At 68.1% G+C, this 54,247-nt stretch carries 58 protein-coding genes, 3 tRNA genes and 1 riboswitch (1 of these 62 running past the window's edge); of the genes, 26 read left to right on the plus strand and 35 right to left on the minus strand.

Annotated elements, in window-relative coordinates; translation table 11 throughout:
* Nucleotides 1-121 precede the first annotated feature (121 nt).
* The 3 genes from polA (at nt 122) to FBZ88_RS22325 (ending at nt 3,834) form a co-directional block, all read left to right on the plus strand.
* Nucleotides 122-3,130, plus strand: a complete 3,009-nt coding sequence (gene polA, locus FBZ88_RS22315) for a DNA polymerase I (protein WP_145619322.1) — start codon at nt 122-124, stop codon at nt 3,128-3,130.
* 147 nt (nt 3,131-3,277) lie between these two features.
* A complete protein-coding gene (locus tag FBZ88_RS22320) occupies nt 3,278-3,529 on the plus strand; it encodes a hypothetical protein (RefSeq protein ID WP_145619323.1) in 252 nt (83 codons plus the stop codon).
* Nucleotides 3,529-3,834 carry a type II toxin-antitoxin system RelE/ParE family toxin gene (locus FBZ88_RS22325; protein WP_145619324.1) on the plus strand — a complete coding sequence of 102 codons (306 nt, stop codon included), beginning with the start codon at nt 3,529-3,531 and terminating at the stop codon, nt 3,832-3,834. Before FBZ88_RS22320 ends, FBZ88_RS22325 begins: the two co-directional genes overlap by 1 nt.
* Here the strand turns inward: FBZ88_RS22325 and FBZ88_RS22330 are convergent.
* The 4 genes from FBZ88_RS22330 to thiO form a co-directional block, all read right to left on the minus strand.
* On the minus strand, nt 3,831-4,418 hold the full coding sequence (locus FBZ88_RS22330) for a thiamine phosphate synthase (protein ID WP_145619325.1): 588 nt from the start codon (nt 4,416-4,418) through the stop codon (nt 3,831-3,833). The genes FBZ88_RS22325 and FBZ88_RS22330 overlap by 4 nt on opposite strands.
* Nucleotides 4,419-4,420: 2 nt before the next feature.
* Entirely contained in the window at nt 4,421-5,194 is a 774-nt protein-coding gene (gene thiG / locus FBZ88_RS22335; RefSeq protein WP_145619326.1) for a thiazole synthase, read from the minus strand.
* Nucleotides 5,187-5,390: a sulfur carrier protein ThiS gene (gene thiS / locus FBZ88_RS22340; protein WP_088872211.1), complete on the minus strand. Its 204-nt coding sequence runs from the start codon at nt 5,388-5,390 to the stop codon at nt 5,187-5,189. The genes thiG and thiS overlap by 8 nt, the downstream gene beginning before the upstream one ends.
* Nucleotides 5,387-6,595 (minus strand): glycine oxidase ThiO, encoded by a 1,209-nt coding sequence (gene thiO, locus FBZ88_RS22345; RefSeq protein ID WP_186464557.1) that lies wholly within the window; start codon nt 6,593-6,595, stop codon nt 5,387-5,389. The genes thiS and thiO overlap by 4 nt, the downstream gene beginning before the upstream one ends.
* A riboswitch (TPP riboswitch) is annotated at nt 6,563-6,672 on the minus strand. It overlaps the preceding gene by 33 nt.
* 188 nt (nt 6,673-6,860) lie before the next feature.
* On the opposite strand from thiO, the gene motA reads away from it, so the two are divergent.
* Both motA and FBZ88_RS22355 read left to right on the plus strand, forming a co-directional pair.
* A complete protein-coding gene (motA, locus tag FBZ88_RS22350; protein ID WP_004271405.1) occupies nt 6,861-7,721 on the plus strand; it encodes a flagellar motor stator protein MotA in 861 nt (286 codons plus the stop codon).
* Nucleotides 7,722-8,137: 416 nt separating this feature from the next.
* Nucleotides 8,138-8,740 (plus strand): DJ-1/PfpI family protein, encoded by a 603-nt coding sequence (locus tag FBZ88_RS22355; RefSeq protein ID WP_145619327.1) that lies wholly within the window; start codon nt 8,138-8,140, stop codon nt 8,738-8,740.
* 75 nt (nt 8,741-8,815) lie between these two features.
* Here the strand turns inward: FBZ88_RS22355 and FBZ88_RS22360 are convergent, their stop codons facing one another.
* Both FBZ88_RS22360 and FBZ88_RS22365 read right to left on the minus strand, forming a co-directional pair.
* Nucleotides 8,816-9,883 (minus strand): COX15/CtaA family protein, encoded by a 1,068-nt coding sequence (locus tag FBZ88_RS22360; protein WP_246138808.1) that lies wholly within the window; start codon nt 9,881-9,883, stop codon nt 8,816-8,818.
* Nucleotides 9,884-9,973: 90 nt separating this feature from the next.
* Complete coding sequence (locus FBZ88_RS22365) at nt 9,974-12,079, minus strand: S9 family peptidase (protein WP_145619328.1); 2,106 nt, start codon at nt 12,077-12,079, stop codon at nt 9,974-9,976.
* A 232-nt stretch (nt 12,080-12,311) separates the two neighbouring features.
* Here FBZ88_RS22365 and FBZ88_RS22370 point away from each other — a divergent pair, with 232 nt between their 5' ends.
* Nucleotides 12,312-12,965 carry an HAD family hydrolase gene (locus FBZ88_RS22370; protein ID WP_145619329.1) on the plus strand — a complete coding sequence of 218 codons (654 nt, stop codon included), beginning with the start codon at nt 12,312-12,314 and terminating at the stop codon, nt 12,963-12,965.
* An 86-nt stretch (nt 12,966-13,051) separates the two neighbouring features.
* Here the strand turns inward: FBZ88_RS22370 and FBZ88_RS22375 are convergent, their stop codons facing one another.
* A complete protein-coding gene (locus tag FBZ88_RS22375; RefSeq protein ID WP_145619330.1) occupies nt 13,052-13,339 on the minus strand; it encodes a hypothetical protein in 288 nt (95 codons plus the stop codon).
* Between the two features lie 145 nt (nt 13,340-13,484).
* Complete coding sequence (locus FBZ88_RS22380; RefSeq protein WP_145619331.1) at nt 13,485-14,762, minus strand: PQQ-dependent sugar dehydrogenase; 1,278 nt, start codon at nt 14,760-14,762, stop codon at nt 13,485-13,487.
* A gap of 230 nt (nt 14,763-14,992) precedes the next feature.
* On the opposite strand from FBZ88_RS22380, the gene FBZ88_RS22385 reads away from it, so the two are divergent.
* Entirely contained in the window at nt 14,993-15,415 is a 423-nt protein-coding gene (locus FBZ88_RS22385) for a YccF domain-containing protein (protein WP_145619332.1), read from the plus strand.
* 144 nt (nt 15,416-15,559) lie between these two features.
* Here the strand turns inward: FBZ88_RS22385 and FBZ88_RS22390 are convergent, their stop codons facing one another.
* Nucleotides 15,560-16,660, minus strand: coding sequence for a patatin-like phospholipase family protein (locus FBZ88_RS22390; RefSeq protein WP_145619333.1), 1,101 nt, complete (start codon nt 16,658-16,660; stop codon nt 15,560-15,562).
* A gap of 171 nt (nt 16,661-16,831) precedes the next feature.
* On the opposite strand from FBZ88_RS22390, the gene FBZ88_RS22395 reads away from it, so the two are divergent.
* From FBZ88_RS22395 to FBZ88_RS22405, 3 genes are all read left to right on the plus strand, one after another.
* Nucleotides 16,832-17,092 (plus strand): hypothetical protein, encoded by a 261-nt coding sequence (locus FBZ88_RS22395; protein ID WP_040849837.1) that lies wholly within the window; start codon nt 16,832-16,834, stop codon nt 17,090-17,092.
* A 109-nt stretch (nt 17,093-17,201) separates the two neighbouring features.
* Nucleotides 17,202-17,471, plus strand: a complete 270-nt coding sequence (locus FBZ88_RS22400; RefSeq protein ID WP_145619334.1) for a type II toxin-antitoxin system TacA family antitoxin — start codon at nt 17,202-17,204, stop codon at nt 17,469-17,471.
* Complete coding sequence (locus FBZ88_RS22405; protein ID WP_145619335.1) at nt 17,459-17,965, plus strand: GNAT family N-acetyltransferase; 507 nt, start codon at nt 17,459-17,461, stop codon at nt 17,963-17,965. The genes FBZ88_RS22400 and FBZ88_RS22405 overlap by 13 nt, the downstream gene beginning before the upstream one ends.
* A 12-nt stretch (nt 17,966-17,977) precedes the next feature.
* Here the strand turns inward: FBZ88_RS22405 and FBZ88_RS22410 are convergent.
* Nucleotides 17,978-18,064: transfer RNA gene (locus FBZ88_RS22410), tRNA-Leu, on the minus strand.
* Between the two features lie 105 nt (nt 18,065-18,169).
* Nucleotides 18,170-18,940, minus strand: coding sequence for a competence/damage-inducible protein A (locus FBZ88_RS22415; protein WP_145619336.1), 771 nt, complete (start codon nt 18,938-18,940; stop codon nt 18,170-18,172).
* Nucleotides 18,941-19,186: 246 nt separating this feature from the next.
* Between FBZ88_RS22415 and map the strand changes: the two genes are divergently transcribed.
* Nucleotides 19,187-20,032 (plus strand): type I methionyl aminopeptidase, encoded by an 846-nt coding sequence (gene map, locus FBZ88_RS22420; protein WP_145619337.1) that lies wholly within the window; start codon nt 19,187-19,189, stop codon nt 20,030-20,032.
* A 74-nt stretch (nt 20,033-20,106) separates the two neighbouring features.
* Here the strand turns inward: map and FBZ88_RS22425 are convergent, their stop codons facing one another.
* Complete coding sequence (locus FBZ88_RS22425; RefSeq protein WP_145619338.1) at nt 20,107-20,592, minus strand: hypothetical protein; 486 nt, start codon at nt 20,590-20,592, stop codon at nt 20,107-20,109.
* 283 nt (nt 20,593-20,875) lie between these two features.
* Here FBZ88_RS22425 and radC point away from each other — a divergent pair, with 283 nt between their 5' ends.
* Nucleotides 20,876-21,619, plus strand: coding sequence for a RadC family protein (gene radC, locus FBZ88_RS22430; protein WP_145619339.1), 744 nt, complete (start codon nt 20,876-20,878; stop codon nt 21,617-21,619).
* Nucleotides 21,620-21,679: 60 nt separating this feature from the next.
* Here radC and FBZ88_RS22435 read toward each other — a convergent pair whose 3' ends face one another.
* The gene (locus FBZ88_RS22435) at nt 21,680-23,437 is read right to left on the minus strand and encodes a cytochrome c biogenesis protein DipZ (protein ID WP_145619340.1); all 1,758 of its coding nucleotides are present in this window, start codon (nt 23,435-23,437) and stop codon (nt 21,680-21,682) included.
* Nucleotides 23,438-23,595: 158 nt separating this feature from the next.
* On the opposite strand from FBZ88_RS22435, the gene FBZ88_RS22440 reads away from it, so the two are divergent.
* Entirely contained in the window at nt 23,596-24,120 is a 525-nt protein-coding gene (locus FBZ88_RS22440; RefSeq protein WP_145619341.1) for a MarR family winged helix-turn-helix transcriptional regulator, read from the plus strand.
* A 22-nt stretch (nt 24,121-24,142) separates the two neighbouring features.
* Here the strand turns inward: FBZ88_RS22440 and FBZ88_RS22445 are convergent, their stop codons facing one another.
* Entirely contained in the window at nt 24,143-25,357 is a 1,215-nt protein-coding gene (locus FBZ88_RS22445) for a TCR/Tet family MFS transporter (RefSeq protein WP_145619342.1), read from the minus strand.
* Nucleotides 25,358-25,442: 85 nt separating this feature from the next.
* Here FBZ88_RS22445 and FBZ88_RS22450 point away from each other — a divergent pair, with 85 nt between their 5' ends.
* Complete coding sequence (locus FBZ88_RS22450) at nt 25,443-26,066, plus strand: TetR/AcrR family transcriptional regulator C-terminal domain-containing protein (protein WP_145619343.1); 624 nt, start codon at nt 25,443-25,445, stop codon at nt 26,064-26,066.
* A gap of 39 nt (nt 26,067-26,105) precedes the next feature.
* Here the strand turns inward: FBZ88_RS22450 and purS are convergent, their stop codons facing one another.
* The 3 genes from purS to FBZ88_RS22465 form a co-directional block, all read right to left on the minus strand.
* The gene (gene purS / locus FBZ88_RS22455) at nt 26,106-26,345 is read right to left on the minus strand and encodes a phosphoribosylformylglycinamidine synthase subunit PurS (protein WP_145611018.1); all 240 of its coding nucleotides are present in this window, start codon (nt 26,343-26,345) and stop codon (nt 26,106-26,108) included.
* A gap of 81 nt (nt 26,346-26,426) precedes the next feature.
* Nucleotides 26,427-27,185: a phosphoribosylaminoimidazolesuccinocarboxamide synthase gene (purC, locus tag FBZ88_RS22460; protein WP_145611017.1), complete on the minus strand. Its 759-nt coding sequence runs from the start codon at nt 27,183-27,185 to the stop codon at nt 26,427-26,429.
* 155 nt (nt 27,186-27,340) lie between these two features.
* Nucleotides 27,341-28,126, minus strand: a complete 786-nt coding sequence (locus FBZ88_RS22465) for an NRDE family protein (protein WP_145619344.1) — start codon at nt 28,124-28,126, stop codon at nt 27,341-27,343.
* 156 nt (nt 28,127-28,282) lie between these two features.
* Here FBZ88_RS22465 and FBZ88_RS22470 point away from each other — a divergent pair, with 156 nt between their 5' ends.
* Nucleotides 28,283-28,603 (plus strand): DUF1476 domain-containing protein, encoded by a 321-nt coding sequence (locus FBZ88_RS22470; protein WP_145611015.1) that lies wholly within the window; start codon nt 28,283-28,285, stop codon nt 28,601-28,603.
* 204 nt (nt 28,604-28,807) lie between these two features.
* Here FBZ88_RS22470 and purB read toward each other — a convergent pair whose 3' ends face one another.
* The 8 genes from purB to FBZ88_RS22510 form a co-directional block, all read right to left on the minus strand.
* Entirely contained in the window at nt 28,808-30,103 is a 1,296-nt protein-coding gene (gene purB / locus FBZ88_RS22475; protein ID WP_145619345.1) for an adenylosuccinate lyase, read from the minus strand.
* Nucleotides 30,104-30,227: 124 nt separating this feature from the next.
* Complete coding sequence (locus FBZ88_RS22480) at nt 30,228-30,434, minus strand: DUF6434 domain-containing protein (protein WP_211102770.1); 207 nt, start codon at nt 30,432-30,434, stop codon at nt 30,228-30,230.
* 25 nt (nt 30,435-30,459) lie between these two features.
* Nucleotides 30,460-30,669 carry a hypothetical protein gene (locus FBZ88_RS22485; protein WP_145611011.1) on the minus strand — a complete coding sequence of 70 codons (210 nt, stop codon included), beginning with the start codon at nt 30,667-30,669 and terminating at the stop codon, nt 30,460-30,462.
* Nucleotides 30,670-30,680: 11 nt separating this feature from the next.
* Nucleotides 30,681-31,103: a Fur family transcriptional regulator gene (locus FBZ88_RS22490; RefSeq protein WP_004274465.1), complete on the minus strand. Its 423-nt coding sequence runs from the start codon at nt 31,101-31,103 to the stop codon at nt 30,681-30,683.
* A 179-nt stretch (nt 31,104-31,282) separates the two neighbouring features.
* Nucleotides 31,283-31,636: a helix-turn-helix domain-containing protein gene (locus tag FBZ88_RS22495; RefSeq protein ID WP_004274464.1), complete on the minus strand. Its 354-nt coding sequence runs from the start codon at nt 31,634-31,636 to the stop codon at nt 31,283-31,285.
* Nucleotides 31,633-32,211, minus strand: coding sequence for a Smr/MutS family protein (locus tag FBZ88_RS22500; protein ID WP_145619347.1), 579 nt, complete (start codon nt 32,209-32,211; stop codon nt 31,633-31,635). Before FBZ88_RS22500 ends, FBZ88_RS22495 begins: the two co-directional genes overlap by 4 nt.
* A complete protein-coding gene (mltA, locus tag FBZ88_RS22505) occupies nt 32,208-33,428 on the minus strand; it encodes a murein transglycosylase A (protein ID WP_246138809.1) in 1,221 nt (406 codons plus the stop codon). The genes FBZ88_RS22500 and mltA overlap by 4 nt, the downstream gene beginning before the upstream one ends.
* 123 nt (nt 33,429-33,551) lie before the next feature.
* Nucleotides 33,552-34,283 (minus strand): Tim44/TimA family putative adaptor protein, encoded by a 732-nt coding sequence (locus tag FBZ88_RS22510; RefSeq protein WP_145619349.1) that lies wholly within the window; start codon nt 34,281-34,283, stop codon nt 33,552-33,554.
* Between the two features lie 164 nt (nt 34,284-34,447).
* Here FBZ88_RS22510 and FBZ88_RS22515 point away from each other — a divergent pair, with 164 nt between their 5' ends.
* The gene (locus FBZ88_RS22515; protein ID WP_145619350.1) at nt 34,448-34,930 is read left to right on the plus strand and encodes an FxsA family protein; all 483 of its coding nucleotides are present in this window, start codon (nt 34,448-34,450) and stop codon (nt 34,928-34,930) included.
* Between the two features lie 15 nt (nt 34,931-34,945).
* Here the strand turns inward: FBZ88_RS22515 and mutS are convergent, their stop codons facing one another.
* Both mutS and FBZ88_RS22525 read right to left on the minus strand, forming a co-directional pair.
* Nucleotides 34,946-37,600 (minus strand): DNA mismatch repair protein MutS, encoded by a 2,655-nt coding sequence (gene mutS / locus FBZ88_RS22520; RefSeq protein ID WP_145619388.1) that lies wholly within the window; start codon nt 37,598-37,600, stop codon nt 34,946-34,948.
* A gap of 135 nt (nt 37,601-37,735) precedes the next feature.
* Nucleotides 37,736-38,269, minus strand: coding sequence for a low molecular weight protein-tyrosine-phosphatase (locus FBZ88_RS22525; RefSeq protein WP_145619351.1), 534 nt, complete (start codon nt 38,267-38,269; stop codon nt 37,736-37,738).
* A gap of 188 nt (nt 38,270-38,457) precedes the next feature.
* Between FBZ88_RS22525 and FBZ88_RS22530 the strand changes: the two genes are divergently transcribed.
* The 3 genes from FBZ88_RS22530 (at nt 38,458) to FBZ88_RS22540 (ending at nt 40,984) form a co-directional block, all read left to right on the plus strand.
* The gene (locus FBZ88_RS22530; protein WP_145619352.1) at nt 38,458-39,126 is read left to right on the plus strand and encodes an ABC transporter ATP-binding protein; all 669 of its coding nucleotides are present in this window, start codon (nt 38,458-38,460) and stop codon (nt 39,124-39,126) included.
* Nucleotides 39,123-40,373: an ABC transporter permease gene (locus FBZ88_RS22535; protein ID WP_145619353.1), complete on the plus strand. Its 1,251-nt coding sequence runs from the start codon at nt 39,123-39,125 to the stop codon at nt 40,371-40,373. The genes FBZ88_RS22530 and FBZ88_RS22535 overlap by 4 nt, the downstream gene beginning before the upstream one ends.
* 80 nt (nt 40,374-40,453) lie before the next feature.
* Nucleotides 40,454-40,984: a DUF3299 domain-containing protein gene (locus FBZ88_RS22540; protein WP_145619354.1), complete on the plus strand. Its 531-nt coding sequence runs from the start codon at nt 40,454-40,456 to the stop codon at nt 40,982-40,984.
* On the opposite strand, the gene FBZ88_RS22545 is transcribed toward FBZ88_RS22540, so the two are convergent.
* Entirely contained in the window at nt 40,981-41,379 is a 399-nt protein-coding gene (locus FBZ88_RS22545; RefSeq protein WP_145619355.1) for an MAPEG family protein, read from the minus strand. The genes FBZ88_RS22540 and FBZ88_RS22545 overlap by 4 nt on opposite strands.
* Nucleotides 41,380-41,472: 93 nt before the next feature.
* Complete coding sequence (locus FBZ88_RS22550; protein WP_145611001.1) at nt 41,473-41,892, minus strand: metallopeptidase family protein; 420 nt, start codon at nt 41,890-41,892, stop codon at nt 41,473-41,475.
* Between the two features lie 245 nt (nt 41,893-42,137).
* On the opposite strand from FBZ88_RS22550, the gene FBZ88_RS22555 reads away from it, so the two are divergent.
* Both FBZ88_RS22555 and bla read left to right on the plus strand, forming a co-directional pair.
* A complete protein-coding gene (locus FBZ88_RS22555; RefSeq protein WP_145619356.1) occupies nt 42,138-42,905 on the plus strand; it encodes a tRNA-uridine aminocarboxypropyltransferase in 768 nt (255 codons plus the stop codon).
* A gap of 113 nt (nt 42,906-43,018) precedes the next feature.
* On the plus strand, nt 43,019-43,960 hold the full coding sequence (gene bla, locus FBZ88_RS22560) for a subclass B3 metallo-beta-lactamase (protein WP_145619357.1): 942 nt from the start codon (nt 43,019-43,021) through the stop codon (nt 43,958-43,960).
* 161 nt (nt 43,961-44,121) lie between these two features.
* Here bla and FBZ88_RS22565 read toward each other — a convergent pair whose 3' ends face one another.
* The 5 genes from FBZ88_RS22565 to FBZ88_RS22585 all read right to left on the minus strand — a co-directional run bounded on the left by FBZ88_RS22565 (nt 44,122) and on the right by FBZ88_RS22585 (nt 49,310).
* Nucleotides 44,122-44,493 (minus strand): lipopolysaccharide assembly protein LapA domain-containing protein, encoded by a 372-nt coding sequence (locus tag FBZ88_RS22565; protein ID WP_186464558.1) that lies wholly within the window; start codon nt 44,491-44,493, stop codon nt 44,122-44,124.
* 117 nt (nt 44,494-44,610) lie between these two features.
* On the minus strand, nt 44,611-44,892 hold the full coding sequence (gene ihfB, locus FBZ88_RS22570) for an integration host factor subunit beta (protein WP_040845205.1): 282 nt from the start codon (nt 44,890-44,892) through the stop codon (nt 44,611-44,613).
* 428 nt (nt 44,893-45,320) lie between these two features.
* Nucleotides 45,321-47,045, minus strand: a complete 1,725-nt coding sequence (rpsA, locus tag FBZ88_RS22575; RefSeq protein WP_004272478.1) for a 30S ribosomal protein S1 — start codon at nt 47,043-47,045, stop codon at nt 45,321-45,323.
* Between the two features lie 147 nt (nt 47,046-47,192).
* On the minus strand, nt 47,193-47,867 hold the full coding sequence (gene cmk / locus FBZ88_RS22580) for a (d)CMP kinase (protein WP_145619359.1): 675 nt from the start codon (nt 47,865-47,867) through the stop codon (nt 47,193-47,195).
* A 96-nt stretch (nt 47,868-47,963) separates the two neighbouring features.
* Nucleotides 47,964-49,310 carry a 3-phosphoshikimate 1-carboxyvinyltransferase gene (locus FBZ88_RS22585; RefSeq protein WP_145619360.1) on the minus strand — a complete coding sequence of 449 codons (1,347 nt, stop codon included), beginning with the start codon at nt 49,308-49,310 and terminating at the stop codon, nt 47,964-47,966.
* 276 nt (nt 49,311-49,586) lie between these two features.
* On the opposite strand from FBZ88_RS22585, the gene FBZ88_RS22590 reads away from it, so the two are divergent.
* From FBZ88_RS22590 to FBZ88_RS22605, 4 genes are all read left to right on the plus strand, one after another.
* Nucleotides 49,587-49,991, plus strand: coding sequence for a TIGR02300 family protein (locus FBZ88_RS22590; RefSeq protein ID WP_145610996.1), 405 nt, complete (start codon nt 49,587-49,589; stop codon nt 49,989-49,991).
* A 147-nt stretch (nt 49,992-50,138) separates the two neighbouring features.
* Nucleotides 50,139-50,214, plus strand: a tRNA-Ala gene (locus tag FBZ88_RS22595).
* A gap of 249 nt (nt 50,215-50,463) precedes the next feature.
* Nucleotides 50,464-50,539, plus strand: a tRNA-Ala gene (locus FBZ88_RS22600).
* A 135-nt stretch (nt 50,540-50,674) separates the two neighbouring features.
* Nucleotides 50,675-52,528: a M14 family metallopeptidase gene (locus FBZ88_RS22605; RefSeq protein WP_186464559.1), complete on the plus strand. Its 1,854-nt coding sequence runs from the start codon at nt 50,675-50,677 to the stop codon at nt 52,526-52,528.
* Between the two features lie 64 nt (nt 52,529-52,592).
* On the opposite strand, the gene msrA is transcribed toward FBZ88_RS22605, so the two are convergent.
* Nucleotides 52,593-53,102 (minus strand): peptide-methionine (S)-S-oxide reductase MsrA, encoded by a 510-nt coding sequence (msrA, locus tag FBZ88_RS22610; protein WP_145619361.1) that lies wholly within the window; start codon nt 53,100-53,102, stop codon nt 52,593-52,595.
* 287 nt (nt 53,103-53,389) lie between these two features.
* On the opposite strand from msrA, the gene FBZ88_RS22615 reads away from it, so the two are divergent.
* A protein-coding gene (locus FBZ88_RS22615) for a PIN-like domain-containing protein (RefSeq protein WP_145619362.1) crosses the window boundary here: on the plus strand, nt 53,390-54,247 show its 5' portion. Its footprint extends 567 nt past the window's final position; 858 of the gene's 1,425 nt are visible here — the first part of the coding sequence; the start codon lies at nt 53,390-53,392; its stop codon lies beyond the right edge, outside the window.

Below are 54,247 nucleotides of genomic sequence, written 5' to 3' on the forward strand. Positions count from 1 at the left end.
TGTCGAGGCGGGAGCCGCCGCCCCTCGACAGCCCCGCCCCAAATCGGCCATGGTGCGGTCCCGGGATGCCCGCGTTCACGCGCGCGTCCCACCCCCGCCCGTTATGCTGAAGATGCCCGCCATGGCCGACACCCCCGATGCCGCCGCGACCGACTCCATCCCTGTTCCGCCGGACGCGCCCACGCCCGTGACCGGTGTTCCGGCCGTGCCGGGCGAGGTGAAGGAGACGCTGTACCTGGTGGACGGCTCGGGTTTCATCTTCCGCGCCTATCACGCCCTGCCGCCGCTGAACCGGCCGGATGGCACGCCGGTGAACGCGGTGCTGGGCTTCACCAACATGCTGATGAAGCTGCTGGCCGACGTGAAGGTGCACTCCGTCGCCGTCATCTTCGACAGCAAGCGGGAGAATTTCCGCAACGCCATCTATCCGGACTACAAGGCTCACCGGCCGCCGCCCCCGGAAGATTTGATCCCGCAGTTCGACCTGATCCGCCAGGCGGTGGACGCCTTCAACCTGCCCTGCCTGCACCTGGAGGGGTATGAGGCCGACGACCTGATCGCGACCTACGCCCGCCTGGCGCGCGAGGCGGGGCGCGACTGCGTCATCGTCTCGTCCGACAAGGATCTGATGCAGCTGATCACCGACGGCGTCGGCCTGCTGGACCCGATGAAGAACAAGAGCATCGGCCGGGACGAGGTGCTGGAGAAGTTCGGCGTGGCGCCGGAACTGGTGGTGGACGTGCAGTCCCTGGCCGGCGACAGCGTGGACAACGTGCCGGGCGTACCCGGCATCGGCGTCAAGACCGCCGCCCAGCTGATCACCGAGTATGGCGGGCTGGACGCCCTGCTGGAGCGCGCGCACGAGATCAAGCAGCCCAAGCGGCGCGAGGCCCTGACCGTGCATGCGGAGATGGCCCGCATCTCCCGCCAGCTGGTGAAGCTGGAGGCCCACGTGCCGGTGCCCGAGCCGCTGGAGAACCTGACGGCGCGCAAGCCCGATCATGACAAGCTGATCGGCTGGCTGCGCGAGCAGGGCTTCCGCTCCGCCATCCAGAAGGTCGAGAACGACATCCTGAAGGCCAACGGCGGCAATGCGGCCCCCAATGGCGGTGGCACTAGCGCCCCGGCCCTGACGCTGGAGGCCACGGCCGGCGGCGGCGGGGCGGAGCAGCGCACCGACGCCGTGCGCGCCGCCTACAACAGCCGCTTCTACAGCACCGAGGCCGCCCCCATCGGGGAGCCCAAGATCCCCGCCCCCACCGAGATCGCGTACGAGCTGGTGCAGGACGCTGCCGTGCTGAAGCGCTGGATCGACGAGGCGACCCTGGCCGGCACGGTGGCCATCGATACCGAGACCGACGGCCTGTACCCCGACCGGGCCAAGCTGGTCGGCTTCTCCCTGTCCCACACGCCGGGCCGCGCCTGCTACGTGCCCCTTACGCACATTAACCCAGACGCTCCGAAGGAGCAGGCGGGCGGCTTCGATTTCGGCGAGGCCCCGCCCCCGCCGCCGCAGATTCCGCTGGAGGAAGCCCGCGCCCTGCTGGCGCCACTGCTGGCCGATCCGTCGGTGCTGAAGGTAGGCCATAACCTGAAGTTCGACATCCGGGTGCTGGCCCGTCACGGCTTCGCCCCCGGCCCGGCCGCCATAGCACCCGTGGACGACACCATGCTGCTGTCCTACGCCCTGGGCGCCGGCGCCCACGGCCACGGCATGGATGAGCTGGCGCAGCGTCACCTGGGCCATACCTGCATCACCTTCGACGAGGTGACGGGCACCGGCAAGAACCGCATCACCTTCGACCGCGTGCCCCTGGACCGCGCCTGCGCCTACGCGGCGGAAGACGCGGACATCACCCTGCGCCTGCACCAGGTGCTGAAGGCCGACGTGCTGCGCCGCCACCTGGTCACGGTGTACGAGACGCTGGACCGCCCGCTGACGCCCGTGGTGGCGACCATGGAGGAGGCCGGCATCCTGGTGGACCGCGCCATGCTGGCCGAGCTGTCGCGCGATTTCGCCGGCCGTCTGGCGGCACTGGAACAGGAAATCCACACCCTGGTGGGCCATCCCTTCAACGTCGCCAGCCCCAAGCAGCTGGGCGAGGTGCTGTTCGACGAGATGGGCCTGCCCGGCGGCAAGAAGGGCAAGACCGGCGCCTATTCCACCGACAGCAGCGTGCTGGAACCCCTGGCCGAACAGGGGGTGGAGGTGGCGCAGAAGGTGCTGGACCACCGCCAGCTGGCCAAGCTGAAATCCACCTACACCGACGCCCTGCAGGAGGAGATCAACGCCGGTACGGGCCGCGTGCACACCTGCTTCGCCCTGGCCGCCACCGCCACCGGCCGTCTCAGCTCCACCGACCCCAACCTGCAGAACATCCCCATCCGCACGGAGGAGGGGCGCAAGATCCGCCGCGCCTTCGTGGCGCCGGAAGGCCATGTCCTGCTGTCCGTGGACTACAGCCAGATCGAGCTGCGCCTGGTGGCGGAGATCGCCGGCGTGCCGGCCCTGAAGCAGGCCTTCACCGAGGGCATCGACATTCACGCCATGACGGCGTCCCAGGTGTTCGGCGTGCCGCTGGACCAGATGACCAGTGAGATTCGCCGCAAGGCCAAGGCCATCAACTTCGGCATCATCTACGGCATCTCCGGCTTCGGCCTGGGCCGCCAGCTGGGCATCGGCGCGGGTGAGGCCGGGGCCTTCATCAAGCAGTATTTCGAACGCTTCCCCGAACTGGCCGGCTATTTCGAGAAGACCAAGGCCGAGGCCAAGGAGAAAGGCTACGTCACCACCCTGTTCGGCCGTCAGTGCTGGATCCAGGGCATCAAGGAAAGCAACGCCGCCCGCCGCGCCTTCGCCGAGCGCCAGGCCATCAACGCCCCCATCCAGGGCACGGCCGCCGACATCATCCGCCGCGCCATGGCCCGCGTTCCCGCCGCGATGGCGAACGCCGGGCTGACCGGCCGCATGCTGCTGCAGGTGCACGACGAACTGCTGTTCGAGGTGCCGGTGGCGGAGGTGGACGCCACCATCCCCGTGGTGCGCCAGGTCATGGAGGGCGCCGCCAGCCTGTCCGTGCCCCTGGTGGCCGAGGCCGGAACGGGGCGGAGCTGGGGCGAGGCGCATTGATTCGTGTGACTCAGGCAATTGCGGGGCCATCCTGCCCCCACCGCTTGGCAAAGCCGGGACGCGCTATCAAGTAGGAGGGGCGATGCCATGGTCGGAAGATTGGACTATCATTTGCGCCATGCTTAACCCCGCCGCCCGGAGCCTCTAATGGCAAACTTCACCGTTGGCACCCTTCGCCGCGACGAACTGCCGGCCAGCTTGGCGAAAGACCTGGACGCCGGAAAGGCAACCGACCTGTATCGGGTGGAGGTACGCCGCATCGATCCCCGTGAGGCTGAGCAAATCGAACGGCTGCGCCAGTCCAGCCAGGCAGCCGTCAACCAACTAGACGCCGGATTGGGCACGGTGGAAACCCGGGAGTCGCTGAAGGCCGAATTTCGCGCCCATCGCGGCTCTTGATGGCAAAGGTCGTCTTTTCCCCTCTTTCGAAAGAGGACCTTCGCGAGATCTGGGCGCATATCTACGTGGAAAATCCGAAAGCCGCCGACGATGTCATCGACGCCGTTTTCGACTTCGCGGAAAAGCTGGCGGAGTTCCCGAAGCTGGGACGGGAGTTGGGGGTAGTCGCCGCCGGACTGCGGAGTTTCACAGTCCATAAATCCTACGTTGTCCTTTATCGCGTGACGGGCCGCGCCGTGGAAATTGTCCGCGTCCTTCATGGGCGCCGGGATTTCGATGCGATCCTTGCCCAGATAACAGACTAAGCGCCCCAAGCCGCCAGCAGGTCCCGCACGACGGCGCCTGGGTCGGCCGCGCGCATGACGGTACCCATGACGGCCAGGCCAGCGGCGCCAGCCACGCGGGCCTGCGCCGCATTGGCGGGGGTGATGCCGCCCAGGGCCAAAGCGCCGGGCAGGCGGGACAGGGCCTGGAGGCCCAGTGCAGGGCCGTAGCCGGGCTTGGACGCCGTCTCGAAAATGGGGCTGAGGGTGGCGTAGTCGGCGCCGCCCAGGCCCTCCTCCGGATGGTGGCGGGACAGGCCCACCAGGGCCAGGGGGCCCAGGCGGGCGCGGGCCGCCGCCACATCGCCGCCCGCCCCCAGATGCACGCCGTCGCATAGCACGGCCGCCGTCAGGTCGCCGTGCACCGTCAGCACGGCGCCGTGATGGCGGGCGATGGGGTGTAGTTCACGCACCAGATCCAGCCGGTCGCAGGGGGCCAGATCCTTCTCCCGCACGCTGGCCCAACGGCAGCCGGCGGCGAACACCCGGTCCAGCAAACGGGGCAGCGGCATGGATGCCTGCCGCCGGTCGGTGATGACCAGCAGGGGAGGATTGGGCAATCCCACCCTTATCCCCCGATCAGCCCCAGCTCTGGGCTGGAGGCTTCGGCCCGGGTGCGCTTGGGGATACGGCCGGCCAGGCGGGCCAGGCGGCCGCCGGCGACGGCGTGGCCCATGGCGGCGGCCATGCGCACCGGGTCGGTGCTCTTGGACACCGCCGTGTTCAGCAGCACGGCGTCGCAGCCCAGCTCCATGGCCAGGGCGGCGTCAGAGGCGGTGCCAATGCCAGCGTCCAGGATGACCGGCACCGTGCTGCGCGCGCAGATCATTTCGATATTGTAAGGATTAAGGATACCCAACCCCGTGCCGATGGGCGCCCCCAGGGGCATGACGGCGGCGCAGCCGACGTCGGCCAGGCGGCGGCAGACGATGGGGTCGTCAGTGCAATAGGGCAGGACGGTGAAACCGTCGTCCACCAGCTGGGCCGCCGCCGTCACCAGCTGCTCCACATCCGGGTACAGTGTCTCACGGTCGCCGATCAGCTCCAGCTTGATCCAGCTGGTGTCCAGCGCCTCGCGCGCCAGCTGGGCGGTCAGAACGGCATCCTTCACCGTGGCGCAGCCGGCGGTGTTGGGCAGCAGCCAGGCGCGATCGCGCACCAGATCCAGGATGCCCTCGGCCCCGCCCTCCATGTCCACCCGGCGGATGGAGACGGTGACGACCTCTGCGCCCGAGGCCGCCAGGCTGTCCAGGAACACCTGCTGGTTGGGATAGCCCGCGGTTCCTAAAAACAGGCGGGAGGTGAACGCCTTGCCGGCGATGCGGAACAGGTCTTCAGCCACCTTGCAGCACCTTCACGATTTCAATGGCGTCGCCGTCGGCGACGGCGCGCTCCGCCCAGCGGGCACGCGGCACCACGGTGCCGTTGACGGCCACGGCGATGCCGCGGGCACCCAGCTCCACCCCCGCCTCACCCAGCAGGGCCGGCAGGTCCAGGCCATCCGCGTGGTCGCGGGTCTTGCCGTTCACGGTGATCATGCGCGCCTCACGTTAAGCTCAGTCCGCTGGTCAAAGCGCCCGATGCCGAAGGGCGCCAGCAGGGGGTCCACCCGGCCTGTCAGGATGTGATCGGCGACCAGGTCGGCCGTGCCGGGTGTCAGCAGGATGCCGTTGCGGTGGTGGCCGGTGGCCATGACCAGGCCGGCGACATCGGGCACAGGCCCCAGGATGGGGGCGTCGTCGCGGCTGCCGGGGCGGTGGCCCACCCACATCTCCTCGATGGGCAGTTCCTCCACCCCGGGCAGGGCCCGCCACGCGGCCTCCAGCAGGGCCAGCACGCCGCCAGCCGTCAGATGGTCATCCCAGCCCTTGTCCTCGGTGGTGGCGCCCACGATCAGGCGCCCATCCAGACGGGGCACGAGATAACATTTGGGCGGCCACACCACATGGCGCAACAGCGGCTGGGCCGGGTCCATGCGCAGGGCCAGCATCTGGCCCTTCACCGGCCGCACCGGCGGCACCGCGCCCTCGGGCAGACCCGCCAGCTGGCGCGACCAGGCGCCGGCGGCCAGCACCACCACGTCGGCGGGCTTCAGCGCGCCGTCCACCACCACACCGTCGGCGCGGCCCGCCGTCAGCGACAGGGCCTCCACGGCCGCCCCCTCGTGCAGGCGGGCGCCGGCCTTCAAGGCGGCGGCCTTCAGCGCCAGCGCCAGCTTGCGGTTGTCCACCTGGCCGTCATCGGCGCCCAGCACCCCGGCGGCGGCGCGGGGGTTCAGCCACGGCTCACGCTCCTTCACCTGAGCGCCGTTCAGCCAGGTGACGTTGAGGCCCAAGCCGCGCTGGAACTCGAAGCCGCTGCGCAGCACCTCGACATCGTCGCGGGTCAGGGCCACCTGCACCGTGCCGTCCGTGCGCAGATCGACGGGCAGGCCGCTGTAAGCCTCCAGCTCGGCGGCGAAAGCGGGCCAGCGCCGCTGACTGTCCAGGGTCAGGGGCAGCAGCGCCTGCTCCCCCGGTTCCGTCTCCACGGCGGCCGCCAGCATGCCGGCGGCGGCATGGGTGGCGCCCCGGCCGGCGGTCCCCCGGTCATAGATGTCGACCGTGCAGCCGGCGGCGGCCAGGCGCCAGGCGATGGACAGGCCGATGCAGCCGGCACCTATGATGGCGACGGACGGCTTATGCAATGAGGTGCCCAAAGGCGGATGATAGGTCACGGTCTCGCGATCTCCCTTCGCCGGCATGATCCGGAGCAGGTTCCATGGGTCTGATCTCAGCCGCGGGCCTGATGGTCAGGCGGGCGGCACCCCAGTCGATGGCGGGAACGATGGCGGACGGGCCGTCCGAATTCAAGGGCCTTGGCGTCATGCCTGGGTGACGGGGCCGCGTCCGACATCCCCCGTTCGCGCGCGCCGATGTGCCGTCCGCCCTAACCCATCAGGGATTTGACAAGTAGGCCGATTGTCTGGACTCTGCGAACCTTAGGGGTCCAGCTACCAAGGTCTGCTCATGTTTGCCGCCATCGGCCTGCTCGGCGTGTTCATCTGCGTGTTCGGGTCGTTCATGATCTTCGGCGGCAAGATCGGCATCATCCTTGAGGCCCTGCCCGGCGAGTTCATGACCATCGGCGGCGCCGCCATCTGCGGCTTCATGGTGGCGAACAGCACCCACACCATCAAGCAGGCGCTGGGTGCGGTGAAGCGCATCTTCCCCGGTGCCAAGTTCCACAAAAAGGAATACATGGAGCTGCTGTCGCTGCTCTATCAAATCCTGAAGACGATGAAGACCAAGGGCGTGCTGGCCATCGAGCAGCACATCGAAAAGCCCTTGGAAAGCAACATCTTCAACGCCTACCCCTCGATCATGAAGGACCCGTTCACGGTCAAGTTCATCGCGGACTACCTACGCATGTTCTCCATCGGCGTGGACAATCCCCATGAGCTTGAGGCGCTGATGGAGCAGGAGATCGACAAGGCCAAGCACGAGGACCTGCACTCCAGCCACGCCTTCCAGACCATGGCCGACGCCATGCCCGCCCTGGGCATCGTGGCCGCCGTGCTGGGCGTCATCAAGACCATGGCATCCATCACCGAGCCGCCCGAGGTGCTGGGCAAGCTGATCGGCGGCGCCCTGGTCGGCACCTTCATGGGTATCTTCCTGTCCTACTGCATCATCGCCCCCATCGCCTCGCGGCTGAAGGGCGTGGCGGAGGAGGAGAACCAGTTCTACCACGTCATCCGGGCGGCCATCACATCTCACCTGGCGGGCTACGCGCCCCAGGTGTCCATCGAAGCGGCGCGAAAAAAGGTGCCGACGGAGTACATGCCCGACTTCAACGAGTTGGAAGAGGCGCTGTCGGCGATTAGTTAGCGCGCCTCGGTTGGTTCGCCCTCAGGCGCAGGGCGGCCCCGGTCGGGGCCTATGGGGACGGGGCCCATCCCCTCAAAACCAATCCCAAAGTTTAGGACAGGGCGGCCGCACGCGTGCCAGACGCCGGCGGACGGGCCGCAACCCAGCCATGCCGCACCGCAACCCCGATTCGGTCTTAATGCGATTGACCTGGGGCGCCAGAGAGGCCAACTACGGTGCCATGCGAATAGAGCGTCATCCCATCGGCCCGGCATGCATCACGACAGCCGCCCACGCCTGACGCTTTGCCATGGCCGCCTGTTCCTGGGCGGCCATTTTCACGAGGCAGCATCCATCGCGCCTTGCCAACGGCGCCGTCCCCTGGGGAACGGCGACGGGCGGGTGTCGGGCCGCCGAAACAACATAGGAGACGTAATTTGACCGATCAGCCGCTCGCTGGAAAAGCCGTTGCCATCCTCATCGCCAATGGCTTCGAAGAAGTGGAAATGACCGAAGCCCAGCGCGCCCTGCTGCGCGCCGGCGCCGCGCCCAAGATCATCTCGCCTGAACAGGGCCTGGTGAACGGCTGGCACGGCACGTCCTGGGGCCACTACTTCCCCACGGACAAGCAGATTGGCGAGGTGCTGGCCGCCGACTTCGACCTGCTGGTCCTGCCGGGCGGTGAGCGCAGCGTGGCCAAGCTGGCCGCCAACCCGCACACCCGCCGCATCATCGGCAGCTTCATGGACGCCGGCAAGGGCGTCGCCGCCATCAACCACGGCGTCCAGCTGCTGGCCGTGGCCCAGCGTCTGAAGGGCCGCACCGTGACCGGCAACGAGGCGATCCGCGAGACCGTCGAGGCCGCCGGCGCCACCTGGGTGGCCGAGGAAGGCCAGAACATGAACATCGACCGCCAGTTGCTGACCGCCCGCGGTCCGGAAGAGGTGGTGCCGGAGTTCATCGACACCATGCTGCGCGTCTTCGCCGACGCCATCGAGTATCGCCGTCAGCTGCTGGCCGAGAAGGCCGCAGCCGCCTAAACCAGGCCGGCTCCGGAACGCAGAAGGGCGCGAGGCATCGGCTTCGCGCCCTTTTTTGTTTGTCCGCCGGCCCTCTTATGCCCGCCGGTATTCCACCACCGTCCAGGTGAACAAGCCCAGCAGGACCAGGGCGCCGGCTTGGTGGGTAGCGGCCACGTGCACGGGCACGAACATCAGCAGGGTGCTGATGCCCAGGCTGATCTGCACCAGCACCATCACCGCCACGGCGATGGCCAACGCACGTACCCGGCCCTGGACATCAGCACGCAGGGCGCGGAAGGCGTAGGACCACACCACCAGGCCGGTCAGGATGGCCAGCCAGCGGTGGGTGAACTGCACCGCCGCCGTGTTCTCCAGGATATTCAGCCAGGTGGGGCTGAGGTTCCACATCTCCTCCGGCGCGAAGGTGCCGTTCATCAGCGGCCAGGTGTTGTAGGCCTGGCCGGCGTCCAGCCCGGCGGTGAAGGCACCCCACACCATGGTGGTGGCGACCAGGGCCATGGCAATGCCGGCGTGGCGGCGCAAACTGCCGCGCGCCCGGTGCACGGCACCACTGGCGGCAGGGAACAGCAGCGGCAGGGCCGTGGCCAGCATGGCGACATAGATCAGCACCGCCAGCGACAGATGGGCCGCCAGCCTGTAATGGCTGACATCCGGCCGATTCACCAGGCCGCTCTTGACCATGTACCAGCCCAAGGCGCCCTGCAGCCCGCCCAGCACGAACAGGCCGGCCAGGCGGGGCACCAGGCTGCGCGGCACGCGGCGGGTGGCGAGGAAGAACAGGAAGGGCAGCAGGAAGACGACGCCGATCAGACGCCCCACCAGGCGGTGGAACCACTCCCAAAAGAAGATGCCCTTGAACTGCGCCAGATCCATGCCGCTGTGCTTCAGCGCGAATTCCGGCGTGGCCTGGTACTTGGCGAACTCCTCGGCCCAGGCGGCGTCCGACAGGGGCGGCAGGGCACCCGTCACCGGCTTCCATTCCGTGATCGACAGGCCGCTTTCCGTCAGGCGGGTGATGGCGCCGATGACGGCCATGGCGAAGACCAGGCCGGCGCAGACCAGCAGCCAGATGCCGATGGCGCGATAGGGCGCGCGGGTGGCGGCACGGGCGCGGGCGGTGGGGAAAGGCGTGACGGTCACGGGATGGGGCCTTTGAAAAGTAAAGGGCTGGAGCGGACTATAAGCCCGCCCCAGCCCCCCTTACAAATGCCCGGCATCGGACGAATGCCCTTACAGCCCCTTGCCGAAGGCCCGCAGCAGGAAGGCCTGGGTCAGGGCCACTTCCTTCAGCTTGTCGAAGCGGCCGGCGGCACCGGCGTGGCCGGCCCCCATCTCGGTGCGCGACAGCAGGACATGGTCGTCGATCTTGAGCGTCCGCAGCTTGGCCGTCCACTTGGCCGGTTCCCAGTAGGTGACGCGCGGATCGCTGAGGCCCGCGGTGATCAGCAGGTGGGGATAGGTCTTGGCCGCCACGTTATCGTAGGGGCTGTAGGACTTTAGCCGCTGATAGACCTCGGGCTCGTTGGGATTGCCCCACTCATCATACTCGATGACCGTCAGGGGCAGGCTGTCGTCCAGCATGGTGTTGACCACGTCGACGAAGGGCACCTGGGCCACGATGGCGCGGAACAGGCCCTCGGGCGCCATGTTGGCCACCGCACCCATCAGCAGGCCACCGGCGCTGCCGCCCTCGGCCGAGATGTTGCCGGCCTTGGCATAGCCCTGGCCCGCCAGGAACTGAGCGGCGTCGATGAAGTCGGTGAAGCTGTTGATCTTCTTCTCCAGCTTGCCGTCCTCGTACCAGCCGCGCCCCAGTTCATCACCGCCGCGGATGTGGGCGATGGCGAAGGCGAAACCCCGATCCAGCAGGCCCAGCCGGTTGGCCGAAAAATAGGGGTCGATGCCGTTGCCGTAGGCGCCGTAGGCGTAGAGGTGCAGGGCGCCCGAGCCATCCTTGGGGAAGTCGCGGCGATGGACGATGGAGATGGGGATCAGCGTGCCGTCGCGCGCTGGGGCCATCAGGCGGGCGCTGACATACTGGTCGGCGTCATAGCCGCTGGGGATTTCCTGGACCTTGCGGATGGCCAGGGTGCGGTCGTTCAGGTCGTAGTCGTAGACCGTGGGCGGCGTCACCAGCGACTGGTAGCGCAGGCGCAGCAGGCCGCCGTCATAGTCAAAGTTGGCGCCGGGCCCGACCTCGAACGCCGCGTCGGGGAAGGCGATGTCGTGGGCGGCGCCACTTCCATCCGCCTGCTTCGGGTCCAGCACCCGCACCACCTGGGCGCCGTCCACCCGGGCATAGACCACCAGCCAATCGCGGAAGGCCATGTGGCCGGTGAGGTAGGTGCGGTCGGCCGGGGCGATGACCTCCACCCAGTTGGCCTCGGCCGTATCGGCCAGCGGCGCCTTCACCAGGCGGAAGTTGCGGTGGGTGTCGTTGGTGATGATCCAGGCGGTGTCGCCCTGATCCTCCACGTTGTATTCGTGACCCTGGCGGCGGGGCAGGACCAGGCGCGGCTCACCCTCCGGCTGCGCGGCATCCAGCAGCCGCACCTCGGTCGACACGTTGTTGTGGGCGACGATGCGGATGAACCGGCCGGATAGGGTCAGGTCCAGGCTGACCATCCAGGCGGGGTCGGCCTCCTCATAGACCAGCACGTCCTCGGTCAGCGCGGTACCCAGGCGGTGGCGCCACACGGTCTTGGGCCGCTGGAACTCATCCTGGCGGATGTAGAACAGGTGCCGGCCGTCGGCCGCCCAGGCGACGCCAGGGGTGGCGTCGGCCGCCCCCTCCAGCACCAGGTCACCGGTGGACAGGTCCTTCACCCGCACGCCGTAGCGTTCGGAGCCGTCGGTGTCGGCGGTGTAGGCCAGATAGCGGCCGTCGCGCGTCGTCTCGAAATCCGCCACGCGCATGAAATCGTGCTGCGCCGCCAGGATGTTGACGTCCAGTACCACCTCCTCTTCAGAGGTGCCGGCGGCCCAGCGCACGAAGACGGGGTAGTTCTGTCCGGCGGCGAAGCGCGACTGGTAGAAATAGCCGTCGCGGCGGTAGGGAACGCCGGTGTCGTCCTCCTTGATGCGGGCGCGCAACTCGGCCACCAGGGCGGGGCGCAGGTCCCCCTCCCCGCCCAGCACCTGCTCGATATAGCCGTTCTCCGCCTCAAGGTAGGACAGGATGTCCGGGTCCTTGACCTCGGGGAAGGCCGGGTCGCGCAACCAATCGTAGGGGTCGACGCGAACCTCCCCGTGGGCCGTCTTCTCCACCGGCCAGACCCGGGCCACGGGCGGCTTGGCGAAAGCGGACTGGCGGAAGGGGGCGTCAGAGGCGGACATGGATGGCGACACCAATGGTTGTGCCGCCCGCGTCAGGATTGGCAGGCGGCGGAAACGGATCGCAACGATATGGTCGGGGGTATGGACCCGGCAAGCGGGCCCGAGTGGGGGGGTGCCATGTCCCCGGCACGGCCAACGGCGGGGAACCTGCCATGCCGCCCCGGCACTGGCGGCCGGAATGGCCCCGGGGTATCCCCAAGGCAACCGCCACCCTCACCATGAAGACACGGACATGCCGTTTCCCCACGCCATCCAGGCCGCGATCTTCGACATGGACGGCCTGCTGATCGACAGCGAACGCCCCCTGCGCGGCGCCATGATGGACGCCGCCGTGACGGTGGGCCGCCCCCTGAGCGAGGTGTTCTACGGCACCCTGATCGGCCGGCCCTACCCGGCGGTGCGCCAGATGCTGGTGGACCATTTCGGCGGCGAGACCGTGTTCGAACGCTTCACCGAGCTGTACCGCAGCGCCATCCAGGCGCATTTCGACGCTGGCATCGCCCTGATGGCTGGGGTGGTGGAACTGCTGGACCATCTGGACGCCGCCGGCATTCCCATGGCGGTGGCGACCAGCACCCAGCGGGAACGCGCGCTGCACCATTTGACCCAGGCCGGCATTGCCCAGCGCTTCCGCGCCATTATCGGCGGCGACGACGTCAGCCAGGGCAAGCCGCATCCGGAGCCCTACCTGAAGGCCGCCGCCGCCCTGGGTATCGACCCCCGGCACTGCATCGCGCTGGAGGACAGCCACAACGGCATCCGCGCGGCGCACGCCGCCGGCATGATGGCGGTGATGGTGCCGGACCTGCTGGCCCCCACGGAAGAGATCGAGGCCCTGTGCCGCGTGGCCGCCGACCTGCATGAAGTTCGCCGCTGGGTGGCCTGACGCCGCGCGTTAACAAAAAGGGCCGGCAGCGAACGCTGTCGACCCTTGGGAGCGGGCGCCCAGGGCGCCCAGCTATCAGTTGTGGCTCAGACTGTCAGGTTCACGAACGCGCCACGGGTGCGGCCGGTGTCGGAGGCTGCCTTCACCTGATCCTGCGTCGGGCTGAAGTTCTGCGTGAAGCTGTTGCTGCTGCTGTTGGACGAATTGTTGTCGGTGTTGGCCTGGTCGGTGCCCTGGTCCGAGGTCCCCTGGGTCTTGACCGGGGAGATGGACTGCACCTGCGAGTTGGAAACGTCGCTGGTCGAACCGACACCGGAGGTCAGGAACGTCGCGCCGTAACCAGAGCTGTAGAAGTTGATGCCGCCGATGGACATGGGAATGGCCTCCTTTAGCCACCCCGACATATACGCTCATTTTGCAAATTGGACAAGGGCGGCGGCGGCAGAAATTGCCCACCGCCACCGCCCTTTCATTGCCGCTAGACTCTAGACGGCCGCCAAGTCTTGCAAATAGAAAGGCTTAGGACTTGCCCTTCGCGTGATAGCTGATGCGCCACACCGTGCCGCCGACGTCGTCCGCCACCAGCAGGCTGCCGTCATGCGCCATGGCCAAGCCCACCGGGCGGCCCCAGACCTGGGCCGGGTTGGTGCCAGGCAGCCAGAAGCCGGTGGCGAAGTTCACGTAGTGGCCCGCCGGGCGGCCGTGGGTGAAGGGCACGTAGACGATCTTATAGCCCGTGGGCTTCGCCTTGTTCCACGAGCCGTGCAAGGTGACGAAGGCGCCGCCCTGGTAATCGGCCGGGAACTGGTGGCCGGTGTAGAACAGCAGGCCCAGCGGGGCCGAATGGGCGTCGAACAGCAGGTCGGGCACGATGGCCTTGGCCACCAGGTCCGGCCGCTTGTCGGCGAAGTCCGGTTGCGGGTGGCTGCCGGTGTAGGAATAGGGCCAGCCGTAGAAGCCTTCCGGCTGTAGACGGGTGAAGTAATCAGGCACCAGGCCGTCGCCCAGGCCGTCGCGCTCGTTCACCACGGCGTAGAGGTCGTCGCTGCCGGGGTAGAACTGCAGGCCCACCGGGTTGCGGGTGCCGGAGGCGTAGACGCGCTTCACCGTGCCGTCCATGTTGAATTCGGTCACGGTGGCGTGGGGCTTGGGATCCTCGGCAATGTTGCTCATGGATCCGATGCCGACGAAGAAGCTCTTGCCGTCGGGGGCGAATTCCAGGGTGCGGGTGGGGTGGCCCTTGGGCTGACCGAGGGCGCCGTCCGGCGTCACCTGGATGCGGTCGCCCGCCGGCTTGGTGTCACCGTCCTTGTACGGGATCTTCCACACCGCCTTGATGTCGCCCACCCAGAGATAGCCGTCGTGGAACTCGATGCCGTAAGGGCGGTCGAAACCGCCGGCGAAGGTGATGATCTGGTCGGCGGTGCCGGTGCCCTTGCTGTCGCGCAGCAGGGTGATCTCACCCGGCGTGGCCTGGCGGGCCAGGAAGACGTCGCCGTTCGGCGCCACCGCCAGGTTGCGCGCGCGGCTGAGCCCCGTGGCGAACACGGAAACGGTGAAACCCTTGGGCACGTTCAGGCTGACGCCGTCCGGGCGTGGCACCTCTTCCGACGAATTGCCCACGCCCTCGGTCGCATAGGGGGCGGGAAGGTCGGCGGCGCGAATCTGGATGCGCTGACCCACCTTCTGCTCGGGATTGCCAGCCGGGGTGGCGGCCCCGGCGGAAGACCAGGCGGGCGCCAGCGCCCCCAGGCTGAGGCTGACGGCGGATAGGACGGCAAGGCTGCTGCGGCGCATGGGTCGCTCGGATGTGCGGGGGGATGATAACGTTGTCACTGTCGGTGACTTTAACCACGTTCGCAAGGCTACAGCTTGGCATATGCCGGAATGCCGCGCCCCGCAAGTCACCGCCGTCACAGCCCCGTCCCGAGGTGGCTCCCCCCACCCCCGGCCGGTGTGGTCCTGGACGGCGCGGGCCCGTTGGGGAATGATCGGCTCCAGGAAGCAACAAGCGGGGCCTGCACGTCATGATCAGTCTGCTGATGAACATCCTGTGGGTGGTGCTGTTCGGGTTCACCGGGGCGCTGGCCTGGTTCATGGCCGCGATCCTGATGGTGGTCAGCATCATCGGCATCCCCTGGGCCCGGGCGGCCTTCAACATGGGCCTGTTCGTGCTGTGGCCCTTCGGGCAGATGGCGGTGGACCGCCGCGTCCTGACCGGCCGGGAAGACCTGGGCACCAGCCCCCTAGGCTTCCTGGGCAATGTCGTCTGGTTCCTGTTCGCCGGCTGGTGGCTGGCCCTCTACCACGTCTTCGCCGGCGTGTTCTGGTTCGTGACCATCATCGGCATCCCTTTCGGCATCCAGCACTTCAAGTTCGCCGTGCTGGCGCTGGCCCCCATCGGCAAGGCCATCGTGCCGGTGGAGACCATGGGAATGCCGCGTTATTAGATCCTCAAACGCCGGCAGGGCCATCCGGCCCTTTGGCTCATCCTCGCTGCGCCCTCCTTCACACTCAATGGGCGGTACTCGCTCCGGCGGCCGCAGTCGCGGCCTAGGGAAGCCGGGCGCTTAGGGGGCGCGGGGGAAAGGGCGTCAGCCCCGCAGCGGCTCCAGCAAATCCGGGATGCGGTCACGGTCGACGGCGTCCAGGAACTCGTCGGCCAGGCGGTCGGTCTCGGCCACGGCCTGGCGCCAGTAGCGCTGGCGCTCGGCGGGCGGCAGGGCGGTGAAGTCGCGGCGGTCGGGAATCTTGCCGTGCGGCAGCGATGCCAGGAAGTCGTCGGACGGACACAGCAACAGGGTGCGGGCCAGCGAAGCCGCCGCCGGGCGGCGCCATGCCAGGGCCTTGTCGAACCAGCCCGGCACCACCTTGGGCCCGAAATGGGGGAACAGCACCAGGTCGCTGCCCGGCGTCTCCGCCACGAAGGGGATGTCCAGGTGATAGTCCATGATGCCGCCGTCCATATAGGCGCCGGGCCTGGCCCCGCCGATGTCGCGCACCAGTTCGAACAGGAAAGGGATGGCGCCCGAGGCCATCAGGGCATCGCCCAGGTTGGCCGGGGTCAGCGCCGCCCGCCGTGTGGGGAAGCCGGCGGCAAGGTCGAAGGGATCCGCTGCGCGCGGGTCGGCGAACAGCGTGCGCTGGAAGAATAGGGGCAGGCTGCGGCGGCTGACCAGGTTGGCCAGGCCCGCCGCCCCGATGCCGGCGCCCACCCAGGCCGGATGGCGCGCACTGAGCAGTCCCCGCCCCCGCACCGCCAGGATCGACAGGCGCATGGCAGGATGGGACAGGATCTCCCGCGCGCCCTTGCGATCGCCCTCGTTGGCGCCGGAGGGGGAGCCCAGGATGATGTCCAGGAAGGCGCGGCTTTCCCGCGTCAGGGTGGGCATGGTGGCATCGGACGGGACGTAGGCCAGGTAGGCCTCCTCGAATCGGCGCAGCACGCCGGCCGGGTCCTGCCGCGCCATGGCGGCGAAGCGCCAGCTGCCGATGGAACTGCCCACCATGGCCAGGGGTCGGGTGCGTCCGCGGAACCAGCGCGACAGGATGGCGCGGTCCAGGCGGGTCAGCGCCAGCCACTTCGGGCCGCCGGAGGCCCCCGCCACCGTGCCGAACAGCTCATCCGACACGCCGTCGCGGCGCAGGCGGGCCATGGCCTCGGGCCCGGCCAGGAAACGCAAGGCAGGCGCCACGTCCTTCCCCCTAAAACCGCTCAAGTTTCGGCTTGAAACACCGCTCAAACCCGCGCATGGCTTCGCGTCCGCGCCATCCGCTATGATGGATTCCGGAAACCCCCGCCGGCACGGGCCCGGCGGCGGATGTCATGTCCCAAGCATATGATTGTTATTCAAGGAGTTGCCATCATGTCCACCCCCCACAAGCGCGCCATGGAAGCTGTGCTGGAAGCCGCCGACCTGGATATCAAGGCGGCCCTGGAGGAGCGGGGCATCACCGACAAGCATTCGGAGGAGGCCGACGACACCATCCTGGACGTAGCCATCCTGCACGCCTGGCGCATCTTCGTGCGCATCAACGAGGCCCAGGGCCTGACCGTCGACCCCGGCCTGTTCGTCGACCTGGCCAGCGAACTGGCCGAGGACATGGCGGAAGACCGGGAGCAGTAAGACCAGGGCGGGCGTCTGAAGGAAGCTGTGGCCGGATCACATGGTCACACGCGTGAATGCCTAGGTAGGACTTCCCATGTATGATAATGTCATACGCAGGAGGTTTGCGATGCCCGCCACCAATCCCGTCCTGAGTGTCCGGGTCAGCCCGGCTGAACGCGACCTGCTGGAGGCCGCCGCCGCTCAAGCTCGCACCAGCCTTAGCGATTTCATACGCCGCAAGGCCTTGGAAGCCGCCGAGATCGACCTGTTGGACCAGCGGCTGGTGACCATACCGGCCACCGATTGGGAGCGTTTCGAACGCTGGGCGGCAGCCCCAGCCAAAGACGTGCCCGCCTTGCGTGAACTGGCCGCAACCCGCCCGGCATGGCAAGACTAAGCCCGCCCCGGTCACTGGCCGCCGACGATGATCGCGGCGCCTTTGACTGTGGCCGCGACTCCCTGAATCAGTGGTTCCGCCGCCACGCTTGGCGGAATCAGGAAAGTGGTGCCTCACGCACCAGCGTCCTCCAAGAGAGCGAAACCGGCGTGATCGTCGGCTATGTATCGTTAAGCGCCGCGCAAATCGCGCGGGACTACCTGCCTAAGTCGGCCCAGCGCAATCAGCCCGATCCTTTGCCCGCCATCCTGCTTGGGCAATTGGCGACAGATCAACGCCACCAGGGGCAGGGCTACGCCCGATCCCTGCTGTTCTTCGCCCTGTCCACAGCCGTGCGGCTATCGCGGGAGATTGGATGCTTCGCCGTCCTGACCCATCCTCTGGATGAGGGCGTACGCGCCTTCTATCGGCGGTACGGATTTGAGGATCTGCCATTCGACCCCAGGCGCAGCATGATCGTGCGCATCGTGGATCTGGAGCGGAATGGCTTTTGACAGCCCCACCCGTGGTGCCCGCTGCCGGGATCGAACCGGCACGCCCGTGAGGGCGAGGGATTTTAAGTCCCTTGCGTCTACCAATTCCGCCAAGCGGGCATCCAGGGTCGAGGCCGCTGGACACTAGCGAAGGTGGGGCCGGCAGGGCAAGGCCAGTAACGCGGGCAAAAGCCGGTAACGCGTGCAAAACGTCACCGGCCGCTGTCAGGCCGCCCCCTCCACCACCTCCGGCTCCGCCCCCATGCCGCGCACCAGGGTCGCGACCTCTTCCGTGGCGGCGGCCAGGCGCGCCGCGTCCGGGCTGCGCAGCACCAGGCTGGTGGCGAAGCGGCCTTCGCGATAGGTGGGGTAGCTGCCGATGTCCACGTCGGCATAACGGTCCTGGATGGCGCTGAGGCCACCGGCCAGCTCGCCCTCCCCCACCAGGCAGCGCACGGTGCGGGCCAGCACCACCGGGCCGCCCACCAGGCGGTTGGTCAGACTGGCCAGCATGGCCTGCATGATGGCCGGCACGCCCGCCATGACGAAGACGTTGCCGATCTGAAAGCCGGGGGCGGCGGAGACCGGGTTGTCGATCAGGATGCCGCCTTGCGGCACGTTGGCCATGCGCAGCCGCGCCTCGTTCAGCTCCCGCCCCGTGCCCTGGTAGTGCGCCTCCAGCCGGCGCACGGCCTCGGGATCGCGCAGCAGCGGCACGCCGAAGGCCTTGGCGATGCAGGCGGCGGTGATGTCGTCGTGGGTGGGGCCGATGCCGCCGGTGGTGAAGACGTAGGTGTAGCGGGCGCGGGTCTGGTTCACCGCCTCGATAATCGCGGCCTCGTCATCCGCCACCACGCGCGCCTCCCTCAGGCGCACGCCCAGACCGCCCAGCACCTTGGCCAGGTGATTCAGGTTCACGTCCTGGGTGCGGCCGGACAGGATCTCATTGCCGATGATGATGAGGCAGCCAGTGGGCGCGGCGGTAGGGGCGGTCATTCGAGGCGGGCTTTCGTCGCGGGACGGGATAGGCCGCGCGATTATAGGGGGAAATGTCCCGCCGCCAACCGTCCCTGACACGGATTCGGGGCCCTGCCCTGCCCCGGATTGCCTTGCCGTGGGACGGTGGCGCGCCTAAGTTCGGAACCGTGTGTGCCGGCACTGTTCACCAGCCCCATGGGACCGCCGGACCTGGTACTTGGCTGGGCTTGGCCGGCTGGCCGCCCGACAGATGGATTTTAGAGCATGAACAGAGGCGAAGCGGCCGCCGCCGCGGATGAAGAGTACGAACTGGAAGACCGCGGCATCTTCATCCATGGCGAGGAAGGCTTCGCCGCCATGCGCAAGGCCGGCCAGACGGCCGCGGCCCTGCTGGACTACCTGACCCCCTTCGTCGTGCCCGGCGTGGCGACGGAGGAGATCGACCGGCTGTGCGAGGAATGGACGCAGGCCCACGGCGCCAAGTCCGCCACCCTGGGCTATCGCGGCTATCCCAAGTCCTGCTGCATCTCCGTCAATCACGTGGTCTGCCACGGCATCCCCAGCGACAAGCGCCTGCAGAAGGGCGATATCGCCAACATCGACGTCACCGTCATCGTCGACGGCTGGTACGGCGACACCAGCCGCATGTTCTTCGTGGGTGACGACATCCCCCTGAAGGCGCGCAAGCTGGTGGACGTGACGTATGAGGCGATGATGCGCGGCATCCAGGCGGTGCGCCCCGGCGCCACCCTGGGCGACATCGGCCACGCCATCCAGACCTTCGCCGAGGGCAACCGCTTCTCCGTCGTGCGCGATTTCTGCGGCCATGGCGTGGGCAAGGTGTTCCACACCGCCCCGTCCGTCCTGCACTTCGGCAAGCCGGGCCAGGGTACGGAGCTGAAGGAAGGCATGATCTTCACCATCGAGCCCATGATCAACATCGGCCGCTATGACGTGAAGATCCTGTCCGACGGCTGGACCGCCGTAACCAAGGACAAGAGCCTGTCGGCGCAGTTCGAGCACACGGTGGGCGTGACCAAGGACGGCTGTGAGATCTTCACCCTGTCCCCGGCGGGTTTCCACCAGCCGCCCTACGCGGCCAAGGCCTGATCACCGGCCCCGTGCCGGAAAGGAAAAACCCCGCCCAGGTCGCCCCGGGCGGGGTTTTCCATTGGATCTCGGGATCAAGCGCGGGCGACCTGCGGTCCCTGCACCACCTGCAGATGGTGTTCCAGCACATCGCCCACCGCCGCCTGGGTCTGGGTCAGCACCTGGCGTAAAGAGGCCAGGGCGCCAGCCTCCGCCACCCCTTGCCCCGCGCGGCGCGCCAGGAAGCGGCTGATGTGGGCCAGCCGGGGCGTCCCCATCTCCGCCGCCGTGCCGGTCAGCAGATAGGCGTAGTGGCGCACGCCATCCACAGCGCCGCGCTGCAGCGCCAGGTCCAGGGCGCCACCGGCGTCCACCAGGCATTCCGCGTAGAGCGTCAGAATCTCGGACAGCGCGCCGTCCCCCAGCGACAGGGCGTAGCGGCGCAGCCGTTCCTCCTCCACCAGGGGAATGCCGGTCAAGGGCTCAAGGCCGCGCTCGTCCCCCGGCCCATAGGACCTCTCGGCCAGTGACTTGTCGGCACGCGCCGTCTTGACGGTGGACAGGGGAATGAGATGGGGCATCGCGGCTGGACTCCTCTGGTCAGGCGAAGTAACCCCAAAGCAATAGATATGCCAGGCAACGGCTGGCCGGACGGACCAGAGATTCCCGCGAGTCGCGGCCGGGACCGGGCCGCCCCCCACCCGGCAGGCCCCATCAATCCGCGTTGCGAAGGGCAGGTTTTGCCGGGACGATTTTCCCCACCCTCGTCTTCTCACCCCATCCTGGCCCCCCATCCTGGGCGTCGCCTCTGGCAGGTGCATCGTGCCCCGCCTATACTGCCTGCGCGGGTAACGGGGGACGGGCATGGGCCGCGAGCACGACAAGAACGCCGTACTGGAACTGGACCTGCCCTCGCCGGCCGCCGAAAAGGAACCGCCGCCCCACTATCACGGCCACCGCGACCGCCTGCGCGAGCGTTTCCTGAGCCAGGGGCCGGAAGCCCTGCAGGATTATGAGCTGGTGGAACTGCTGCTGTTCCAGGCCATCCCCCGGCGCGACGTGAAGCCCCTGGCCAAGCAGCTGCTGAACCGCTTCGGCTCCTTCTGGGGGCTGGTGTCGGCCCCAGTGGCTACCTTGCGTGACGAGTTCAAGCTGAGCGACGCCGCCATCGGCGCCATCAAGGTGGTGGCCGCCGCCGCCCTGCGCATGGCACGGCGGGAGCTGCTGGACCGCCCTGTGCTGTCGTCCTGGCAGAAGCTGCTGGATTACTGCCAGGGCGCCCTGGCGCATGAGCCGGTGGAACAGTTCCGCGTGCTGTTCCTGGACGGCCGGCACGCGCTGCTGCGTGACGAGGTGCAACAGCACGGCACGGTCAACCAGACGGCGGCCTACCCGCGCGAGGTGCTGAAGCGCGCGCTGGAACTGGGCGCCAGCGGCATCATCCTGGTGCACAACCACCCCAGCGGCGATCCCAGCCCCAGCCGGGCGGACATCCAGATGACCAAGGCCATCGCCGACGCCGCCAAGGCCCTAGAGATATCGGTGCATGACCACCTGGTCATCGGCCGGGGCCGGCACTTCAGCTTCCGCGCCCAGGGGCTGGTTTAGAACGTCACCACCTCCAGCACCGTCTGCGCGAGGGCCCGGGGCACCAGCTGTGGCAGGGTGTTAGCCGAAGGTGAAGGCGTAGGCGCGGGCGCCGGGGTCCAGGAATTCGATCTCGAATGTATGGTCGGCCACCGGGCCGGCCTGGCGGATCAACTGGTACAGCTTGGCGGCGCGCACCGTGCCCACGCCGTCGGCGTCCACGTCGGTGCCGTGGTCGGCGCCCGGGGCGGCGCCGTCGATGCGCACCCGGAAGCGGATGGGCTGGCCATCGGCGCCTGGCGCCAGCACCAGGTGCAGGTCGCGGGCGTGGAAGCGGTAGGCGATGCGGGCCCCCGCCTGGCCGGCCGTGGCGAATTCCCGGCCCACCGTCCAGTCGCCGCCCAGGGTCCAACGGTTCAGGCGCAGGCTGCCGGCCGGGCGGTAATGGGCCGGGGCGTCGGCCACGATGTCGTCACCACCCGAATAGCGCTGGCCCTCACCATAGCCGACATAGGTTTCGGGGGAACCCAGGTCGTTCAGGTCGGCGGCGGCCTGGGCGCCCTCGACCTTCACCTGGGCAGCGGGGGCCTGGGCGGTAGGCGTGGCCTGGGCGTCCGCCAGCGCCTTGCGGATGACGCGTTCCGTCTTGTCATAATCGCCCTCGCCAAAAGCCTGGTAGATGACGCGGCCATCGGCGCCTATCAGATACAGGGCGGGCCAGGCCTGGTTGTCGAAGGCGCGCCAGATGCGATAGTCGTTGTCCACCGCCACCGGGTAGGTCACGTCCAGCGTGGCGGCGGCCTTGGTGATGTTGTCGACATCCCGTTCGAACGCGAATTCCGGGGTGTGGACGCCCACCACCACCAGGCCCTGGTCCTTGTACTGCGCCGCCCATTGGCGGACATGGGGCAAGGTGCGCAGGCAGTTGATGCAGGAATAGGTCCAGAAGTTCACCAGCACGACATGGCCGCGCAGGTCCCCCGAGGTCAGGCCGGAAGTGTTGACCCAGGCCTTGGCCTTCAGCACATCGGCCAGGGGGCCGGTGAGCGGGGGCTGGGTGGCGGGCAGGGTCGCGGCATGGGCCACGCCAGAGTCATGGGCGCTCAGCACCTTCACCAGGGCACGTTCCACCCGGTCGGTGGGCAGGGCCGGCACCCCCAGGAACAGGCGGGTGTCCAGGCCGGCGGCGCTGATGACCGCCGTGGCGACCACGGCACCGCCCGCCACCCGGCGCACGCCCTCGGCCCAGCGCAGGGCTCCCTGCGGCAGGGCACGCACCAGCCGGCCACCGCCGATCATGACGGCGGCCAGCGGCGTGGCGGCGCCCAGGGCGTAGAAGAACAGCGCCACCGTGGTATCGGGGCCCGGCCCATGCAGGGCGGCGGCGCTGAGGATCAGGCCCAGGATGGGCCCGGCGCAAGGCGCCCACATCAGCCCGGTGGCCAGGCCCAGGGCCAGCGACGAAGCGACGGTGCTGTCGACCCCCGAAGCCGCGCCAGGGCTGAACCGTTCAGCCAGCCGCGCCCCCGCCGCCGCCAGCGGCGCCGTCAGCCGGGCGGCCAGCGCCGGCCACATCATGACCAGGCCAAACAGGACCACGAAGGCCAGGCCCATCGCCCGGCCGTACTGGTTGGCCGCCACCGCCCAGCCGCCCGCCGCCGCCAGGCTGGCCGTCACGGCGAAGGCCGCTGCCAGCCCCATCAGCAGGGGTAACCCCCGGCGGCGGAAGCCGGCCCCGTCCGTCAGGGCCGGGGCCAGGACGAGGGGCAGCAGCGGCAGGATGCAGGGCGCGGCGATGGTCAACACGCCCGCCAGATACGCCAGGAGGATCGAGGCCATGAGGATGGTTCCTATTTTAATCGTGTCCGTTTAGATCGTATACGTGATTAATGGGTCTGTTCTGGTGCAGAGTCAATTCCCGATTTAATCGCATGCGTGTTATATAGGGTGCGACAGGCCGGAAGGCCCCCGCGACACCCTTATCGGAAGGAACGCCGATGACACCCCCCGATGGCCCGGCGCCAGACAGCGCCGCGCCCCCTGCCCCCCAGCCGAAGCTGGCGGATTTCCTATGCTTCGCCGTCTATTCCGCGAACCTAGCGTACGGCCGCGCCTACAAGGCGATCTTGGATGAACTGGGCGTGACTTATACCCAGTGGATCGCGATCGTCGCCCTGTGGGAGCAGGACGACCAGACGGTCAGCGGCCTGGGTGAGAAGCTGTTCCTGGAATCGAACACCCTGACCCCCATCCTGAAGAAGCTGGAGTCGCTGGGCTATCTGCAGCGCCGCCGCGACCCGGCGGATGAACGCCAGGTGCGGGTCAGCCTGACCCCGGCCGGCCGCCAGCTGCGGGAAAGGGGTGGACAGCGCAATCTGGTGAAGGCCAGCGGCCTGACGCCGGAGGAGTTCAAGGTGATCCAGAAGACGGTCAGCCGCCTGCGCGACAACCTGCTGGTCCACGCCGGCGCCAGCCAGGCGGACCGGGACGAGGCGGAGAGGGCGGGACCGAAAGCCGACTGACGCGCGGGACGAAGCGCGCGCCTCATTCCCCAGCCGGCGCGCCAGCGGGTGTCCCAGTGGGCGCCAGGGCCCGGCGGCTGGGCAGCAGCGGAACGGCGATGGCATAGGCCGCCACGCCCAGCAGCCAGACGGCACCCGGCATGCTGGTCCGAGTGGCGCCATAGACGGCGGTGAAGAGCAGCGGGCCGCCAATGCCCACCAGGCTGCCCAGCGCCGCCAGCGTGCCCTGCAGTTCCCCCTGCCGGTCCTGGCCGACGCGGAAGGACATCAGGGCCTGCAGGGCCGGCCCGACGATGCCGCCCAGGGACAGCAGCGGCATGATGAGGAAGACGGCCAGGCCATGGGTGGCGAAGGCCATGACGGCGTAGGCCACACCGTCCGCCACCGCCGCCAGGATGAAGGCGCCCCGTTCACCCAGTCGGCGGGTGACCGGTTCGGTCACGAAGGTCTGGGCGATGGCGTGCAGGAAACCAAAGGCCGCCAGCGACCAGCCCACCACCGACGCGTCCCAGGCGAATCGGTCCTGGCCGTTCAGCACCCAGAGCGAGGCCGCCAGTTGGCCCGCCCCTTCCGCCAGGACATAAACCACCAGCAGCCGCGCCAGCACCGGCACGCCGACGGCCCAGCGCAGGGAGCCGAAGGCGTTCAGGGCGCCAAGCTTGATGGGCGCGCGCTCCGTCGCCGCCGGCCGCGACTCCGGCAGCACCAGCAGCGCCAGCAGGAAGTTCAGGCCGTTCAAGCCGGCCGCCAGCAAGAAGGGCGCCCGCAGCGAAACCATGCCCAGCAGGCCACCCAGGGCCGGGCCGGCGATGAAGCCGACGCCGAAGGCGGCACTCATGCGCCCGAATTGCTTGGCCCGCCCCGCCTCCTCCGTCGTGTCGGTGATATAGGCGGTGATAACCGCCATGTTGGCGGAGGTGATGCCGGCCAGGATGCGGCCGCCTGCCACCACCCAGATGTTGGGCGACCACGCCAGGGCCAGATAATCCAGTGCCCCGCCGATCAGCGACAGCAGCAGGATGGGCCGCCGCCCGTAGCGGTCGCTAAGCGCACCCAGCACCGGGGCGCAAAAGAACTGCATGAGGGCGAAGATCGCCAGCAGCAGGCCATAGAGCGGCGCCACGTCGTCCGTGCCGGTCACTTCGCGCAACAGTCCCGGCAGGATGGGCATGATGATGCCGATGCCCACCGCATCCAGCGCCATGGCCAGGAAAACCACATACAACGCCTTGTTCATGACGCCACGCCTTCAAATCCCTATCACTGATAGAGTTGCATTTTCCCTATCGATGATAGAGAGTCAAGCGCGAATGGAGGACGGCATGCGGCCAGAGGGCAAACTGACCCGCGACACGGTGGTGCGCGCGGCCTTGGATCTGCTGAACGAGGTGGGGATGGACGGGCTCAGTACCCGCCTGCTGGCGGCGCGCCTGGGCGTGCAGTCGCCCACGCTGTACTGGCATTTCCGCAACAAGCGTGCCCTGTTGGACGCCATGGCCGTGGCCATGCTGGCGCAGCACAAGCATGTGTGGCCACCGGAGGGGGAGACGGACTGGCGGGCGTGGCTGACGCTGAACGTCCGCAGCTTCCGCCACGCCCTGCTGGCCTATCGCGACGGCGCCCGGGTGCACGCCGGCACCGGCCCGCTGGCGGAACAGATGCCGCTGGCGGAGGCGCAGGTGGGCCTGCTGTGCCGGCACGGATTCGCCCCGGCGGACGCGTTGTGCATCATGATCGCGCTGTCGCGCTTCGTCGTGGGATGGGTGCTGGAGGAACAGGCGCGGGCCACGGACGCGGCCGACCGCGCCGGCCAGACCCTGCCGGAGGTGGGGCCCGAGGCGCCGCTGATGGCGGCGGCGATGGCCGGCATCCTGGGGGACAGCCCGGACGCCGCGTTCGACCGGGCGCTGGGCTATTTCATCGCCGGTCTGAAACCGGCGGAATAAGGGGCACCGGGGCGGCCGGGCGCCGCCCCGGACCGGAACTCAGACCAGCTCGATGGCGTAGTTCTCGATGACCGTGTTGGCCAGCAGGCGCTGGCACATCGACTCCACCGCCGCCTTGGCCTTGGCGGGGTCGGTCTCTTCCAGGTCCAGCTCGATCAGCTTGCCCTGACGGACTTCGCCCACGCCGTCGAAGCCCAGGGTCTGCAGGGCGTGGCCGATGGCCTTGCCCTGGGGATCGAGGACGCCGTGCTTCAGCGTGACGGTAACCTTGGCCTTCATGATCGATGCTTCCTGGTTGGTTCTACGCAAAACGAGGGATATGAAAAGGCCCGGGGGCGAAATCGCCCCCGGGACCGGAACTCACTGCATCAGCTTGGGCGCCTTGACGTCGCCGGGGCCGCCCTCGGGCAGGATGCCCAGGCGGCGGGCCACTTCCTGGTAGGCTTCCTCGACCTTGCCCAGGTCCTGGCGGAAGCGGTCCTTGTCCAGCTTCTCGTTGGTCTTGATGTCCCACAGGCGGCAATTGTCCGGGCTGATCTCATCGGCCAGGACGATGCGCATCTCGTCATTGTCCCACAGCCGGCCAAACTCCACCTTGAAGTCCACCAGCTTCAGGCCCGTGCCCAGGAACAGGCCGGACAGGTAGTCGTTGATGCGCAGGCTGAGCGACAGCATGTCGTCCAGGTCCTGAGGCCCCGCCCAGCCGAAGGCGGTGATGTGCTCCTCCGACACCATGGGGCAGCCCAGCTCATCGGACTTGTAATAGAACTCGATGATGGAGCGGGGCAGCTGCGTGCCTTCGGGAATGCCGAAGCGCTTGCTGAGCGAGCCCGCAGCGACATTGCGCACCACCACCTCGACCGGGATGATCTCCACCTCGCGCACCAGTTGCTCGCGCATGTTCAGGCGGCGGACGAAATGGGTGGGCACCCCCATCTCGCCCAGGCGGGTCATCAGGTATTCGGAGATGCGGTTGTTCAGCACGCCCTTGCCGGTGATGACGCCCTTCTTGTGCTCATGGGACGTATCATCCTTGAAGTACTGAACCAGCGTGCCGGGCTCAGGCCCTTCAAACAGGTCTTTGGCCTTGCCTTCGTAGATCCGCCGGCGTCGAGACATGGGATCACTTCTTTCGAACGAACGGATGCGGGCGGCATCGGTCGGACGTGCGCATAGCGGAACGCCCGCGCCCGAGGGCCGGCCCTGATGGCGAGGATATAGCAAGCAATGGGGTCCTGTACAATGTCAGGCACCCCTCGCCCCACGCCGGGCGCCTATACGGTCGGACTTACCGGCCCAAATCCGCGTCCCAGATCCACATCAAGGAAGGGTGCCTCGTCCGGCCGGCCGGCGGCGAAGCGCCAGCGGGGAAGCACCCCGGCGCGGTCCATGGCCGGCAGGGCGATGATGGAACTGCTGGTGGTCTCGAAGCCCTGGGGTGTCACAATGCATAGGGCCTCGCGCGGATCATCCCCGGCGCCGCTGACACGACTGGCCAGCAGCATCTCCCACTCCGCCCAATGGTTGGTTTCCGGGTCCGGTGCCGGGGCGGCGGCGAACAGGGGGCGGTAGCGCCGGGTGCGCGGGCAGTCCGGGGCGTTCAGGCCGCGGGCAGTGATCATGGAGACGCCCTCGGGGATGGGCGTCACCCGCACCCGGTTGCGCCCCGCCTCCCCCATATGTTCCAGCAGCCAGGCGTCGCGGTTGTCGGCCAGCAGCAGGTTGAAGGGGCGGTAGGCGCGGGTGTCCAAATCCGACAGCGCCTCCACCGGGGCGTCGGCATGGTCCAGCGCCTCCAGCACCAGCTCCCCGCGCGACCGCTTGCCGGCCGCCGGGCCCAGCGTGCCCTCGCGGTTCAGCACGGCGGCCAGCACGCCGGTGTCGTTCAGGCCGCACCAGCTGCCGTCCGCCAATTCATCCTTGCCGGCCACCACCTCCGGCCGGTCGGGCCAGTGGCGGGCGGGGGGCAGCCAGGGACGGTTGTTCATCTCGTCCCGGTTGGCGGCGACGATCAGGGGCCAGGCGTGGCCGGGACGGCGGAGAAGGATGACGCTGCACATGGGATGAAGGCACCTGACAGAGTATTGGCGCCGCTTCGGGAAAGGCGCCGGGGGCGGCGTATTGCCCCGGGGGCTGTAGACCGCAAGCGACCACCCGATATATAAGGCTGCCGGGGGAAATCGAAACCACCCAGAGCTGTGCTTCGAGGAATAGCGATGACGACCTTTGACGAACGCGAACAGGCTTTCGAGGCCAAGTTCAAGCATGACGAGGAACTGCTGTTCCGCATCTACGTCCGCCGCGCCCGCCTGATGGGTGAGTGGGCCGCCCAGCACCTGGGCCTGACGGGCGACGAGGCCGCCGCCTACGCCAAGGAAATGGTCTCGGAAGACCTGCGCGAGCCCGGCCACCAGGATGTGCTGGCCCGCATCATGGCCGACTTCACCGCCAAGGGCGTCGACATCTCCGCCCACCGCGTGGAGAAGGAGATGGAGCACACGCTGGAAGTGGCCCGCGAACAGATGATGACCGCCTGATCCGCTCCAGGATCACGGGGAATAGGAAAAGGGGCGCCCCATGCGGGAGCGCCCCTTTTTTATTTATGTTCAACCAGCGGCATTCCATGCCGCTGTAAGACGCGACTGCGTCCGCCGGAGTTTTCCGGGGAGCATCAGCGGACTGGAAAACGAGGACAAGGCAAGCGGGCGGATGCCCGCGCCCGCCGCCTGAGGGAACAATAACTACTCCCCAAACACGCGCTTGAAGACCGTATCGACGTGCTTGGTGTGGTAGTCGAGGTTGAAGGCGCCGTCGATCTGCTCGGCCGTCAGGTGCCGGGCAACGTCGGCGTCGGCCTTCAGCAGGGTGCGGAAGTCCTTGCCCTCCAGCCACACCGGCATGGCGTTGCGCTGCACGGCGCGATAGGCGTCCTCGCGGCTCATGCCGGCCTGGGTCAGGGCCAGCAGGACGCGCTGGCTGTTGTGCAGGCCGCCCAGCATGTCCAGGTTGCGCTGCATGTTTTCCGGATAGACCACCAGCTTGTCGATCATGCCGGTCAGGCGGGACAGGGCGAAGTCCAAGGCGATGGTGGCGTCGGGGGCGATGACGCGCTCCACCGAGGAATGGCTGATGTCGCGCTCATGCCACAGGGTGACGTTCTCCAGCGCCGGCACCACATGGCTGCGGATCAGGCGGGACAGGCCCGACAGGTTTTCCGACAGCACCGGGTTGCGCTTGTGCGGCATGGCCGACGAGCCTTTCTGGCCCGGGCTGAAATATTCCTCCGCCTCGCGCACTTCGCTGCGCTGCAGGTGGCGGACTTCCGTGGCCAGGTTGTCGATGCTGGCGGCAATGACGGCCAGGACGGCGAAGTACATGGCGTGGCGGTCACGCGGAATGACCTGGGTGGACATGGGCTCCACCGACAGGCCCAGCTTGGCCGCCACATGCTCCTCGACCCGGGGGTCGATGTTGGCGAAGGTGCCGACGGCGCCGGAGATGGCGCAGGTGGCGATCTCATCCCGGGCGGCGGCCAGGCGATCGCGGCCGCGCTTGAAGGCGGCATAGTGGCCGGCCAGCTTCAGGCCGAAGGTCACCGGCTCGGCATGGATGCCGTGGCTGCGGCCGATGCTGGGTGTGTACTTGTGTTCCTGCGCCCGGCGTGCCAGGGCGGCCAGCAGGGCGTCCATGTCCGCCAGCAGCAGGTCGGTCGCCTCTTTCAGCTGCACCGCCAGGCAGGTGTCCAGCACGTCGCTGGAGGTCATGCCCTGGTGGACGAAGCGGGCCTCGGGGCCGACATGCTCCGCCAGGTTGGTGAGGAAGGCGATGACGTCGTGCTTGGTCTCGCGCTCGATCTCGTCGATGCGGGCCACGTCCCACTTCGCTCGCTCCCATACGGCTGCCGCCGCCTCCTTGGGGATCACGCCCAGTTCGGCCTGCGCGTCGCAGGCGTGGGCCTCGATCTCGAACCAGATCCGGAACCGGTTCTCCGGTTCCCAAATCTTGACCATCTGGGGGCGGCTGTAGCGCGGAATCATGGGGCGTCGCCTCTGCTGGGGGGCTGCTGATGGCGCCGGACCATACGGGCGGCCGGACGCCTTGACCAGTGCAAGGGGCGCAGGGGCAGGGTGCTGCCAGGGTGACGGCCGTCACCCGCGCCGGTCAGGCCCGGTCCCGCCGTAGCCATTCATCGGCGGCATCGCCCATGGTCCGCCCCACGGCGGCCTTCATCCAAGCCATAAAAGGCCGGTCGAACTTGAAATGCTCCCCGCATTCCCGGTGGAAGAAACGCCGCACGTTCTGGGTACCGCGATAGCCGGTGGTGATGGGGGTAGTGCGATCGATCGGATCGGCATGCCAGTCGAACACCGTTTCCATCCCGTTACCGGCCCGATCAGTGCCGCAGGCCGTCGTGCACCCAGCCGGTCACCATGGCCATGACCTCGGGCGGCAGATCGTCCGGGCTGGGGTGGTGCCAGCGGTAAACGGTGATCGCCGCCTCCAGGCAGAACTTCTCCGGCTGGCCCTTGCCGCGCATCTCCTGGTACGCCCGCACGACGGCGGGGCGGCAACAGTCGGACGTGGCATCCTCGCGGCAAGCCATGGGACGGAACCTCAGGAGCGCTTGGCGCGGTTCAGCGGCACGCCATACAGTTCCAGGCGGTGGCCGATCAGCTCATAGCCCAGCTCCGCCGCCACCTTTTCCTTCAGACGCTCCAGCTCCTCATTGCGGAACTCGATCACCTCGCCCGACTGCAGGTCGATCAGGTGGTGGTGGTGCTCATCCCGGATTTCCTCGTACCGCGCGCGGCCGTCGCCGAAGTCCAGCCGCTCGATGACGTTGGCTTCCTCGAACAGCCGCATGGTGCGGTAGACCGTGGCGATGGAAATGTTGGGATCGATCTCCACCGCGCGGCGATACACCTGCTCCACATCCGGATGGTCCATGGCCTCGGACAGCACGCGGCTGATCACCCGCCGCTGCTCGGTCATCTTGAGGCCCTTCTGGATGCAAAGCTGTTCAAGACGCGATGGCATGGGGACGCTCCCAAAAGACGGAAATGGTGAACCGGCCGCCGGTAAAGACGGGAAACTATAAACATTCTAAACCGAGCGCCCCGCCCGGTTCGAGTGGAATCGACCGCAGGGCTGCCCCGTTTCGCCGCGCAGCCCGTTTCGTCGCATGAAGCGGCGGCGGCGGGAAAGAGGGCATCCGGTCAGGCCGGCCCGATCAGCGCCAGCAGCCGGTCCAATGTGGCCTCGTCCATCTTGCCGATGCGCTGAGCCAAGCGGTTGGCGGCCAGGGTCGCCTTGGGGTGCAGGCCGCTGGTGTCCACTACCACCCGGGGGTCGGACATTTGCGCCAGGCGTTCCATCTCCTCCGCCTCGTCCCAGATGATGCCGAAATAGCCGCAAATCTGGCGCACCAGCATGGGCGAGGGCGTGCCCTTGCGGCCGTGCTCCAGGGCCGACAGGTAGGCGGAGGAGATGTGCAGGGCGGCGGCCATGTCCTTCAGGGCCAGGCCGTGCTGCTCACGCAGCTCACGCATCCGCTGGCCGAAGGGGGTCATGGTCGCTGCCGCTTCAGGAGCACGTAGAGCGCGCCGCCGCCACCATGCTGCGGCTGGGCCTGGCGGATGGCCAGCACCAGGGGGCGCAAAGGCGCCTCCCCCAGCCAGCGGGGCACCGCCACGCGCAGGATGCCCTTCTCCCGGTCGGTACCCATGTGGACGCTGCCGCCGGAGCCCTTGCCGGTGATGACCAGCAGGGTGCGCCGGCCCTCGCGGTGGGCGCGGGCGACGAAGGCGTTCAGGGCGCCGTGCGCCTCTGCCTGGGTCATGCCGTGCAGATCCAGCCGGCCATCGATGACCAGCTGGCCCCGGCGCAAGCGGTCGTCGGTGCGGCGGTCCAGGCCGGCGCGGGCGCCGAAGACCAGCGGGGGATGGGCCAGGGGGGCGGCGGGAAGCGGCTTGGCCGCGGGCGCCGACGCCAGCGGCGGGGCGGCGGGCACGGCGGGGGCGGCCGCCACCGGCGCGGGCGGGGGCGGCGGTAGGGGGGCGCCCCGGCGCAAGGGGGCGGCATCGCGCATGACCTCACGCCACAGGCGGATTTCCTCCGACGTCGGACTGCGGCGCTGGCGGCTCATGAAGACGGTCCGGGCCCGGCGGCGATGTTGGCCGGCGTCACCGTGCGCGGCAGCAGCAGCCAATAGCCGCCGCGGCTTTTCATGACGCCGGCGCGGCTCTCCGCCTCACGCCCATGGCCCCAGAACACGTCGCCGCGCACAGGTCCCTGGATGGCGCCGCCGGTGTCCTGCGCCACCATCAGGCGGGACAGGCGCTTGTCCCCGTCCTCCGGATCGGTGACGTCCAGCCAGACGGGCAGGCCGTAGGGCACGTAGGTATGGTCCACCGCCAGCGAGCGGCCGGGGATCAGCGCCACACCCTGGGCGCCCAGGGGGCCGTCGCCCTCCAGCGCCCTGAAGAAGACGTAGGAGGGGTTGCCTTCCATGGTGGCCTGAGCCTGCGCCGGGTTGGCGGCCAGCCAGGCGCGGATGGACTGCATGGTGACGGCGTCGCGGTCCAGCTTGCCGTCCGCCGCCATCTGGCGGCCGATGGCGACGTAGGGCCAGCCGTTCTGCCCGTCATAGGCCACGCGCACCTCGCCCCCCTCCTCCAGCACCACCCGGCCGGAGCCCTGGATGTGCAGGAAGAAGGCGTCGATGGCGTCGTCCAGCCACACCAGCTCCAACCCCTTGCCGGTCAGGGCGCCGGCATCGATGCGGCGGCGGTCCTCGTAGGGCTTCAGCTTGCCGTCCGTCACCCGGCCGGCGATGCGCTGGCCCTTCAGGCTGTCGCGGAACTCGCCCAGGTCGACCATCACCAGGTCGGGCGGGCGGCGATAGAGCGGCACCGTGTAGCGGCCGTGGCGCGTGCGGCTGCCGCGCAGCTCCGCCTCATAGTATCCGGTGAACAACCCCTCGGGATTGCCATTGTCGGTGGCGCGCCAGGGCTGGAACCAGCGTTCCAGCGCGGCGCGGGCCATGGCCTCGTTCCCCGGCGGCAGGTTCTTCAGGGCCGAGCAGGGGGCGTTCCAGTCCTGGGGCTTGCCCGCGACACCGGAGGTCTGGCGCAGCATCTTGTCGCAGGAACGCAGGATGGCGGGCACGGCCTCAACCACCCTGTCAGCCTGCCACCCGGGCAGGTCGGCATAGGCGGCCGGCTGCAGCACCAGCTTGGCCCCGGGCGCCGGGGCCGGGGGCGGCGCCTCTTCGGAGGTGAACAGGGAACAGGCGGTGGTCAGCAGCAGCAGGGCGCCCGCCACGCCGCGCGCCGCGCGGGCGAAAAGGGGCCGGCACGGCATGGGCAATGGTTCCTCGCGGGGCGGCTGGATCGTCAGGTCGAGCCGGACCTTAAAACGGATCGCCGCCGGAAGGAAACACCGGATGTGCGGGGCGCATCGCGATTTGCGCCGCCATTCGCCCGCTCACTGCGGAACGCGGGTTTCGACCAGGCGCCAGTTGGGGTCGGACGACTTGGTGTCGCGGGCGAAGGTCCAGATGTCCACCACCTCCGCCGGATGCTCGGCGTCGCCGTCCACCACCCGCCCCTGGGCATCGCGCGTGACGTTGGTCTGGTGGGTGATGAACTTCACCGTGCACAGGGCCTGGCCTTCCAGCAGGCGGGCCTGCACCAGGTCCACGGTGTCGAAGGCCTGGATGTGCGCCTCCAGCGTCTCGCCCGCCCGGGCGCGCGCCTCGATGGCCTTGGCGAAATCGTTGTAGACGGCATCGGCCAGCAGCGGGCGCAGGGCGCCGGTATCGCCCCGGGCGAAGGCGTCGACGATGATGCCGAAGGCGCCTTCCGCGCCCTTCAGGAAACGCCGCTCGTCAAAGCTGGGATCGGCCTGATGGATGCGGGCGAGGCCAGCTTCCAGCGACAGCGGGCCGTCGTAGTCGGGCGGGGTGACGTCGCGCGCGGTGCCCTCGATCACCTTGGGCTGCACCCCCTGGAAGGGCGGCGGGCGCACGCCCTGCTGACCCTGGCCCTGCTGCCCCTGGGCGGTCGGCCCCTGCGCGGGGGGGACGGCGGTGAAGGGGTTGGGGCGCTCACGCTCCTCCCCCGTCTTGCGGCCCAGCGCCTTATGCAACTGATAGGCCAGGAACACGGCGATCATCGCGAAGATGATGATTTCGAAGAAGTAGGAGTTGTCACCCATTGCAGACTTCGAACCTCCGGCGCTTGAAATAAGCCCGCGTTCCAGGCCCAATCGCCACCTGGATACGGGGGCCTCGCCCCACCATGTTAAGACCGAACACCCGGTTGTCATTACGGGCGGCCCTCTCGCTGTAGATAGGCGGCGCCCGAAGAAAGAGCAAGCTTATGCACCTTCCCCTTTTTCTCATCGCGTATCTTCTGGCGGAAATCGCCGCCTTCGCCTGGGTGGGGGAGAAGGTGGGCGTGCTGGGCACCGTGGCCCTGGTGGTGCTGTCCACCATCGTCGGCCTGTGGCTGGTGCAGCGCCAGGGGCTGGACGCCCTGCGCAAGGTGGCGAGGGCGACCCCGGGCGAGGCGCCGGTGGTGGCGTGGGACGGCCTGTGCCTGGCCACGGCCGGTGTGCTGTTCGCCGTACCCGGCTTCATCAGCGATTTGGCCGGCATCGCCCTGCTGGTCCCGCCGGTACGCCGCGCCCTGCTGGGCCAGGCCCAGCGGCTGTCGGGCACCCGCTTTACCGTGCGGACGGCTGGCGGCGGGATGAATGGGGGCGGCACCTATGGCAGCCCGGCCCGCCCCACCACCGTCATCGACGGCGACTTCGTGGACGTCACCAAGCCGGACCAGGGCCCCACGCTGCCCAAGGAATGAGGCGCCCGCCCGGCCTCAGTGGGCGCCCTGCAACAGCCCCTTCAGCCGGTACAGCTCTTCCAGCGCCTGGCGCGGCGTCAGTTCATCCGGGCTGACGGACTTCAGCGCGGCCAGCGCCGGCGATTCCGGCGCGGGCGCGGCGGCAGGCTCCGGCGCGCGTCGCACGGGCGCGCTGAACAGGGGCAGGTCGTCGGCCAGCCGCGTCACGGCGCTGCCCTGGTCGCCCGCCTCCAGGATGGCCAGCACCTCCTCCGCCCGGCTGATGACCGTGGCCGGCAGCCCGGCCAGGCGGGCCACATGGATGCCATAGCTGCGGTCGGCGGCGCCGGCGGCGACCTCATGCAGGAACACCACGTCGCCCTGCCACTCCTTGATGCGCATGGTGTGGCAGGCCAGGGACGGCAGCTTGGACGACAGGGTCGTCAGCTCATGGTAGTGGGTGGCGAACAAGGCACGGCAGCGCGTGACCTCGTGCAGATGCTCCACCGCCGCCCAGGCGATGGACAGGCCGTCGAAGGTGGCGGTACCGCGCCCGATCTCATCCAGGATGACCAGGCTGCGGCCCGTGGCCTGGTTCAGGATGGCCGCCGTCTCCACCATCTCCACCATGAAGGTGGAGCGGCCGCGCGCCAGGTCGTCGGCGGCACCCACGCGGCTGAACAGCCGGTCGACGGCACCGATGTGGGCGGCGTCGGCGGGCACGAAGCTGCCCATCTGCGCCAGCACGGCCACCAGGGCGTTCTGACGCAGGAAAGTCGACTTACCGGCCATGTTGGGGCCGGTCAGCAGCCACAGGCGGTTGGCATCCGACAGGTCGCAGTCATTGGCGACGAAGGGGCCGCTGGCGGCGGCCACCAGCGCCGCCTCCACCACCGGGTGCCGGCCGCGCACGATGCGGAATTCGCGGCTGTCGTCCACCACCGGGCGGCACCAGCGGCATTCCACCGCGATGTCGGCCAGCGAGGTCGCCACATCCAGCGACGCCAGCGCCTGGGCGGTCGAGGCGATGTCGTCGGCCCTGGCCAGGACCGCCTGGGTCAGCTCCTCGAACAGGGCCAGTTCCAGGGCCAGCGCCTTGTCGCCCGCCTCCGCCACGCGGCGTTCCAGGTCCGACAGCTCCACCGTGGTGAAGCGCATGGCGTTGGCCAGGGTCTGGCGATGGATGTAGGTGCCGCGCTGTTCCGCCGCCATCAGCTTGTCGCCGTGCTGGGCGGTGACCTCGATGTAATAGCCCAGCACGTTGTTGTGCCGAATCTTCAGGGTGTTGATGCCCGTGTCCCCGGCGTAGCGGGCCTGGAGGTTGGCGATCAGGCGGCGCGAGTCGTCGCGCAACTCCTTCAGTTCGTCCAGGGGGGCCGAATAGCCCTGGGCGATGAAGCCACCGTCGCGGGCGTTCAGCGGCAGGTCCGGGCCCAGGGCCGCCGCCAGCATGGACACCAGGTCGGCCGGCACCTTCACGCCGTGCAGGGCGTCCAGCAGCCCCGGGGGCAGCGGCGGTTCCAGGGCGCCGCGCAGCGCCTCGGCCGGGAAGGTGTCGCAGATGTCACGGGCGCGGCCCAGGCCGTCGCGCACCCCCGCCAGGTCGCGCGGACTGCCCCGGCCCAGGCTGAGGCGGGACAGTGCGCGCTCGATATCCGGCGCCCGGCCCAGGTGCGCGCGGATGTCGGCGCGCAGGCCGCCCTGCTCCACGAAATAGGCCACCGTGTCCAGGCGCCGGCCCACGGCCGCCGGGTCGGTGAGGGGGGAGGCCAGGTGGGCCGCCAGCAGGCGGGCACCGGCGCCGGTGACCGTGCGGTCGATGGCGCCCAAGAGGCTGCCGCGCTTCTCGCCCGTCAGCGTGCGGGAAAGTTCCAGGTTGCGGCGCGACGCCGGATCGATCTCCATGACCGCGCCCAGCGCCAGCCGGCGCGGCCGGTCCAGGCGGGGCACCCGGCCCTTCTGCGTCAATTCCACATAGTCGACCAGGGAGCCGGCGGCCGCCACCTCCGCCCGGCTGAAGCTGCCGAAGGCGTCCAGCGTGCCCACGCCATAGAGGTCCAACAGGCGCTGGCGGCCGTTCTCGCTATCGAATCGGGCGTTGGGCTGCACCGTCAGCTGGTCGCGCCACTCGGCCCACAGCTCGAACAGCTCCGGCTGCTGCGTCAGGCGCTCGGAGACCAGCAGCTCGCCCGGCGCCAGGCGGGCCAGGGCCGCCGGCAGGGCCGCGCGTTCCACCGGCTGCAGGGTCAGCTCCCCCGTCGACAGATCCAGCCAGGCCAGGCCCAGGGCGCCGCCCACCTCGGCCAAGGCGGCCAGGTAGTTGTTGGACCGGGCGTCCAGCAGCCCGTCCTCGGTGATGGTGCCGGGGGTGACGACACGCACCACTTCGCGCCGCACCACCGCCTTGCCGCCGCGCTTGCGCGCCTCCGCCGGGTCCTCGGTCTGCTCGCAGATGGCGACGCGGAAGCCCAAGCGGATGAGGCGGGAGAGATAATTCTCGTGCGAGTGCACCGGCACGCCGCACATGGGGATCTCCTCGCCCAGATGCAGGCCGCGCTTGGTCAGCGTGATGTCCAGCGCGCGGGCGGCGGCCACCGCGTCGTCGAAGAACATCTCGTAGAAATCACCCATGCGGTAGAACAGCAGGGCGCCCGGATGCTGGGCCTTGATCTCCAGGTACTGCGCCATCATGGGCGTGACGCCCTGGGCGGAGAGCGCCGGGGATGCGGTATCGTTGGTGTCGGGCACGGCACTAAATCCGGTAGGGCGGGAACGATAGGGCCCTTAGGTATAGCGCCCCCGGTCCGCCAAGCCGAGTCCGTTTACCTAGCCCGCCTTGCGCCCCAGCCGGCGGTGGACCTCGTCCAGCAGACCGTCGGCCGCGGCCTCGATCAGGTCCAGCACGGTGTCGAACTGGTCCTCCGACCCGTAATAGGGATCGGGCACGTCGTGGCCCTTATGGTCGGGGGCATAATCCAGGAACAGCTGCACCCGGTCGCGATGCTTGGGCGGCGCCAGGCGACGCAGGAAATCCAGATGATCGCGGTCCATGGCCAGCACCATGTCGTACCGCTCGAAATCATCCGCGTCCACGCGGCGCGCGCGCAGCGCCGACAGGTCGACGCCGCGATAGCGCGCCGCCTCCACCGCCCGGATGTCCGGCGCCTCCCCCACGTGATAGCCATGGGTGCCGGCGCTGGCCACCGTCACATCGTCAGCCAGGCCATCCATGGCCAGGCGGCGGCGCATCACACCCTCCGCCGTGGGGGAGCGGCAGATGTTGCCCGTGCAAACGAACAGGATTGAAATTTTCCGATTATTTTCCAATGCCTTACCCTTATTCCGGGAGTGCCAAGACATCTGTGGCGACTGTAGCAACCTCGGACACGGGAATCAAATGCTCACCCGATGCCCCTCTCCAAGAAGGTAGGGCCGCGACATCCGGCCCACCCCTTCCCGCTTGCCGGGCGTCGCGGCGGCGCCCAAGATGCGCCCGTCCCGCCGGTGGCAGCCGCCGGGGTTCGGCAACGCGGCAGGATACAGGTCCCATGCCCCTTATCGACGTCACCGGTCTGCGCCACGCCATCGCGGGCCGGCCGGTGCTGGACATTCCGCATTGGTCGGTCGAGGCCGGCCGGCACTGCCTGCTGCTGGGCCCCAGCGGCAGCGGCAAGACCACTCTGATCCACGCCTTGGCCGGCCTGAAGCGGCCGGACGGGGGCCGCATCCTTCTGGACGGCCAGGCGGTGTGGGACCTGGACGCCGCCGCCCGCGACCATCTGCGGGGGCGTTTGATCGGCATCGTCTTCCAGACCCTGCACCTGGTGGCGGCGCTGGACGTGGGCCAGAACCTGCATCTGGCCCGCTGGCTGGCCGGCCTGCCGCGCGACGCGGGGGCCGTGGCCCGGGCGCTGGACCGCGTAGGCCTGGGCAACCGCCTGGCCGCCAAGCCAGAGCATCTGAGCCAGGGGGAAAAGCAGCGCGTGGCCATCGCCCGCGCCGTGGTCACCCAGCCTAAGCTGATCCTGGCGGATGAGCCGACCTCCGCCCTGGACGATGAGAACTGCGCCCTGGTGCTGGACCTTTTGCTGGAACAGGCGGAGGTGTGCGGCGCCACCCTGCTGGTGGCCACGCATGACGAGCGCACCCGCGCTCGGATATCCGACCGGCTGGATCTGCCCAAGCTTAGCGCCCGCACGGAAGGTCACGCCGCATGACCATCCTCGGCTTGGCCTGGGCCTACCTGAAGCGCTCGGCCCTCACCACCTGCCTGAACGTGGCGCTGCTGGCGCTTGGCACCGGCACCATCGTCGTGCTGATCCTGGTGGGCACGCAGGTGCAGGACCGCCTGGCCAGGGACGCCGCCGGGGTCGATCTGGTGGTGGGCGCCAAGGGCAGCCCGCTGCAGCTGATCCTGTCCGCGCTGTACCAGATCGACATTCCCACCGGGAACATCCCGCTGTCCCAGGCGCAAGCGCTGGCAGCCGACCCGCTGGTGGCCCAGGCCGTCCCCCTGGCCCTAGGCGACAGCTTCCGGGGATACCGCATCGTCGGCACCGACCCGGCCTTCGTCGCCTTGCGCCATGCCCAGGTGGCGACCGGCCGGCTATGGCAGGCGCCCATGGAGGCCACGGTGGGCGCCCAGGTGGCGCGGGCCGCCGGCCTGAAGGTGGGCGACCAGTTCAACGGCAACCATGGCCTGTCGGCCGGCGGGGCGGTGCATGAGGGCATGCCCTATACCGTGGTGGGCATCCTGGCCCCCACCGGCGGCGTGGTGGACCGCCTGGTGCTGACCCCCATCGACAGCGTGTGGGCGGTGCACGACGCCCACCATCATCACCACGACGGCGATGCCGACGAGCACGAGCATGGCCCGGGGGGCGCACAAGGGGGCGCCCAGCCGGCCCAGCCACCACCCGAACGCGAGGTGACCTCCGTCCTGCTGCGCTACCGCTCCCCCATCGCGGCCGCGCTGCTGCCCCGGCGCATCAACACCGGCAGCGCCATGCAGGCGGCCTCGCCGGCGGCGGAGATGACGCGGCTGCTGTCCCTGGTGGGCATCGGCACGGACACGGTGCGGGGCTTCGGCCTGTTGCTGGTGGCCTCCTCCGCGCTCAGCATCTTCGTCGCGCTATACAACGCCACCCAGGCGCGGCGCTATGACCTGGCGGTCATGCGCGCCCTGGGCGCCACGCGCATGCGCATCTCCTGCCTGCTGCTGACCGAGGCGCTGGCCATGGGGGCCGCCGGCACCGCCCTGGGCCTGGCGCTGGGCCATGGGGCCGTGGAACTGGCGGGCCGCCTGGTGCCCCAGGCCCGCGACATGGGCATCACGGGACTCCAGTTTCCGGCCACGGAGCCCTATCTTCTTGTCCTGGCGGCCGGCCTGTCAGTGCTGGCCGCCCTGGTTCCGGCCGTCCAGGCCTATCGCACGGACGTGTCGGCGGTGCTGTCGCGGGGGTGACCCCCGCTCCACACCCAGCCCTTAATCGGCCACGATTGGGGGCCAACAAAGCATTGGCAGTTGAGAGAAAGGATTTCGCCATGACGGTTCAGGCCAAGCGCACATTCGCCGCCGCCCTGATGATGGCGGCAATGGTCGCCGGGACGCCCGCCCTGGCGGCCGACAAGAAGGTGGCGTCGGCCACGCCCGCGGCACCGGCGCCAGGCACGGCGGCATCCGTGCAGGCCAACATCCCCAAGGCCACCCTGGGCTGGGACAAGCTGGCCGACGTCAAGGAAGTGCACAGCATGGACAACGGCCTGCTGCGCGTGCGCGCCGCCTTTGGGCCGGCGGTGCAAGCGCTGGAGGGCAAGCCCCTGACCATCGCCGGCTTCATCATCCCGCTGGAGCAGAAGGAGAAGTCCGGCCATTTCCTGTTGAGCGCGATGGCGCCCAGCTGCCCCTTCTGCCCGCCGCCCGGCCCTGCCGACCTGATGGAGGTGAAGACCAGCGCCCCCATCGCCATGACCAACGAGCCCATCACCCTGACGGGCACGCTGCATATGGTGGGTGATGACGACAACGGCCTGTACTACCGCCTGGCGGACGCCACGCTGCAGGCGGGAAGTTAAATCCCCAGCAGGTAGCGCACTAGGCCGATGAGGCTGCCGACCAGCAGCACTGAGGTCCCGAACAGCGCCAGGCCAAAGCCGGCGGCACGCTTCTTGGCATCGGCGTAGTAGGTCACGGCGTACAGCACGCGGCCCACGGGCCAAGCCAGGCCGATCACCGCCGCCTGGTGGTCACCCCAGATGTTGGCGAACAGCCACAGGCCGGGAAGGAACAGCACGATCTGTTCCAGGGTATTCACCTGAACGCGCAGCACCCGCTGGAATGCCGGCGGGCCGTCCACGGATGGCGCCTCCACCCCATGCCGGGTGCGCGCCCGGCTGACCTGTCCGATGGTCCAGAAATAGACGAACAACGCCAGAAGCGTGACCAGGCCGGTCCACACGAAGGCCGCCATAACCCCATCCCCTTCTTTCAGCCGGCGGCGCCAAGGCCGCCCGCTCCTCGTTTCTTATATCGGTGCCGATCCCCGATATCGGTACCCCTAAACTCAGGGGTCGTTGGCCTCGATGCCGTACATGTCGTCGTCCGTGAAGCCGAAATGGTGGCCGATCTCATGGATCATGACGTTCAGCACCAGATCACCCAGATCCTCGCCCGTCTCGCACCAATAGTCCAGCAGCGGCCGGCGGTAGAGGAAGATCATGTCCGGCCCGTGGCTGGCGTCGTTGGCGCCGCGCTGGGGCAGGGAGACGCCACGGTAGAGGCCCAGGATGTCGAACGGGGTTTCCAGCCCCATCTCCCGTTCCGTCTCCTCATCCGGGAATTCGGCGACATGAACCACCAGGTTGCCCATATGCACCCGCAGCTCGGGCGGGATGGACGCGATGGCGTCAGTGGCCAGGCGTTCAATCTCCTCCAGCGTGGGTGGGGAAGTGAAGCGGCGGGGCAGGACGGTGACGGTGGCCATGGCTCTATACCGGGGTAGGCTGTGCTAGAATCTTGACGGGAGGGCCCCGCCGGGTCCACGTCAACGCTTGTCGGCCCCGCCGTCAAGCCCCGGCGCTCAGGCGTCATCGTCGCAGGCGACTTAATCCCATCACCGCCGCGATGAAACTTCTAGGCCGGAAGGCGGCTGCGGAAAGGAAGACACCATGGCGCGGAACCCGACGCCCATGCGCATGGCCCGTTTCATGGAAGAAAGCGCTGGTTGAGATGACTGACGACACCGTGCCGCCGGCGGAAGACGCCACCCCCCAGCCCCCCACCGCGCCCGTGGCCGCCTGTCCCCGCTGCGCCAAGCCCCTGGACCTCTGCGTTTGCGAAGGCATCACGCCCATCGAGACCCGGCTGGAGGTGCTGGTGCTGCAGCATCCCCAGGAACAGGACGTGGAACTGGGCAGCGCCCGGCTGCTGACCCTGGGCCTGGCGCGCGGCCGGCTGAAGGTGGGGCTGTCCTGGCCCAACCTGGCCAAGGCGCTGGGCAGAGAGGGCGATCCCCGCCGCTGGGCCGTGCTGTACATGGGCTCGGGCGATGACGCCGTCGCCACACAGCCTGGTACCGTGCGGCTGGTGGACAAGAAGGGCCAGACGGTGGAGGACCCCACCGTTCTGGCCGACTTGGAGGGCATCATTCTGCTCGACGGGTCGTGGTCGCAGGCGAAGGCCCTGTGGTGGCGCAATGCCTGGCTGCTGAAGCTGCGCCGCCTGATCGTCCATCCCGATTTCGTCTCCGCCTACGGCAACCTGCGCCGCGAGCCCCGGCGCGAAAGCGTATCGACGCTGGAGGCCGGCGCCTTCGCCCTGGCCAAGCTGGAGGGGGACGACACGCTGGTGGAGCGGCTGCGCGCACCCTTCATCGCCCTGGTGGCCCGCTACCGCGCCGTGCGCGGCAACCGCCCGCCCAAGGCCGCCGCCAACCGGCCATCCGGCGAGGGCAGCCGCAAGCCCGATTGGCGCGGCCGCAAGCGCAGGCCTCGGTAACGGCAAACGCCACCATCTGGTGCGGAGCCGGCGACCTGCCGGCCCTTTTTTAGCCAGAATTGGCAGTCACACACGCGGAAGTTTCCCTCCCCCAATACCTCGGACCGCGTCCCATGACCCTGCGCCTCGCCCTCGCCGCCCTTCTGCTGTGCGGCGTCACCGCCCCCGTCATAGCTACCGAGGTCAGGGCTGCCGAGCCGACGCCGCGGACGACGACGCAACCGGCGGCGGCCTGTCCGGAGGGGGCGGACTGGAACATGCCGGCGGCGCCGCTGCACATCTATGCCGACACCTGGTACGTCGGCACCTGCGGCCTGTCCTCCATCCTCATCACCTCGCCGCAGGGCCATGTGCTGATCGACGGCGCCACGGAAAAGGCGGCGCCGCTGATCGAGGCCAACATCCGCGCCCTGGGTTTCAAGGTGGAGGACGTGCGCATCATCCTGAACAGCCATGAGCACCTGGACCATGCCGGTGGCATCGCCCAGCTGCAGCGGGACTCGGGCGCCACGGTCATGGCCCTGTCGGCCGCGGCCGGCGCACTGGAACACGGCAAGGGCGACCGGGGCGACCCGCAGTACCTGAGCATCGAGGCCTTCCCCGCCATCCCGCATGTGAAGCGCCTGAAGGACGGGGAAGAGGTGACCCTGGGCCCCATCCGCCTGACGGCCCATGCCACGCCAGGCCACACGCCGGGGGCCACCACCTGGACCTGGGACAGCTGCCAGGATGGGCGCTGCCACCACATCGTATACGCCGACAGCCTCAGCGCCTACACCGACGACGTCTACCGCTATTCGGACGAGGCGGCGCACCCGGGCGTGCTGGCCAGCTTCCGCCAAGCCATCGCCACCATGGCCGCCCTGCCCTGCGACATCCTGCTGACGCCCCACCCCGACGCCTCGCAGATGTGGAAGCGCCTGGGCCCCAACGCCACCCTGCCCCTGGTGGACGAGACCGCCTGCCGTCGATACGGCGAGGCGGTGACCGCCCGTCTGGACAAGCGGCTGGCGGACGAGGCGGCCAAGACGGAAAAGGAAAAGGCGGCCCACTAAGAGCCGCCTGCAACCCAACACGTCAGACCAGCGCCATGATCTCATTTCATGCCGCTGTAGGATGCGACTGCGTCCGCCGCAGTTTTCCGGGAAGCGACAGCGGACTGGAAAACGAGGAAGCCAATCGGCCGGATGGCCGCGCCCGGCGCTTGAGGGCAGACTTAACGCAGCGACATCACCCGCACGTCGGCGGGCGGGGTGGAGACGGCGGCCGCACGGTCGGCGGCGGCGATGCGCTTTTCCAGGTCGGCGGCGTGCAAGCGGGCGGCGTCCAGGTCGCGCTGCAATTGGTCGCCCCGCGCCCGCTCCTTGCGCAGGGCCCGGCGGTGCTTGCCGGCCGACAGCCAGGAAATCAGGCCGCCGGCGAGGAAGCCCACCAGCAGGGACACGAACACCACCGCGAAGGACGGCGCCACCACCGCGCCGTCCAGCGGCCACAGCGTCAGGCGCACCAACTCCTCATTCACGATGGCGAAGTCGATGGCGACGAGGGCCAGCGGTATGGACACGATCCAGGAAAGGTAACGCAGCACTGGCCGCTCCACTGGCAACGGCCGCCCCGGACCACCCCCGGACGGGGCGGCCCCTGGGGGCGGCGCTGAGGAGGTCCCGACGGAACCGCCGGGGCCGGGTCCCACAGATGGGGGCTATCAGTCGGTGTTCAACTGCTCACGCAACTGCTTGCCCGTCTTGAAGAAGGGAATGAACTTCTCATCCACGTCCACCGCCTGGCCCGTGCGGGGGTTGCGGCCGGTGCGGGCGTCGCGCCGTTTCACGGAGAAGGCGCCGAAGCCGCGCAACTCCACCCGGTCGCCCCGGGCCAGGGCCTCGGTGATCTCGTCGAAGATGGTGGTGACGATCTTTTCCACATCGCGCTGGTAGAGGTGCGGATTGAGTTCCGCCAGCCGCATGATGAGTTCCGACTTGGTCATCGGCAATTCCCCCTTGGGCAATCGATCCCGGTGTCGCGGGACCGCTATCTTTATCGTGTCGTTGGTGCCTCCCGGCAGGCCGGCGGCCTGGGTGTACATCCACCCATGCCTAGCGGGTCCTGATACCGCGCCCCGCTTCCCCTGGTGGCCGGCCTCGGCCAGGCCCCGTGGGGTCGGAGTCACGGCCTCCGTCGCCGCCCGTCCTCCCCCAACTGTGCCGGAGCGGACCCGTCCTGGCAAGGGTAAGGTCTTCATACTCTTGCATTATCGCTGATTGAACTCAGCCTTTCGGGGGCCCTCCCCGTCGAGCTCCTCCGTCCGGCCAAGCCGGCTGGATAAGAAAAAAGCCGCCCCCAGTTGCCCGGGGACGGCCTTTTCCTACTCAAGACCCGGATGGGCCCTGAAACTCAGTCCTGACGGACCAAGTCTCAGGCCTCGTCCTTGTCCTTCTGGGCGCGCTTCAGCGCGGCGCCCAGGATGTCGCCCAGCGAGGCGCCCGAGTCGGACGAACCGAACTCGGCCATCGCCTGCTTCTCTTCCTCGACTTCCTTCGCCTTGATCGACAGGCCGATCTTGCGGCTGGCGCGATCGATCTGCGTGACCTTGGCGTCGACCTTCTCGCCGACGGCGAAACGGTCCGGGCGCTGCTCGGAACGCTCACGCGACAGGTCGGACTTGCGGATGAAGCCGGTGAAGCCGTCGACGACCGACACCTCGATGCCGCCCTCGGTGATGGCGGTGACGGTGCAGGTGACGACGTCGTTCTTCTTGACGCCGGCGACGGTGGCTTCGAACGGATCGCTGGCCAGCTGCTTGATGCCCAGGCTGATGCGTTCCTTTTCCACGTCGACGTCCAGGACCTTCACGCGGACGTGATCGCCCTTCTTGTAGTCCTGGATGGCCTCTTCACCCGACTTGTTCCAGTCGAGGTCGGACATGTGGACCATGCCGTCGATGTCGCCCGGCAGACCAACGAACAGACCGAACTCGGTGATGTTCTTGACCTCGCCTTCCAGCTCGGTGCCGGCCGGGAACTTGTCGACGAACGTCTCCCACGGGTTGTCCAGGCACTGCTTGAGGCCCAGGGAGATGCGGCGCTTCTGCGGATCCACGTCCAGCACCATGACCTCGACCTCCTGGGAGGTGGAGACGATCTTGCCGGGGTGGACGTTCTTCTTGGTCCAGGACATCTCGGAGACGTGCACCAGACCCTCGATGCCGGGCTCCAGCTCCACGAAGGCGCCGTAGTCGGTGATGTTGGTGACGCGGCCCTTGAACTTGGCGCCGACCGGGTACTTGGCTTCCACGCCTTCCCACGGATCAGCCTCAAGCTGCTTCATGCCCAGGCTGATGCGCTGGGTTTCGGAGTTGAAGCGGACGACCTGGACCGTGACGGTCTGGCCGATCTGCAGGGCTTCCGACGGATGGTTGATGCGGCGCCAGGCGATGTCGGTGACGTGCAGCAGGCCGTCGACGCCACCCAGATCCACGAACGCGCCGTAGTCGGTGATGTTCTTGACCACGCCCTGCAGAACCTGGCCTTCCTTGAGGTTGGCCACCAGCTCCGAACGGGCCTCGGCGCGGCTCTCTTCCAGAACGGCGCGACGCGACACGACGATGTTGCCGCGCGAGCGGTCCATCTTCAGGATCTGGAAGGGCTGCGGGGTGCCCATCAGCGGGGAGATGTCGCGCACCGGGCGGATGTCCACCTGGCTGCCCGGCAGGAAGGCCACGGCGCCCGACAGGTCGACCGTGAAGCCGCCCTTGACGCGGCCGAAGATGATGCCGGTGACGCGCTGCTGTTCGGTGAACGCACGCTCCAGCTGGGTCCAGGCCTCTTCGCGCTTGGCCTTCTCGCGCGACAGCATGGCTTCGCCGTGCTTGTCTTCCATGCGCTCGAGGTAAACCTCGACCGTGTCGCCGATCTTCAGCTCAACCGGCTGACCGGGGACGGCGAATTCCTTCAGCGCGACCCGGCCTTCGGACTTCAGACCAACGTCGATGAGCACCATGTCGTTCTCGATGTTGAGAACGGTGCCCTTGACCACCGTGCCTTCGAGGCTCTCGCTCGTGCCGAGCGACTCTTCCAGAAGGGCGGCGAAACTTTCCTTCATCCCACGGTCTTGGGACTTGGCGGCGGAAACCTGGGCCATTTAAACTCCTTGAGTGGATCCAGCACAGGCCCGTTCCAACCCCCCGGCAGACGCCCGGCCGACAGGAGGTTAACTTGGCCCATGGCGTCGGACACCATGCCCGGCGACTTGGGTTGAGTTGGGGGCCGCGCGGCCTAACCGTCCGTTTTAAAGGAAGCCGGGAAACGCGGGTCTGGAGCGGATGAAGTCCGTGGCGGCGACGAACGCCTGTTCGGCATCCATCATGGACGTATCAAGCAAAAACGCGTCGACAGCGGGCTTCAGCGGTGCCACCGCCCGTTGACTGTCACGCGCATCACGAACTTTCATGTCCTCCAGGACGGCCTCGTATATAGCCTCAGCGCCAGTATTCCGCAACTCCGACAAACGGCGCCGGGCACGGACCTCAACGTCGGCGGTCACGTAGAGCTTGGCGGGCGCGCCGGGGCAGACCACCGTGCCGACGTCACGGCCGTCCAGCACCGCGCCTTTTGCGCCGCCGGGCGGATGGTTGGCGAAATTCCGCTGGAAATCCAACAGGGCCGCCCGCACCTCGGGCACCACCGAGACCTTGGAGGCGGCGACCGCCACCGCGTCCTGGCGCAACGCCGGGTCGTTCATCAGCGGCAGCACGGTGGCGGCATCGAGGCCCTGGGCGGCGGCGATGGCGGCCTGCGTGTCGTCCGGCGCATGGCCGGCCCGCAACAGCGTCAACCCCACCGCGCGGTAGAGCGCGCCCGTGTCCAGGTGGGCGAAGCCCAGGGTGGCGGCCAGGCGGCGGGCCAGCGTGCCCTTGCCGCTGGCGGCTGGGCCGTCGATGGCGACGATGAAGGAAGAAGTCATGGGGATGGGGCGCCTTCGCCGAGCAAGTGGAACCGGAAGGAGGACAGGCCGGTGGCCTAACACCGCCCGCCCCGCCTGGCAAGCCGGCCCCACCCCTCACTCTTGCGTGATGGCGGCGCCAAGGGCGTTGAGCAGGGAGGCCGCCGCCGGGCCCAGGCTGGCCCGCACGGCTATGGGTTGCGCAGCGGCGGTGCCCAGCGCCAGGAAGGCCGGCGCCAGGTCGGCATCGACCTCCACCGTCGCCCCGCCCCGCGGCGGCCGGCCGTCGCCGGTGATGGTCAGCACATCCGCCCCCGCCGACACCGTGACGCCGCAGGCGCTCAAGGCCGCCACCAGGCACGGCACCATCCGGGCCAGGCGAAGGGGCAGGCTGCGCAGCACCGTCGTGCCCCGGGCGCAGGACGCTGCCACCGCCACCAGCGCCAGCTCACCGGCGCTGAGGGATGCGGCCGCGACCGCCACCCCGCGCAAGGGATGGGCCGCCGGGTGCAGCCGCAGGTCGGCCAAGGGTTCGCCCTGGCCGGCGGGCTGGGCCGGCGCGGTCAGGCTGGCGCCCATGTCACCCACACCTATGTCGCTCACGCCCATGTCGCGCAGCACGGGAAACAGGGCGATGCGGTGCTCATTGACGCCGACATGGGGCAACGCGATGCCAGGGCCGGGGCGCAGGGCGGCGGCCACCAGGGCGGCGCCCGCCAGGGAGACGTCGCCCGGCACCGCCACCCGGGCCGGCCGCAGTTCCTGCTGGCCGTCGATGCTGACGGCCCAGGCGCCGTCCGGCTGGTGGCGGGCGGTGACAGCGGCGCCGAACTGGCGCAACAGGCGTTCGGTATGGTCGGCGGTGGGCGTTTCCTCCACCACCGTGGTGCGGCCGGCGACGTTGAGCGCGGCCAGCAGCAGGGCGGACTTCACCTCGCACGCCACCGGGGCCAGCGGGCGGTGATCCACCGGCACCGGCCGGGCCGTGCCCCGCACCAGCAGCGGGGGATGGATGCCGCCCAGCCCGTCACCGGCGGGAGTGAAGGCCGCCCCCATGCGGGACAGGGGCGGCAGCGCCGTCTTCAGGAAAGCGGCGGCGGGATAACTGGTGGTGAGGAAGGTCTCGCCCTCTTGCGTGGCCAAGAGGCCGGCCAGCAAGGCGAAGGCCAGGCCGTCCGGGCCGACGTCCAGCAGGCCCGGGGCCTGGCGCAAGCCGCCCACGCCCACGCCGTGGACCCGCCAGGCGCCCTCGCCCATCGGCTCAAGGTGGGCCCCCAGCGTGCGCAGGGCCCGCACCAGCGGTTCCAGCCCGACGGGGGCGCCCGTCACCCGGCTTTCCCCCACGGCCAGCGCCGCCAGCACCAGGGCGCGCGCCGCGATGGCGGCGTCGCCCGGCACCACCGCCGTGCCGCCCAGCGGCGGGACGGGGGATGAGATCCAGGTGGATAAGGCGGGCGCGGACATGGGGATTGGAGTCCCTGGAATGACGGGGTGGAACAGTGTCCAGGATGGCCCCACCCCCGCCGCCGCGCAAGGCGTTGGGGCCCGAGGACCGCCCTGGGGGCCCCGGCGGGCGCCGCCGCATGGGACGAAAGCGCCCCCTTGTGGGTGTCTTCGAGGATTCACGTTTGACAGGGGGCGGGCTTCATGGCAAACGCCCGCTCCTGTACCTTTTTATATGGAGCGTGGACATGGCCGGCCCGGGCCGTCGCCACGCGTGTTTTTTGACGGAGGATTGCCGTGGCGAAACCGGAATGGGGCACCAAGCGGATCTGCCCGAACTGCGGCACCCGCTATTACGACATGCGGAAGAATCCGCCGACCTGCCCCTCGTGCTCGACCGTGTTCGATCCTGAGGCCCTGCTGAAGTCCCGCCGCGCCCGTCCCATCCTGGCCGACGACACCAAGAAGCCGGTCCTGGATGACGAGGACACCGGCGTCGAGGTCGAGGACGAGGAGAAGGAAGAGGCCTTGGAAGAGGCCGAGGTCGACCTGGAGGTCGATGACCTGGAGGAAGCCGAGACCGCCGACGAGGTGCCCGGCGACGATGACGAGGACGTCCTGCTGGAGGACGCCGAGGAACTGGGCGACGAGGATGACATGGGCGAGGTGGTCGACGTCGAAGGTGGCGACGAGGACCGCTAAAGTCTGAGGAATTTCAGGGCGTTGGCCGTTCCGGAAAAAAGTTTGGGAATCCCCGATTTTTCTCTTGATCCGGCCGGCGCATCTGAGCATATTCCCGCCCACACCACGCCAGCCCCCAGGCGGCGCGGGCCGAGTTAAAAATGGTTTGGGGCTATAGCTCAGCTGGGAGAGCGCTACAATGGCATTGTAGAGGTCAGGAGTTCGATCCTCCTTAGCTCCACCAAAATCCGAAAGGCCGGCTGACGACTCAGCCGGCCTTTCGTGTTTCTGATCCGATTGACTGGCCCTGCCGCCACTTTTTCTTTTCCAATGCCGGCAGTGGCGGGGTCACCTGTCACATGACTGAAAGACATGCCAGGGTCGCGGATGAAATTGCGCGCTTGATCTCCGCCCCGCATCTGCGCATATTCCCGGCCTCACCGCCGCTGCCCAGGTCATGGGCCCCAGAGGCGGTGTCCGAATTCAAAGGTTCGGGGCTATAGCTCAGCTGGGAGAGCGCTACAATGGCATTGTAGAGGTCAGCGGTTCGATCCCGCTTAGCTCCACCAAATCCGAAAGCCCGGCTGGCCCGTCCAGCCGGGCTTTCGCGCTTTCGGGGTTCTGGCAAAAGCATTCTTGAAAGCACCTGGTGCGCCGGGTGATGGTCGATCCTAAACCCATCGCCCCTCCCCCGAGTCCCGCCCATGCCCCGCCCCCATCGCCTGGCGCTCTGCGCCATCCTGATGCTGTCCGCCGCCGCACCCGCCCTGGCGGCAGCACCCGGACCCCAGACCGGGCCCCAGACAGGCCCCTGGGACACGGATTTCCTGCCGCCGCTGCCCCCCTGGCACGGCGCGTCGGAAAAGCTGGTGGTGCCGGCGGCTGATCCCTGGGCCACCCCGGCGGAGCTGACCGGCCTGACCGCCACGCCCAGCTATGACGAGACCCGCGCCTTCATCGACCGGCTGGTCTCGGCCTCACCCCTGCTGCGGCAGGAGGTGTTCGGTGTGTCGCCCGAGGGGCGGGAGATGGTGGCGGTGCTGGCGGCCAAGGGCCTGATCGACGGCAAGCCGGACCCGGCCAAGCCCCTGCTGCTGGTGCAGGCCGGCATCCACGCCGGCGAGATCGACGGCAAGGACGCCGGGCTGATGCTGCTGCGCGACATCACCCAGCGGGGCAAGGACGGCCTGCTGGACCGGGTGAACCTGCTGTTCGTGCCCATCTTCAACGTCGATGGCCATGAGCGCGCCGGCGCCTACAACCGGCCCAACCAGCGCGGCCCCATGAACCAAGGCTGGCGTACCACGGCGCAGAACCTGAACCTCAACCGCGATTACGGCAAGCTGGACACGCCCGAGATGCGGGCCATGATCGCCCTGATCCGCCGCTACCAGCCGGACCTGTACCTGGACATCCATGTCACCGACGGCATGGACTACGCCTATGACATCACCTTCGGCAATGACGAAGGCGCCGCTGGAGACCTGTTCTCCCCCGCCATCGACCGCTGGCTGGCGGGCCCCTTCAAGACGGAGGTGGGCCAAGCCCTGACCAAGGCCGGCCACATCCCCGGCCCCCTGGTGACGGAGGCCGACGGCCGCAAGCCAGAGGGCGGCATCGCCGGCGGCACCACGCCCCTGCGCTATTCCATCGGCTACGGCAACCTGGCGCACATACCCACCGTGCTGGTGGAGAACCATTCGCTGAAGCCCTACCGCCAGCGGGTGCTGGGCACCTATGTGCTGATCGAGCGGTCGCTGACCCTGCTGGCGGAACAGGGCGCGGTTCTGCGCCAAGCCGTGGCGTCCGACCGCGCCCGCCGCCCCGTCACCCTGCCCGTGGCGTTCGAGGTGGAGAAGACGCCCAGCGCCAGCGTGGAGTTCCGGACCATGCGGCATGAGAGCTACATCTCCCCCGCCTCAGGCGGGGTGGAGGTGCGCTGGCTGGGCCGGCCGGGCGCCACGGTGCGCATGCCCGTCTTCCTGGATCACCCCAGCGTCACGGTCGCGCGGCCCGAGGCCTATTGGGTGCCGGCGACCAAGCCGGAGATCATCGCGCGGCTGCGCCTGCACGGCCTGGCGATGGAGACCCAGGACCAGCCGCGCGAGGTCACGGTGGACGCCGTGCGCCTGACGGAGCCCAAGCTGGCCACCGAAACCAACGAGGGCCACGTCATGCTAGACACGGCCGGGTATGTGCACGAGACGCGCACGGTGCTCTACCCCAAGGGCAGCGTGCGCGTGCCCACCGACCAGCCCCTGGGCGACCTGGCCGGCCAACTGCTGGAAGCGGAGAGCACCGAGTCGTTCCTGGCCTGGGGCTTCTTCCCCGAAATCCTGCAGCGCACGGAGTATATCGAGCCCTATGCCATCGCCCCGCTGGCCGAGCGCATGCTGGCCACCGACCCGGCCCTGAAAGCCGCCTTCGAGGCCAAGCTGAAGGCCGACCCCGGCTTCGCCACCAACCCGGACCAGCGCCTGGCCTGGTTCTATGAGCGTACGCCCTACAGCGACGCCGCCTACCTGCGCTATCCCGTGGGGCGGGAGATGGGGCGCTGACGGAAAAAAGGCCGCCCCCGGGGATGGAGGCGGCCTTTCTTCGGTTCAGCGTGCCGGCACCGGTTTACTTGCCGGTCAACACCCAGTCGGGACGGACCCAGTGGCAGGTGTAGCCGCCGATGTTCTTTTCCAGATAGTCCTGGTGATAGTCCTCGGCCTCCCAGAAGGTGCCGGCGGGAACGATCTGGGTGACGACCTTGCCGGGCCACCGGCCCGACGCGTCGACCTCGGCCGTCACTTCCTCGGCCGCGGCCTTCTGCTCGGGCGAGGCGTAGAAGATGGCGCTGCGGTACTGGCTGCCGATGTCGTTGCCCTGGCGGTTGGTGGTCGTCGGGTCGTGGATCTGGAAAAAGAACTCGATCAGGCGGCGGTAGGTCAGCCTGGCCGGATCGAAGGTGATCTCGATGGCTTCGGCGTGGCCGGTGGTGCCGGTCTTCACCTCCTTGTAGGTCGGGTTTCGCAGCTCACCGCCGATGTAGCCCACGCGGGTATCCACCACGCCCGGCACCTTGCGGATCAGATCTTCCATACCCCAGAAGCAGCCACCGGCCAGCGTCGCGGTTTCGGTCGTCATTGTCGTCATCCTTGGGAAAGGCAAACAGTCAGGCACTGCAAGTAAGCGCTGGCGGGCCCGGCTTCAACAGCGATGTTCCTGGGGATGTCGGAAGGGTGGCGAGCGGCTACAGTGGCGCCCATGCGCTCTGCCAATTCCTTCCTCAACATCTGGACGTTCCTATGCGTGCATGCACCGGACAACGCAGATGAGTAGCTGTCGAGAGATGGATATGAGTTATATTTAGGTTTTGCGATACGCAACATATGCCTCCAACGAAATCTGCCCAAGCGCAAGGGAGCCATTGAATGAGAGATTATTTCAGATGGCATTACCGGCCAACTGAAGACCAATTTTCCTTTTTGTGGAAGAATGGTATTTTTATTTTTGATACAAATGTATTGCTTGCTATGTACCGATACCCAGAGCAAGTAAGAAATATATTCTTTTCAGTTATGGGGAAAATATCTGAAAGAATATGGATTCCATATCAGGTTGGTTTGGAATTTCACAGAAATAGATTTAGTAGGATAAACACAGAAAACAAAAAAGTGAACGACATCATCGATCGAATAACTTCTAATGGATTAGAAATAATAAAATTAACAGAAAGCCTCACAAAAAATAATGTAAATGCCGGAGTGAGTCCTGAGGAAATTTCCACAAAAATCAAGGAATTTAGAATAGCACACGAGAGGATAATATCATCGATATCTGTTTCCAAAAAAAATTTGCCAATCAGCACATTAGACGATCCAATTGGTATTAAGATTTCTGAATTATTTGAAGGAAAAGTGGGCTCCCCCCCCAGAGATCAATCGGAGATCGATGAACTTACTCGTGATGCCGACGATCGTTATAACAACAAAATACCGCCCGGATTTAAGGACAACAATCCGAAGGACGAATCATATTTCTTTGACGGGAAAATAAAATACAGAAATAAATATGGAGATCTCATCATATGGAAGCAGTCAATTGCCCATGCAAGGGACAATAATATTAAAAATATTATCTTCGTCACAGATGATAGCAAGACAGATTGGTGGGATGTTGATAATCACCAAACTCGCGGCCCCCTTCCCGCATTAATTCAAGAAATAATTGAAGTTGGTGGAGTCGATCTATTTTGGATGTATAAATCGGATCAATTTCTACAGTTTGCG

Origin of the sequence: Nitrospirillum bahiense, from assembly GCF_007828025.1 — a bacterium.
GTDB classification, from domain to species: Bacteria; Pseudomonadota; Alphaproteobacteria; order Azospirillales; family Azospirillaceae; genus Nitrospirillum; species Nitrospirillum amazonense.

Coding starts and splice junctions, on each gene's coding strand:
- polA (WP_145619322.1), top strand. CDS start 122: ATGGCCGACACCCCCGATGCCGCCGCGACCGACTCCATCCCTGTTCCG.
- FBZ88_RS22320 (WP_145619323.1), top strand. CDS start 3,278: ATGGCAAACTTCACCGTTGGCACCCTTCGCCGCGACGAACTGCCGGCC.
- FBZ88_RS22325 (WP_145619324.1), top strand. CDS start 3,529: ATGGCAAAGGTCGTCTTTTCCCCTCTTTCGAAAGAGGACCTTCGCGAG.
- thiS (WP_088872211.1), bottom strand. CDS start 5,390: ATGATCACCGTGAACGGCAAGACCCGCGACCACGCGGATGGCCTGGAC.
- thiO (WP_186464557.1), bottom strand. CDS start 6,595: ATGCCGGCGAAGGGAGATCGCGAGACCGTGACCTATCATCCGCCTTTG.
- motA (WP_004271405.1), top strand. CDS start 6,861: ATGTTTGCCGCCATCGGCCTGCTCGGCGTGTTCATCTGCGTGTTCGGG.
- FBZ88_RS22365 (WP_145619328.1), bottom strand. CDS start 12,079: ATGTCCGCCTCTGACGCCCCCTTCCGCCAGTCCGCTTTCGCCAAGCCG.
- FBZ88_RS22370 (WP_145619329.1), top strand. CDS start 12,312: ATGCCGTTTCCCCACGCCATCCAGGCCGCGATCTTCGACATGGACGGC.
- FBZ88_RS22375 (WP_145619330.1), bottom strand. CDS start 13,339: ATGTCCATCGGCGGCATCAACTTCTACAGCTCTGGTTACGGCGCGACG.
- FBZ88_RS22380 (WP_145619331.1), bottom strand. CDS start 14,762: ATGCGCCGCAGCAGCCTTGCCGTCCTATCCGCCGTCAGCCTCAGCCTG.
- FBZ88_RS22385 (WP_145619332.1), top strand. CDS start 14,993: ATGATCAGTCTGCTGATGAACATCCTGTGGGTGGTGCTGTTCGGGTTC.
- FBZ88_RS22395 (WP_040849837.1), top strand. CDS start 16,832: ATGTCCACCCCCCACAAGCGCGCCATGGAAGCTGTGCTGGAAGCCGCC.
- FBZ88_RS22400 (WP_145619334.1), top strand. CDS start 17,202: ATGCCCGCCACCAATCCCGTCCTGAGTGTCCGGGTCAGCCCGGCTGAA.
- FBZ88_RS22405 (WP_145619335.1), top strand. CDS start 17,459: ATGGCAAGACTAAGCCCGCCCCGGTCACTGGCCGCCGACGATGATCGC.
- FBZ88_RS22415 (WP_145619336.1), bottom strand. CDS start 18,940: ATGACCGCCCCTACCGCCGCGCCCACTGGCTGCCTCATCATCATCGGC.
- map (WP_145619337.1), top strand. CDS start 19,187: ATGAACAGAGGCGAAGCGGCCGCCGCCGCGGATGAAGAGTACGAACTG.
- FBZ88_RS22425 (WP_145619338.1), bottom strand. CDS start 20,592: ATGCCCCATCTCATTCCCCTGTCCACCGTCAAGACGGCGCGTGCCGAC.
- radC (WP_145619339.1), top strand. CDS start 20,876: ATGGGCCGCGAGCACGACAAGAACGCCGTACTGGAACTGGACCTGCCC.
- FBZ88_RS22435 (WP_145619340.1), bottom strand. CDS start 23,437: ATGGCCTCGATCCTCCTGGCGTATCTGGCGGGCGTGTTGACCATCGCC.
- FBZ88_RS22440 (WP_145619341.1), top strand. CDS start 23,596: ATGACACCCCCCGATGGCCCGGCGCCAGACAGCGCCGCGCCCCCTGCC.
- FBZ88_RS22445 (WP_145619342.1), bottom strand. CDS start 25,357: ATGAACAAGGCGTTGTATGTGGTTTTCCTGGCCATGGCGCTGGATGCG.
- FBZ88_RS22450 (WP_145619343.1), top strand. CDS start 25,443: ATGCGGCCAGAGGGCAAACTGACCCGCGACACGGTGGTGCGCGCGGCC.
- purS (WP_145611018.1), bottom strand. CDS start 26,345: ATGAAGGCCAAGGTTACCGTCACGCTGAAGCACGGCGTCCTCGATCCC.
- purC (WP_145611017.1), bottom strand. CDS start 27,185: ATGTCTCGACGCCGGCGGATCTACGAAGGCAAGGCCAAAGACCTGTTT.
- FBZ88_RS22465 (WP_145619344.1), bottom strand. CDS start 28,126: ATGTGCAGCGTCATCCTTCTCCGCCGTCCCGGCCACGCCTGGCCCCTG.
- FBZ88_RS22470 (WP_145611015.1), top strand. CDS start 28,283: ATGACGACCTTTGACGAACGCGAACAGGCTTTCGAGGCCAAGTTCAAG.
- purB (WP_145619345.1), bottom strand. CDS start 30,103: ATGATTCCGCGCTACAGCCGCCCCCAGATGGTCAAGATTTGGGAACCG.
- FBZ88_RS22485 (WP_145611011.1), bottom strand. CDS start 30,669: ATGGCTTGCCGCGAGGATGCCACGTCCGACTGTTGCCGCCCCGCCGTC.
- FBZ88_RS22490 (WP_004274465.1), bottom strand. CDS start 31,103: ATGCCATCGCGTCTTGAACAGCTTTGCATCCAGAAGGGCCTCAAGATG.
- FBZ88_RS22495 (WP_004274464.1), bottom strand. CDS start 31,636: ATGACCCCCTTCGGCCAGCGGATGCGTGAGCTGCGTGAGCAGCACGGC.
- FBZ88_RS22500 (WP_145619347.1), bottom strand. CDS start 32,211: ATGAGCCGCCAGCGCCGCAGTCCGACGTCGGAGGAAATCCGCCTGTGG.
- mltA (WP_246138809.1), bottom strand. CDS start 33,428: ATGCCGTGCCGGCCCCTTTTCGCCCGCGCGGCGCGCGGCGTGGCGGGC.
- FBZ88_RS22510 (WP_145619349.1), bottom strand. CDS start 34,283: ATGGGTGACAACTCCTACTTCTTCGAAATCATCATCTTCGCGATGATC.
- FBZ88_RS22515 (WP_145619350.1), top strand. CDS start 34,448: ATGCACCTTCCCCTTTTTCTCATCGCGTATCTTCTGGCGGAAATCGCC.
- mutS (WP_145619388.1), bottom strand. CDS start 37,600: ATGATGGCGCAGTACCTGGAGATCAAGGCCCAGCATCCGGGCGCCCTG.
- FBZ88_RS22525 (WP_145619351.1), bottom strand. CDS start 38,269: ATGTCTTGGCACTCCCGGAATAAGGGTAAGGCATTGGAAAATAATCGG.
- FBZ88_RS22530 (WP_145619352.1), top strand. CDS start 38,458: ATGCCCCTTATCGACGTCACCGGTCTGCGCCACGCCATCGCGGGCCGG.
- FBZ88_RS22535 (WP_145619353.1), top strand. CDS start 39,123: ATGACCATCCTCGGCTTGGCCTGGGCCTACCTGAAGCGCTCGGCCCTC.
- FBZ88_RS22540 (WP_145619354.1), top strand. CDS start 40,454: ATGACGGTTCAGGCCAAGCGCACATTCGCCGCCGCCCTGATGATGGCG.
- FBZ88_RS22545 (WP_145619355.1), bottom strand. CDS start 41,379: ATGGCGGCCTTCGTGTGGACCGGCCTGGTCACGCTTCTGGCGTTGTTC.
- FBZ88_RS22550 (WP_145611001.1), bottom strand. CDS start 41,892: ATGGCCACCGTCACCGTCCTGCCCCGCCGCTTCACTTCCCCACCCACG.
- FBZ88_RS22555 (WP_145619356.1), top strand. CDS start 42,138: ATGACTGACGACACCGTGCCGCCGGCGGAAGACGCCACCCCCCAGCCC.
- bla (WP_145619357.1), top strand. CDS start 43,019: ATGACCCTGCGCCTCGCCCTCGCCGCCCTTCTGCTGTGCGGCGTCACC.
- ihfB (WP_040845205.1), bottom strand. CDS start 44,892: ATGACCAAGTCGGAACTCATCATGCGGCTGGCGGAACTCAATCCGCAC.
- rpsA (WP_004272478.1), bottom strand. CDS start 47,045: ATGGCCCAGGTTTCCGCCGCCAAGTCCCAAGACCGTGGGATGAAGGAA.
- cmk (WP_145619359.1), bottom strand. CDS start 47,867: ATGACTTCTTCCTTCATCGTCGCCATCGACGGCCCAGCCGCCAGCGGC.
- FBZ88_RS22585 (WP_145619360.1), bottom strand. CDS start 49,310: ATGTCCGCGCCCGCCTTATCCACCTGGATCTCATCCCCCGTCCCGCCG.
- FBZ88_RS22605 (WP_186464559.1), top strand. CDS start 50,675: ATGCCCCGCCCCCATCGCCTGGCGCTCTGCGCCATCCTGATGCTGTCC.
- msrA (WP_145619361.1), bottom strand. CDS start 53,102: ATGACGACCGAAACCGCGACGCTGGCCGGTGGCTGCTTCTGGGGTATG.